The sequence below is a fragment of the Gemmata algarum genome, from assembly GCF_034097035.1.
In the GTDB taxonomy this organism is placed as follows: Bacteria; Planctomycetota; Planctomycetia; order Gemmatales; family Gemmataceae; genus Gemmata; species Gemmata algarum.
Genome location: NZ_JAXBLV010000178.1, coordinates 230,687 through 274,819, shown reverse-complemented (window position 1 = coordinate 274,819; position 44,133 = coordinate 230,687). Strand labels below are relative to the sequence as shown.

The window sequence follows — 44,133 nt, the reverse complement described above, 5'->3', positions numbered from 1 at the left end:
CTGCAAGCGTTCTTTGGTCCAGCCCACGGGTTGTCACCTCACGACGGGGATGTTGGACTCCGGGCGTTCCACTCGCGAACGCTCGCAGTAGATGACTGCTCGCGGTCGGTGTTGGTCTGCCAGAAGTGCGGTAACCAGGCACCGCGGTTGCGGCGAACCTTAAGGCAATCCCGGTGCCGATGCCAAAAACGTCCGTCTCGGGTGCCGGTGCGGCTCGTAATCAGGTGATGTAAGTTGTTATTGGGTAGCTGTTTAATTTGTTTTTGTGCGTGCTGAGCGAACGCCGAGATTCTGCGATGTGTCGAATAGACTCCACGGGTCACGAATGGTCAGAACGCGATGCCGTGACCAGAAGTTGGTCACGTCTAAGGGGGCGTGCCGAGGCACGCAGTCTTCCGAGTACCGGTCGGACATCGCGGCTCGGTAAATTATGATTGTAATTGCATATTGACATCATCGTATTTTGCCTGTTTGGTTTGAGACACTGTTAAGGATTACCGGACAGAACTGATGAGCAAGGGCCGTGCGCCGAATCCTGGGAACGACTTCCGAGTCTCCGGCGCCGGTATTGGAAGGCGGAGCGCCGGGACGCTCGGCGCGACCACGCAGAGGAGGCATGAGTGGACGGCGTGTACTCGCACGACCCGGGCCTTGGGGGTGAACCGCACGGGTGCGGGCGGGTGATGGTGGCCCGCCGCGCCGCTCCGTTTCAAGTTTGGCCTTTACCTCTCACCCGGTTCGCCTGTATTCACACGTCGGCCGCTTTCCCGCCGGGGCGAGGGCGGTCTGGCTCGCCCTCCCGGGACGCGCAATGACACGGACGGTTCTCGCGCTCGCCGCGCTCCTGGTCTTCGGCGCCCACGGGCTCGCGGGGGAGGGCTTCGACTACGCGCCGCCGGTCGCGCCGCCGCCGCCGGACCTCGGCGGGCTCGTGACGCGACTCCTCTTGCTGACGCTCGTGTTGGTCGGGCTGTGTGCGGGGGTGGTGTGGTGGGCCCGACGCGCGAACCGGCCCGCGGGCGGGACCGGCGACGGGGGCGGGCGTCTGAAACTCGAAGGGAGCTTGCCGCTCGACCGGACGTGTGCCGTCCACCTGATTGCGGTGGACGGCCAAACGGTCGCGCTGACCACCGACGGTACCGGGCTGCGGTCGCTGGTCGTTCTGTCCGACACGTTCGAGACCGCGCTCGAAGATGTCGGCCGGGCGGAGGCGGTTGCGGAGCCGGAACCGGCGGCCCCGGCCCCGAAGGAGCCGGAGCCGCCGAAGTGGTCAGCGGATGATGTTAGCCAGCTCTTGCAGCGTATCATTCGTCGTGCTGATGGTCCGGGCGTTCACCTGGAACCCGCGTTGCGCCACGATCAGCCGTGAGAACTCGATCGCGATGTCCACGTTCGAGCTTTCCAGCGACCCGCCCTGGAGCGAACCCCGGCCGCCCTGGCCGGCCAGCCCGATCAGCGCCTCGCCCGAAGCCACCGACGACCGGAAGTAGTTGCTCCCGGTCCGCAGCAGGCCGTCCTCGTTGTTGAAGCCGGCGATCGCGAGCTGAGCCAAGTTGATCGTGCGGCCGTTGGTGAACTTGCCCTGAATGATCCCGTCCGCGTCGATGCTCACGTCGGTCAAGGTGCCGAACCCGGACCCGTCCTGGTTGGTCGCGCTGACGGTGGTGGCCCCGCCGAACTGCGTCAGCCCGTTCGTGAGCCCCGCGGTGCCGAGGTTCAGGGTGATGGTCTGGGCGGTGTTAATGCCGGGGAGCGCGTTGGCCGCGAGGGTCAGCGTCAGGGTCACCGGGGTGTTAGCGGTGCCGACCAGTTGCCCGGTCGAGTTGAACGTGATCGGCCCGCCGGTCAGCGTGACCTTGGTGGGGTCCGCCCCGCTCACGAGTACGCTGGGGCTGTACGTGTTGGCCGCGGTTTTGGTGAAGGTGACGGTCACGGCGCGGGCGGTGCTCTGCGCGTCGTAGACCTGAATCGCGGTGGTGGCCACCTCGTTCACCTGCATGGCGCTGCTCAGGTTCCCCTGGTAATCGATCGTGCTGGTCACCACGCCGGCGGCGCCGGTGCCGAACGGGATCTGGATGTCGAGGTTGCCCGGCACCTGGAACTGCGGGTCGCCGGCGTTCGAGGCCCCGCCCTCGCCGACCGGCCCGAACCGCTGGACCCGGTACCCGGTGCCCGGGTCAACCAAGTAGCCGGCCGAGTCCACGCCGAACGCCCCGGCCCGGGTGTAGGCCACGTCCTCCACGTTCCGCATCACGAAGAACCCGCGGCCCTGGATGCCGGCGTCGAGCGACCGGCCGGTGGGGTTCAGGTTGCCCTGCGTGAACTGCGTGCCGATCGACCCGACGCCGACCCCGAACCCGATCTGGGATGGGTTCACCCCGCCGGTCGTTGCGGACGCGCTGGTGCCCGTGCCGAGGGTCTGGTACACCACGTCGCGGAACACCATCCGCTGGTCCTTGTAACCGGTGGTGTTGATGTTGGCGAGGTTGTTGCCGATCAGGTCGAGGGCCGACGAGTTGGTGGTCAGGCCGCTGGAACCGACGAAGAGAGCGTTCAGAGACATCGTGCGAACTCCTGGTGTGCGAACGGGTGGTTGAGGAACGAACGAATACGTTAAGGTTTATGGGTCGGTACGCGGGACCCCTGACCGCCCGGGCCGTCGGCCCGGGCGCGGGAGTTATCGGTGTTGCAGTGCGGTCCGGGCCGCTTACTATTTCACGCTGTTGATCTGGTCGAGGAGCACCTGGTCGGAACCCACTTGCAGGACGAATTTCCCGTCCTGGGACTGTACCGAGGTGACTTTCCCGGTTTTGGTCGGTTCCCCGGTGAGCGTGTACTCGATCGTCTTGCCGACCAGGTCGGCCCCCTGGGTGATCTGCTGGAGCTTGAGCATCTCGCTGAAGTTCGCGTTCAGGCTCTGGATGCCCGACACGGTGTTCAGGGTCGCGAGCTGCTGGATGAAGTCCTGGTTGCTCACCGGGTCGAGCGGGTCCTGGTTCTTCAACTGGGCGATGAGCAGTTGAAGGAACTGGTCCTGGCCGACGCCGGCCAGGGCGTTGGTGCCGCTTGCCATAACGGGTCTCCTGCGAACGTGGTTGAGGGGGTCAGGCCATCACGTCGACCGCGCCACTGGTGCGGGCCGTCGCCGGGCGGGCGCCGGTTGGGACCGCACTCTGACGGGGCAGTTCGGCCGGGAACTCGGAGCGGTACCCGCCCCACTCGCCCCCGCCGGTCCCCGCCTGAGCGTTCGCGTCGGTCGCGACGCTGAAGTTCTGCACCGACACGCCGGCGTCCTCGAGGCGCTGCCGGAGTTCGGGCAACTGGCTCTCAATCATTCGGCGAACCGCGTCGCTCGACACCACCACTTGTCCGTGAATCGAGTCGCCGTCGGAGACCAACCGGATCTTCAGGGCCCCGAGCTCCGGCGGGTCGAGCCGCATCTGGAACTCGGTCTCGCCGCCGCGGGCGATTACGTGGGCGTGGGTGACGATGTGGTCCGCGACCTGTACCACCGGGTCGGGGGTCTTGACCGCCGTGGCGGTCTGCGCGGCCGTGACCGCGTTCGGGGACTGGGGGACCGGGGCCGGCGCACCGAAGGTCGGGACCGTGTCGTCGGCGGCGCGGGTGCCGGTCCACCGCTCGGTCGGTTCGGCGAGCTGGTTCGGCGTGAGGTTCGTCGCCGCGTTGCTCGCGGTCAGGGTGTTTGCGGCGTCGGTTCCCGCGAGCACCTGAGTGAACGCGGTCGGGGAGGCCGGTGCGGCCGGGAGGGTCAGTGAGGTTGATAGCAGCGGCGGCGCCGGTGCGTCGCCCGAGAGGAGCGTGGTCGCGGTGGAGGCGATCGCGGCGAAGCGGTCGCCCGCGGTGTTCGGCCGGTCGCCGACGGAGGCCGACGGGACAGCCGGGGCCTCGACCGGTGCCGTCGGGGCGATCACCGGAGCGGACAGCGCGGCGTCGGTCACAGGGGCGGCGGGTTGAGCCGGCAGGAGGCCGGGAACGATCGGCGCCTGAGCCGGTACCACCTGCCGCTGCCCGGACTGGACCGCGGCGGTTGCGGCCGCGAGGCCAGCGGCTTGAGCCGGCTGCGGCGTGTTGGCTGTCGGGAGCGGGACGGCGGTCGGGTTGGGAGCGGCGGCGGGCTGGGCCGGGGCCGCGGGCACCGCACCCGCGGGCGGGGTGACTTGGGTGACCGCGGCCGGGATCTGGGTGTTGTTCTGCCGGCCGGCTTCGGCGACCGCTTGGCGGAAGAGCGGGTTGGTTTGCGTCGGCGTTCCCGCCTGCTGGGCGGTGCTGAACTCGGGGGCCGTGAGCCGCTGCGCGTCGGTCGCGGTTTGGCTGGTCGCGAGCGGCGTGCCGTCGGTGCTGATCGGGGTGTTGGCCGCGGCGAGTTGGGTCAGCCCGAGCTGGGCGACGAGCAGCGATGCGGCGGCGTCGCTGGCGGCCGCATCGCGGTCACGCTGGTCCTCTTCGACCTGATCGGCCGCTTGAGCGTTGGCGGCGGCCTGGTTGGTTTCGCGCACCTGTTGCGGGTCGCGGGCCGCGGTCGTGGTTTGCGTCAGGATCGTCTGAAACGGGTCCGTCGGTGTACTGCTTGTGGTCTCCCGCGGACCAGAGGAGCTGGTCGCTTGTGTCGCGACAGCGGCGGAGGTCACACTCGACACGGCTGTTGCCATCGGTGCTGCTCGTCTTAAGGGGGGGATTCGTTGCGGACGAGGAGGCCGTACACTTTCTGTACACGGGCCCTCATCCGGTAGCTCGCAAGTTCCGGACCGTCCGCGACCGCATCGAGCCAGCGCCCGCCGGTTGCTGTGGTCTCTCGAACGAGCGACAGCAGCTCGGCAACGGCGGCCCGGAGGTCGTCCGGGACGCTGGCGGTCTGGGTCAGTTGCCGATCCAGGGCGGCGACCCGCGCGACGAGTTGGGCCACCAACTCGGGTGCAGCGTCACCGACTTTGAACCGGTTGCCGAGTTCGGCCGTCAGTTCAGTCGCGGCTCTCACGGTTGCTCGCAATTCCTGTAGCACGAGAGCCGCGGGGAAATGAGTGGTGAAAGCAGAAAAAAGCGCGGGGGCCGAGGATCTTTAGCGGCTTTTTGGCCGCTCGCGCAGTTTTGCGAGTTGGGCCTGAAGTTCTTCACTGGTTCGCAGGAGCGCGACCTGGGAAACGGCCGACGAAGCGACGAACGGGTCCTCGTTGGCGTCCCCCACCTCGCGGTAAATGGGCAGGGCCTCTTTGGCCTGACCGAGGCGCCGCAGGCATGACGCTTCCATGAACCGGGCGAACGCCCGGTCCTCGGCCGAGAGTTCCTGTAAGTTCAACTGACGGAACGCGTTGAGCGCCGAATAGATTTCGTTGGCGCGGACCAGATCCATCGCGGACCGGAGCTTGTCCGTCGCGAGCGGGGAGAAGGCGGCGCCGGGGGGCTTGGGTTTGGGGGCGGGCGACGCGGGCGGTTGCACGATCGGTGGCGGGGCCTTGTCGATCCGTTCCAGCAATTTCTTGAGGTCGTTGGTGAGCCGGGCGCGTTCGGCGCCGGCCGATTCGGCGGTCGCCCGCTCGCCGGCCAGCGCCGCGGTGTCGGCCTTCAACTTGTCCAGGTACGCGGGCGGTTGGGCGGTCGCCCCGGCGACAACGGCCCCGAGCAACAGGGCGACGGCGGAACCGCGGTACAGTGTGAGCCTCATGAGTCGGACCTCACCGGGTGTTTGTGGGTTCGGCGGCTATACCCGGGGTGCCCGCGGGACGCAAGTTCGTCCCGTGCTCAGTCCTTGAGTAGCGTCCCCGCCACCTGTTCCCAGTTTACCTCTTTGAACGCGCTAAACAACAGATCCTTGTACACTTCGGGGATGTCCTTCGGGATCGTGCCCGCCAGGTCGGTCGAGAGCAGCAGGGAGAGCTGGGCGATTTCGATCTCCTCCGGCGTCCGGGTCTCGTTGACCGCCTTCTGAGCGGCCGCGGCCTCGCGGACCCGCTGGGCCTCGCCCTTCCAGTGCCGCGAGCGGGCGGCGTCGGCGTTGATCCAGTTCAGGATGGCGGAGGTGCTGGGGCTGGGCACCCCGCCGGACGGCACCCGGGTGCCGCGCCCGCCCGCCACCTGGACCTGGCCGGCGACCGGACCGGAGGAGGGCGTTTCGAGCACCGCCCCGTCGGAAACGGGCTTTTTGCTCACGCCCGCCGGGTCGATGAAGTAGTTCGCCACCGACTGGCGCACCTTCACGTCTTGGGCGCCGATCCACATCACCAGGAAGAACGCCATCATCGCGGTCACGAAGTCCGCGTAGGCCACCTTCCACGAGCCGCCGCCTTTTGCCATGTTGCCCTCGCCCCGGAAGCCGGATCAGGTCGGAAAGAACAGGGAACTCGGAACCCGCACGGCCGCGAGGGCAGGCGCGGGGCGCACCCGCTCGGGTGCCGCGCCCCGTGCCTGCCGCCCCGGCTCACGGTGCCGTTAGCTGAACATGGTCTTCAGCTCCGCCTGGTTCGGGCGGCAGTCGCTGCCGATCACCCGCCGGGCGCGGGCCACCACGTCCTTCGGGCTGGCCCCGTCGTTCATCGCGACCACCCCCACGGCCATCGCCTTGAAGAACAGGATCTCCTGGTCGCCGAGGGAGTGCATACGGGCCGCCATCGGGGCCACGAACCCGTAGGCCGCGAGGATCCCGAGGAACGTTCCGACGAGCGCGGCACCGACCTTGTACCCGATCTCCTCCACCGGGCCGCCGATCGCCTGCATCGTCACCACGATCCCGAGCACCGCGGCCACGATCCCGAACCCGGGGAGCGAGTCGGCCGTCTTGGTGAGCGTGTCCACCGCCGCGTTGTGCTCCCGCTCCACCACCCGGATCTCGTCTTCGAGCCATTCGGTGAGTTGGGCGCTCTCCACCGTGCCGTCGAGGATCAGCGCCAGCGAGTCGCACAGGAAGTCGCGGGCGTGGTGGTTGCCGTTCAGCTTCGGGTACTCGCGCAGCAGCGCGCTGCCGTCCGGGTTGGTGATGTGCGAGTCGAGGGCCAGCAGCCCCTCCTGGCGCACCAGCCGGGCGAGCGAGTACTGCAACTTCAGCAGCTCGACGCAGGCCGCCTTGCCGTAGGCCGAGCCCTTCACGGTCTGGAGCATGCCGCGGATCAGGTCCTTGATCACCTTGACCGGAGACATCATGATCAGCGAGCCGAGGGCGGCGCCGCCGATCGTGACGAACTCGGACAGGTGAATGAGCGATGCGACCTTGCCCCCGGCCATCGAGAACCCGACGAGCACGGAGACCAGTACAATCACGCCGCCGACGATTACGACCACCGGTGCACCCCGTGTGCGGTTGATTGGGAGACAAACGAGTTGCAGGGAAGAATCGAAGGGCGTGCGCGATTTTTGCCTGGGCAGAACGGGGCGGTTGTGCCGGTCGCGCGGCCCCCGTGGCCGGTGCGCCGGCGCACGCCCCTGTGCCGGCCCACAGTTGCGCCCGCCGGCGGGCCGATGGGACTGGTGATGCGGTCGCCAGGAGGGTCAGAAATGCGCGGCTTGTTCGTACTCGCGGCACTTTGTGCGGTCGCGCCGGCGGTGCGGGCCGACGAGGTCGACGACGCGCTCGCCAAAAAGCTCGGGGCGGTGGTGCGCGACCCGCGGCACCCGCTGCGGTCCCGGGTCGAGGCGGCCAACATGCTCGGCAAGCTCGGGCCGCTGGCGAGTGCCGCGACCGGCGACTTGGTGGCCGTCCTGGAGCGGCTGCGGGGCCGCGAGCAGGAGCCGCTCCAGGAGGCGGTGGTGGACGCGCTCGGTCAGATCGGCGCGCCGGCCCGGAGTACGCTGCCGGCTCTGGCGCGGGCCGCGAACCGCAGCGCCGACATCGATCTGGCCCTGCGGCGGGCGCGCGAGTCGATCCTGGCGGCCCAGGAAGTGCCGCGGGACGTTGAACTGCTGGCGCAGCAACTGCTGAGCCGCGACGCCAGCAGCCGGGTGCGTGCGGCGAAGGCGCTGGCCGATCTCGGGGTTTTGGCCCGCGGAGCCGCGCCGGCCCTGACGCTCGTTCTGCGTGACCCGGACGACGACGTTCGGCGCGGCGCGATTGCGGCCCTGCGGCTGATCCAGCCGAACCAAGTGTCTGAGCCGCTGGTGCGGGCGATCGCGATCGATTTGAAGAGCCCGGACGCCAACGCGCGGCTGATCGCGGCCCGGACCCTGGGCACGCTCGGCGCCCCCGCAGCCGCGGCGGCGCTGGATTTGGACGCGCTGCGCAACGACCCGGACCCGGACGTGCGGCGGGCGGCGGTGGTGGCGCTGAACCGGATCCCGCCGCCGCCGCCGCCCGCGGCCGTCACCAACCCGTGATGACGACCGTCGCGAAACGCTCGCACACAAACCGATCGTTACGGCGTAAGTTGCTGTTTTTGTTCACTATGAAGTTGAGAAAACCCGGGCGGGGGCCGGCGCGACCATGTGGTTGCGCCGGCCCCCGCCCGGGTTCAAGGGACGGCGGTGAGTTGCTCGCGCGTGCGGAGCGCGCGTCAGCCGTGGCTCAGCACACTGTTGCGGTGGGTCTTCAGCCGCTCGCCCAACTCAAACGTGGCCTTGCTCAGCAGCCGCGACACCCGGGACACCGACAGCTTCATCACCTCGGCGATTTCCTTCAGCCGCAGGTCTTCCTTGTAGTACAGGGTGACCGCGATCCGCTCTTTCGGTTCCAGCTCCTGGATCGCGTCCGCGAGCTGCTGGACCGACTCCCAGCGCTCCAACTCGGCCCCGGGCTCCTCGCCGCCGCCGGCCGGCTCCAGGCCGGTCGATTCGGACGCCTGCTCCCACGACATGGTCTTCGCCATGCGCTCGGCCGAGAGCGTGTCCGTCACCTCGTCCTCGGACAGCCCGGTGGCGGTGGCGATGGCGTCCACCGTGATCGGGTGGGGCAGGGTGCGGCACGCGCGGCGGACCAGCGCGAGCCGGGCGTGAACGTGCTGCGGCAGCGGGCTGTTGCGGCGCATCTCGTCCACGATCGCGCCGCGGATGCGGAGGTACGCGAACGTCTTGAACTGGGCGTTCCGCGCGGGGTCGAACTTGGCCGCGGCCTCGACCAGCCCGAGCACCCCGGCCGACTCCAGGTTCTCCACGTCCACGCCGGGCGGCACGTCCCCGATGAGCCGCCCGATCACGTGCTTCACCAGGGGCAGGTGCGACACGATCAGCTCGTCCCGCCGCTGTTGCTCGGCCTGCCGCTGGTACGCCTGGATGCTGCCGGTGTTCAGGTTGCCACTCATGGTGTGAGAACTCTGGGCGCGGGGGGTCAAGGTCGGGGTTGCTCAAACATTGCGGCGACGGACGAGCCCTCGCCGGTCAGCTCTTCGGGGCGGATCACCGCCACCGGTTCCATCAGAAGGTCGGTCGGGATCTCCTGGTAGGAGACCACGCTCAGGTCGTGCAGGGCCCGGGCCAGCGAGTGCCGCAGCGCCCGCCGGACGCTCGCGTCGCACAGCAGGGCCGCCTCGTACCCGCGGGCGCCGGCCTTGCGCAGCTCGGCCGCGACCCGCATCGTGAGCTGCTCCAGCCGGGACGGGTCGATGGCGAGCTGGTTGTTCTGCACGGACCGCTTCAGGTCCAGCTCGAGCCGCGGGTCCAGCACGATCGCGCGGATCCGCCCCGTGGGGTCGCGGAACCGGTCCACGACCGCGCGCCCGAGGTCGACGCGCACCCGCTCCGCGAGCTCGGCGGGGTCCTTCACGGTCGGCGCGTGGGCCGCCAGGCTCTCCAGGATGCGGGGCAGGTTCGAGATCGGCACCCGCTCGTCCAGGAGCTGCGTGAGCACGCGGTGCAGCAGCCCCATGCTCACGACGTTCGGGATCAGGTCGTCGACCACCGCCGGGGTGGTCTCGCGGACCCGGTCCACCATCGACTTCAGGTCGTCGCGGCCGAGCAGCTCGCCGGCGTGCCGCCGCACCACCTCGCCCAGGTGCGTGATGATGACGTTGGGCGAGTCGACCACGGTGAACCCGGCGGCCTCGGCCCGGTTCCGGTCGGCCTCGCTGATCCACTTCGCGGGCAGCCCGAACGCCGGCTCGCGGGCGTCCTCGCCGGTCAGCGGGACGCGGGCCGCGCCGCCCGGATCGATCGCCAGCCACAGGTCGGGCCGCACGTCCCCGCGGGCCACCTCGCGGCCGCCCAGCAGGATGCGGTACGTCGGCGGGTCGAGTTGGAGGTTGTCGCGGACCCGCACGGCGGGCACCCACAGCCCGCTCTGCTTCGCGAGGTCCCGCCGCAGCCCGCCGATGCGGTCGATCAGCCCGGGGCCGCGCCGCGCCGACACCATCGGGATCAGGGCGGCGCCGATTTCGAGGCTCACGCGGTCGCTCTGGAGGAAGTCGTCCAGGTACCCTTCGACCGGCGACTTCGCCGGCGCGGCGGCTGCGGCTGCTGCTGCGGCGGCGGCTTCGGCCTTCGCCGCGGCCGGCACTTGCGGCACCTGGGACATCCGCCGCGACAGGAGCAGCAGCGCGACGCCCAGCGCCAGGAACGGCAGCATCGGCATCCCGGGCACCAGGGCCAGGGCGATCAGGATGAACGCCGCCAGCCGGAACGGCCCGGAGGCGGCCGAAAACTGCCCGCCCAGCTCCTCGCCCAGGCTCGTGCCCGAGGTCGCCTTCGTCACCAGCATGGCCGAGGCGGTCGCGGTGATCAGGGCCGGGATCTGCGTCACCAGCCCGTCGCCGATGGTCAGGATCGAGTACCGCCGGACCGCCTCGGCCAGCGGCATCCCCTTCGTCAGGCCGATGATGAACCCGCCGAACAGGTTGATCGCCGTGATGATGATGGCCGCGACCGCGTCGCCCCGGACGAACCGGCTCGCACCGTCCATCGTGCCGTAGAACTCGCTCTCGCGCATCAGCGACGTGCGCCGCCGCTTCGCCTCGGCCTCGTCGATCATCCCGGCGTTCATCTCGGCGTCGATCGCCATCTGCTTGCCGGGCAGCGAGTCGAGGGTGAACCGGGCGGCCACCTCGGACACCCGCCCGGCCCCCTTCGTGATGACCACGAACTGGATCACGATGAGGATCAGGAAGATCACCAGCCCGACGATCAGGCTGCCGCCCACGACGAACTTGCCGAACGCATCGACGATGGTTCCGGCGTCCCCGTTCAGCAGCACCAGCCGCGTGGTCGCCACGTTCAGGGCGAGCCGGAACAGCGTCAGGAGCAAAAGTAGCGACGGGAACGTCGAGAACTCCAGTGGCTGCTTCACGGTCAGCGTGACCAGCAGCAGCAGCAAGGTGGCGCTGATGTTGAACGCCAGGAGCATGTCCAGGACGATCGTCGGCAGCGGCACCAGGAAGATCACGAGCAGCCCGAGCAGCGCTACCGACAGGAGCAGTTCGCTCCGGAGGAGAGGCGAGCCGGCCGCGGGTGTTGTTTCGTTCGCCATTGTGGGGTCCGTTGCCGCCGTTTCCGGCGACAGCATGATTTAGAACGTGCCCCATTTCGTGGGGCGCGGAAGTTCGCCAAGACGCAGCAAATCCCAAAACAATTTACAGCCGCGGTCGGACGTTTCGGCTCCGGCGCAACAGCGGGTTCCGGTTATCCCGACGCGCATTCGCGCCGGGCCACAATACTGCGATCGCTTCACAACTACAACGTCCCGCCGCGCATCTTCATCACGAACGCCAGCACCTCGGCGACCGCCCGGAACAGCACGCCGGGGATCTGCTGCCCCTCGCGCACCGACTGAAGGGCCCGGGCCAGCGGGGGGCGCTCGAGCACCGGCACGCCGGACTCGCGCGCCCGCTTCGCGATGCGGAGGGCGAACGCCCCTTTCCCCTTCGCGACCACCACCGGGGCGCTGTCGCGGGCCGAGTCGTACCGGAGGGCGACGGCGTAGTGCGTCGGGTTGGTGACCACCACCGTCGCCTTCGGCACCTCGCTGAGCATCTTGCGCTTGGTCCGCTCGCGGGCGATCTGCCGCACCCGGGCCTTCACGTGCGGGTCGCCTTCTTCCTGCTTCAGCTCCTGCTTCAGCTCCTCTTTGGTCATCATCAGCGACTGCTCGAACTTGTACCGCTGGTACACGTAGTCGAAGACCGCGACCAGCGCGACCGCCCCGGTCAGGTAGAGTGCGAGCCGCATCACGAGCGCCCACGCGACCGGGGCGGCCTCGCCGATGCGGCCCATGCCGATCGAGGCGACGAGGCTGCCGCGGCCGTTCAGGACGTAGTACGCGACCCCCGCGAGGGCCAGCACCTTCGCGACCGTCAGCAGCCCGCGGACCACCGACCCGAGCGAGAACAGCCGCCCGACCCCGTTGACGGGGTTCAACTTGTCGAGGTTGGGTTCCAGCTTCTCGGTGTTGAGCTGGAACCCGACCTGGGCGACCGACGCCCCGACGCCGACCGCGAGCAGCAGCCCGAAAAAGGGGAGCAGCGCGCCGATCATCCGGAGGGCCGTCCGGCCCAGCAGTTCCGCCGCCTCCGCGGTGCCGAACTCCTCGCGGCCCACCCGCGGCAGGTCCGTGCGGAACACCGTAATCATGGTGGCCCACAGGTCCGGGCCGAGGTACCGCAGCCCGAGCACGCCGGCGACCAGCACGAGGCTCCCGACCAGTTCGGCGCTGAACGGCACCTGGCCCTGGCGCCGCGCCTCCTCGCGCCGGCGCGGTGTCGGGTCTTCTGTTTTCGACTCCTGGTCGACGTCCTCGGCCACCGGTCAGCCCCCCAGGAGTTTGGGAAGGGCGTCGCCGGTGCGGCCGACGATCGCGGTCAGGGTCGTGACGAACTCCGGGACCAGCACCAGCCCCGCGAGCAGCGCGACCAGCACCTGGAGCGAGAACCCCACGGAGTAGATGTTCAGTTGGGGCGCGGCCCGGGCCATCACCGCCAGCGTGACGGACAGCAGGAACAGGCACAGCGCCAGCGGGGCCGCGAGCAGCAGCCCCATCTCGTAGGCGCTCGCCAGCCCGGTCACCAGCGGCCCCGCTTCGGGGATGGCGCTCCCGCCGATGGGGAGCGTGGCGAAGGACGCGTGAAGGGCCATGAGCACGATGTGGTGCCCGTCCACGAGGAGGAACACCAGCGCGCCGGCGGTCTCGAAGACGTTCGTCAGCGGGCCGCCCGACTCGCCCCCGGCGGGGCCGAGTTGCGGGGAGATGTTCAGGCCGATCTGCTGCGTCACGAACTCGCCGGCGATGCGGCCGGGGAGCAGGAACAGCCCGAACGCGAAGCCCATCGCGACGCCGATCAGCGCCTCGCGCGCCAGCACCAGCCCGTACCGGAGCGGGTCCACCTCGCGCACGCTGCCGGGCGGCGCCGCCGCCAGCTCCGCGCCGGCGGGGCCGATGTAGAACGCCGCGAGCACGAGCACCATGCCGGCGCGCACCGTGCGCGGCGTGCGCGCGGCGAACAGCGGCATCACGGCGACGAACGCGCCGATCCGCGCCAGTAACAGCCCGAGGGCCACGCTGGAGAGCGTCACGTGCCGATCCCCGCGGCGTAGGAGAACATGCGGTGGGTGAACGCCACCGCCTGCTGGAACGAGAACCCGAGCGTCACCACCAGGGCGAGGCCCACGAGGATGATGCGCGGGACGTAGCTGAGCGTCTGGTCCTGGATGCTGGTGACCGTCTGGAAGATGCTCACCAGGAGGCCCACCGCGAGGCTGATCACCAGCGCGGGCAGGGCCACCACGAGGGCCACCAGGAACAGCTCCTGGGTCATGCGGATCACGTGTTCGGCGGTCATCGCTTCCCCCCGGGGCAAGTGGTCAAGGCCAGAGGTCGGAGGGCGGTTTTGGTTCGCCCCCCGGTTGCGGCCCCTCATCAACCGCGTCAGCCGTAACTGAGCGCGATGGCGTAGGTCACGAGGTGCCAGCCGTCCGCGAGGACGAACAGCAGGATCTTGAACGGCGCCGAGATGGTGACGGGCGGCATCATGACCATACCCATCGAGGTGAGCACGCTCGACACCACGAGGTCCACCATCAGGAACGGCAGGTACAGGCAGAACCCCATGATGAAGGCGGTCTTCAGCTCGCTGATCAGGAACGCGGGCACCACCGTCAGGAACGGGGCGTCCTCGGCCTTCTCCACGGTGTGCTTCGAGAGGTGCAGGAACAGCGCGAGGTCCTGCTTGCGGGTCTGCCGCAGCATGAACTGCTTGTAGATGTCGGTGCCGGTTTTGAACGCCTCCGGGCCGGTCATCTTCTTCTGGAGGTAGGGCTGGTACGCCTTCTGGTCGATCTCGGCGAAGGTGGGCTGCATCACGAACAGGGTGATGAACAGCGCCAGCCCGGTGAGGACCAGGTTGGGCGGCACGTTCTGCGCGCCCAGCCCCTGGCGCACGAACGACAGCACGATCACGACGCGCGTGAAGCACGTCATGGTCATGAGGGCGGCCGGGAGCAGCGCGGACAGCCCCAGCATGAGGGCGGTCTGGACCGGCGGCGACAGGTTCTGGAAGTTCAGCCCGTTGGGGCCGTTGACGAAGTCGGCCAGGTCGCCCATTGCTGCTCTCCCTGCGGCTCGGGGCGGGCTTTACCGCGAAGGGGGCGACGAGTCAACCCGGAGAGGAAGCGGGCGGCGGGCGGTGTGTAGAACCCGCCCACCCCTTCGCTCGCCTGGCGCGCGGAGGGGGACACGCGCGGGGCCGGCCGCACCCCACACCGCCGCGCCTGTGCCGCTTCCACGTTCAGCGCAGGTCGCGCAGTTCGAGCAGCAGCGCGTTCAGCTCGTCCGCGGGCGCGTCGGTCGGCAGCGTGCTCCCTTCGTGCGCGGCGGCGAGCCGGTGCTCCCATTCGGTAAGCTGGCGGGTGTGGAACTCGACATCGACGGCGCTCAGGGCGCCGAACTCGGCGCCCGCCTTGCGCTCGATCAGTTCGGGGATGAAGGGGAGCTTGAACCGCTCGTTGAGCGTGGGCAGGTGCGTTTCCACCTCGCCCGTTTCGAGCAGGTGGACCCCGGTGAGGGCCACCCGGTACGCGTACAGGAGCGTTTTGGCGCGCTTGGGGCTTTCCTTCTCGAACAGCTTCCGCTGGGTGTGCAGGAACCCGCGGTAGTGGTTGTGGCAGTGCTTCGTGACGCACTTCGCGGCCACGGGACGCAGCCGCGCGAGGAAATCCGCCCCGTGCGCCACGAGCGGCGAGAACACCTGTTCCAGAACGTACCCGTTGTGCTTGCACAGCATCCGCAGGTATTTGCCGACCTCGTGCGCCACCGCCTCGACCTCGCGCCCGTCGAGTGTCCCCTTCGGTTCGAGGGTTTCGGCCGGCGGGCACAGCCCCGCGAGGGCGCGGAGCGGCGCGCGGAAGCACCCGCGCAGGTCGATGTCGCTGTCCGCGGACGGGAACCCGTAACTGTGCGACCCGCTGACGGTCCAGAACAGCGCGTCGGGGACGCGCGCGTTGGCCCAGCGGGCGAGGGCGGTCAGGTCGAGGTCGTGTGACGTGGGCACGTCGTTCTCTGTGGAGCGCGGGCGTCCCGCCCGCTGTTGGGTTTGCGTGTCAATCTGCTGAGGAGTTTTCTCGTGTGCGGGGCCAAGAGCGGGCGCCCGCGTTGCACCGAGAACAACGTCAGCTCGTGAGCCGGTCGAGCGCTTCGCGGTACTTGTCCAGGGTGCTGTTCACCACCCCCTCCGGCAGCACCGGCGGCGGGCTGGCCTTGTCCCAGTCGCTCGCTTCGAGCCAGTCGCGCACGAACTGCTTGTCGAACGACGACGGCGATTCCCCCTCGCGGTACCGGTCCTTGGGCCAGAACCGCGAGCTGTCCGGGGTTAGCACCTCGTCAATCAGGATCAACTCGCCGTTCGGGAGCCGGCCCCATTCGAGCTTCGTGTCGGCGAGGATGATGCCGCGGCTCTCGGCGTGCGCCGCGGCGCGGCGGTACACGTCGAGGGTTTTCGCTTTCAGCTCGGCCGCGGTCTCGGCCCCGGCCGCCTTCGACATCACCTCGAACGTGATGTTCTCGTCGTGCGCGCCGTCCTCGGCCTTGGTCGCGGGGGTGAACAGCGGTTCGGGCAGTTTGCCCGCGAGCCGCAGCCCCTTCGGGAGCGCGAGCCCGCAGACGGTGCTGTGGCGCTGGTACTCCTTCCAGACGGACCCCAGGAGGTAGCCGCGGGCGACGCACTCCACCGGCACGACGGTGGCCTTTTTCACGAGCATGACGCGCCCCTCCAACTCCTCGCGCTGGAACGCCGGCGGCAAGTCAGAGAGGTTCGCGCTGATGAGGTGGTTCGGGATGTTGAGCCACTTGAACCAGAACAGCGTCATTTGGGTGAGGATCTGGCCCTTACCCGGGATCGGCGTGGGGAGCACCCAGTCGAACGCGCTGATGCGGTCGGTCGCGACGATGACGAGGGTGTCGCCGAGGTCGTACACGTCGCGCACTTTGCCGCGCCGCGGGGTGTGTCCGGGCACCTGACTTTGCAACAAGGGGTCGGCAGACATGACGATACACGCGTGGAGTTAGAATGAACATCGGGCACGCGGTCATTCTAGGGGCCGCGGCGCTTCGGCCGGGCGGCGGTGCGCTCGGCGTTTATTCCGGGCGATTCTGAAAGGGCGCGAGCGGGCCAGTGGCCCACGCTCCGGTAACCCATGCTCAAGCACGAAGTGCGACTCATCGACCCGGACGAAGAGGCCGTCGTTGAAACCGTCACGCGGGCCACGGAGGCGGCGAACAAGCGGTGCCGGTCGCGGCTGCTCGACGATAACCCGGCGCGGTGGAAGAAGTGCGCCCGGGCGATCGCCGGCGCGCCGGAGGGGCACCAGATGTTCCGCGGCGGGCGCGGGGGCGTCCCGGCGACGCAGGTGCTCGCCGCGTGGTGGACCGACGCCATCGGGCGCAAGCACGTGGTGGTGCGGGGCCGGCGGGTGGAGCACGACGAGGCGAAGCGGCTGCTCTACAAGGAGGATCTTGAGAAACGGCCGCCGCTGTTCCACGCGTACCCCGAGTACGTGTGCCGCCGCACACTGAACGGCGCCGAACAGGTCGTGTGCGCGTGCGGGTGCGGGGCGGTGGGTACGCCGGAGTCGCTGAGCTGGATGGGGCCGATGTGCGGCCCGTGCTTCGACCGCAAGGAAGAACTCGGCCCCGACGGGCTGCGGGCGAACTTCCCGGGGGTACTGTACGGGGACCGCGAACCGCTGCGGGCGGTGGCCTGCGCCCCGGACGGGGGCCGGGTGGCGGCGCGCGAGGGCGACACCCGCGTCTCCTACTGGGACATCGTGGACCGGACCCGCACGACGATGACGTTCGACCAGCGGGTGCTGTCCGTCGGGTTCACGTCCGACGCCCGGCACCTGATCGTCGGCGGGGCCTGGGCCGCCGACGGGTACGAGGTGACGGTGTTCGACCTCTCCGGCGATCAGCCCGTGCGCGTCGAGACGGAGCACCCGTTCGGGGCGGCGGTGCTGGCGGTCCACACGCTTCCGGAGCCCGACCTCGTACTGGCCCACGCGTACCGCTCGACGACCGGCACGGGGCACGCCGAACTGGTGCGGGTGCCGTCGGGCGAGCGGGTGCGGGGGTTCGTCGCGGACGTGGGCACCGCACAGAGCGCCGTGTCGCCCGACGGATCGCAATTCTTGCAGTGCGGGAGCCCCGGACGGGTGTACGACATCAACTCCGGGCGCCGGTTGATGGACCTCGGTGAGGCGCCGCTCGGCACCTTTTCGCACGACGGCCGGCGGGTGTTCGTGTGGAACCAGGGGCTTCGGGCGCTGGACATCGCCACCGGGGCGCTGGTCGCGAACAGCAGCCGGTCCGTCCCGCCCAGTCGCTTGGGACTCGTCACAGCGGTTGCGGCCGATCCGGGCGGCGAATTCGTTTACGCCGGAACTTACGAGGGCCAGTTGTACGTCTTCGAGGCCGGCTCGCTCCGGCCACACGCCCGGTTCGACTGGCACCTCGGCCCGATTGTGGGGCTGGCGGTTTCGGCGGACGGGGAGAAGCTGTTCAGCGCCGGCGGTGACGGGTGCGTGAAAGTGTGGCCCATCCGCGATCTGCTCCGCGGGTGACCGGCGGACAGGCGCGAAACGCTCTCCTGCCATCAGCGCTATAGGGTGACCTGCGCGCGGCGCTCCCGGCGTGTCTTCTCTCCCGGCCAGGGAGGGGCCAGGGGGACAAGCCCGGATGCCAATTCGCGCCGCGTGTCGCCTGGAGGCCGCGAAGGGTTGCCGACGGAAGCGGCGGTGGTCCGGGGACTGGCACCGAGCTACCACACAGCGGGTGCGATGTGCGGGTTCCGCTCCCGTTCGCTACCTCGGAACACCCTCGCCGCTACCCGGGCGGCAGCAGACCGGAGCGGACCGGGCGGCACTCGGGTGTGTGAAGTGTAACGGAGGTTACAGCACGACCTGCTGGGGCACTGACGGGACATTAGCGGGCGGAACGGCGGCGATTCGCTACCCAGGAGCTACCCGTTCGCTACCCACGAATCCCGCCCAGACGGACGGGGGTGACGGGCGAGATGCGGTCCGGGATGTGGTCGGAGATTAGTCGCAAGATCATGATTTGTAATGCTTTGTGAATGCGAGTTAGCGGTGAGTAGGTGCGACGCGACTCGTCCGAACGACCGCGGTTGGCCGAACCGGCCGCAACTGACGAGTACCAGGGCGGAGCGACACGAGTTACGCCGCTTTGAACGCACGCCACGCGGTAACCCGGCCGGCTAACGCGGTGGCCCGGCGGGCGGGCGAACCGCCGACGCCCGTCGGTCATCACTTTTCTGGACGCGGGTTTCGGGCCGGCGTAAGCCAAGCCCTACGATTTACACGCACACAAGGCCGCGCGATGCCGAGTTATAATCACGCCGACGTGGAACGCCGCTGGCAGCAGTTCTGGGAAACGAACAAGACGTTCCGCACCGCCGACCCGGGCGAGCCGGGCACCGAAGGGAAGCCCAAGTACTACATCCTGGACATGTTCCCGTACCCGAGCGGCGCCGGGCTGCACGTCGGCCACCCCGAGGGGTACACCGCGACCGACATCCTGGCGCGGTTCAAGCGGATGAACAACTTCCACGTCCTGCACCCGATGGGCTGGGACGCCTACGGCCTGCCCGCCGAGCAGTACGCCGTCGAGAAGAACGTTCACCCGCGCATCACCACGCAGCAGAACATCAACACGTTCCGCCGCCAGATCAAGGCGCTGGGCTTCTCTTACGACTGGGAACGCGAGGTCGACACCACCGACCCGAACTACTTCAAGTGGACCCAGTGGATCTTCCTGACCATCTACGACACGTGGTACGACCCCGTCGCCAGGAAGGGCCGGCCCATCGCCGAGCTGCCGATCCCTGCCGAGGTAACGGACCAGGGGCCGGACGCGGTGCGCAAGTACCAGGACGACCACCGCCTCGCTTACCAAGCGGAGGTGCCGGTGAACTGGTGCCCGGCGCTGGGGACCGTGCTCGCGAACGAAGAGGTGATTGACGGCAAATCCGAGCGCGGCGGGCACCCGGTCGAGCGCCGGCCGCTGCGCCAGTGGTTGATGCGGATCACCGCCTACGCCGAGCGGCTGCTGGAAGACCTGGAGCCGCTGGACTGGTCGCACTCCATTAAGGAGATGCAGCGGAACTGGATCGGCAAGAGCGAGGGGGCCGAGGTCGAGTTCAAGCTGGCGGACCACGACGCGACCGTGCGCGTGTTCACGACCCGCCCCGACACGCTGTACGGCGCGACGTACATGGTGCTGTCCCCGGAGCACCCGCTGGTGCCGGCGATCACCACGCCGTCGCACGCCGCCGCGGTGAAGGAGTACCAGCAGGCGGCGGCGCGCAAGAGCGACTTCGAGCGCACCGAGACCGCCAAGAAGAAGACCGGCGTGTTCACCGGAGCCTACGCCATTAATCCGCTGGGCAACGAGAAGATCCCGATCTGGATCGCGGACTACGTGCTGGCGACCTACGGAACCGGCGCGATCATGGCCGTGCCGGGGCACGACGAACGCGACTTCGAGTTCGCGAAGGAGTTCGGGCTGCCGATCGTCACCGTCGTCCGGCCCACCGACGAGTGGCTGGCAAAAACCGGCAGCACCGTCTCGGACCTGAAGGAGCCCTACTGCGAGGAAGGGATCGCGATCAACAGCGGGCGCCTGAACGGGCTGCCCACCGCGGAGGCGAAGCGCGACGTGATCGTCACGCTGGAGGGGCGCGGGGTCGGCCACCGGCGGGTGAACTACAAGCTGCGCGACTGGCTGTTCAGCCGTCAACGGTACTGGGGCGAGCCGTTCCCGGTGCTGCACGGGGCGGGCGGCGAACTGGTCGCACTGTCGCCGGGCGACCTGCCGCTGGTGCCGCCGGACCTGGAGGACTTCAAGCCGACGGGCACCCCCGAAGGCCCGCTGTCGAAGGCGACCGACTGGGTGAACGTGACGGCGGGCGGGAAGGGCTTCAAGCGCGAGACGAACACGATGCCGCAGTGGGCCGGCTCGTGCTGGTACTTCCTGCGCTACATCGACCCGCAGAACACGGGCGCGTTCGCCGACCCCGCGAAGCTGAAGCACTGGCTGCCCATCGACCTGTACGTCGGCGGGGCCGAGCACGCGGTGCTGCACCTGCTGTACGCGCGGTTCTGGCACAAGGTGCTGTTCGACCGCGGCTACCTGCCGTGCCCGGAGCCGTTCCAGCGGCTGGTGAACCAGGGCATGATTCTGGGCGAGAACGAATACCACGTTACGCCCGAGGCGTATGCCGCGAACAAGGATGCGATTGCCGCAGCAGGCATCACCGCCGTTCACGTTCCGAAGAAGGAAGAAGGGGACAAGGAGAGCTACGTCCTGCGCGTTTCGGGCGTTGATAAGCCGCTGATCCCGCTGCCGGACGAGCAGGTCGAAAAGAAGAAGGGCAAAACCTTCCTGAAGGGCACCGAGATCGAGCTGACCGGCAAGGCCGACAAGATGTCGAAGTCCCGCGGGAACGTGGTGAACCCGGACGACATCGTGAAGGAGTACGGGGCCGACAGCCTGCGGCTGTACGAGATGTTCATGGGACCGCTGGAGGCGGTGAAGCCCTGGAACACCAAGAGCGTCGAAGGCGTTTACCGCTTCCTTTCGCGCGCGTGGCGGCTGATCGTTGACGACATGGCCGAATCGCTGACGCTGAACCCGGCGGTGAAGGACGTGGAGCCGGACCGCGACACGCTCCGCGTGCTGCACCGCACCATCCAGAAGGTGGGCGAGGACACCGAAGGGTTGCGCTTCAACACCGCGATCTCCGCGATGATGGAGTTCGTGAACCACGCCACCAAGCTGGAGGCCCGACCCCACACGGTGCTGGAACCGTTCGTGCTGCTGCTGGCGCCGTACGCGCCGCACGTCGCGGAGGAGCTGTGGCGTGCGCTGGGGCACACGGACACGCTCGCCTACGCACCGTGGCCGAAGTTCGATCCCGTGCTGGCGAAGGCCGACGAGATCGAGGTGCCGGTTCAGATCAACGGCAAGAAGAAGGCCGTGCTGAAGGTGCCCGCGGAGATCGACGACGCCGCACTGGAAGCCGCGGCCCGCGCCGACGAGGCCGTGAAGGCCGCGATCGACGGGAAGACCGTGAAGATGGTGAAAGTGGTGCCGCGGAAGCTGGTAAACATCGTGGTTGTTTGAGCGCCAGTCGGGCCGGACACACGAGCGTCCGGCCCGCGAAACGCCTACATTTCCGCGAGGGTGTGCCGCGTGCTTTTCGGCCCCGCGATCGGGTGGCCGGCGTCGCGGCGGACCGTCGTTTTGCGGACCTCGACCGGTTGCCCGCGGTCGGTCGCGTAGCGTCCCAGGGCCAGGAGCGGAGCGCACACCGCGTCGGTTTCGCTCCGCAACTCAATCCCGGAGGCGAAGCCGGTGCAGGGGAAGCCTTTCTCGGGCCAGGTGCCGTCGGCGCGCTGCGTGCCGGCGATGAACTCGGCGCCCGCGCGCGCCTCCTCGCTCTCCCCTTCACCCGCGGCCAGGAGTGCCAGAACCGCCCATGCGGTTTCGGTCGCGCTGCCCCAACTCGCGTCTGCGTTTTGTAGCTCCTTGAGCCAGCGCACCGCCCGCCGGATCGGGAGGTCGTACACGTCGAACCCGACCGCGTGGAGCCCGGCGAACACCCGCCACGTCGTCTCAATCGCCCCGCCGGCCCAGCGGGTGTGCCACGGCCCGCTGACCTCCTGGCGGTCGAGGATGAACCGCACCGCGGTGTCCACCGGCCGCTGACCGACACGGAACCCGAAGTGACCGATTGCTTCGAGCACGCACGCCGTCACCGCCGGGCAACTCGGGTCGCCGCTCACCCCGCGGTCGAACGCCGCCCACCCGCCGTCACGGTTCTGGAGCGCCAGCAGTTCGTTGAGCGAACGGTACACCACCGCGCTCGCCGTCGCGTTCCGCACGTGCCCCCCGCGGGCGAGGGCGGCCAGGACCAGCGCGGCCGTTCCCGCGTCGCGCCGGGGGGCGGGGCGGGAATCGCACTCCAGCAGCCACTCGGCGATCGCATCCCGTGACGCGGACACGCCGCTCGACGCGGTGGCTGTCAGGGTGAGGAGCGCGAGCGCGGTGTCACGGACGGGCGCCCGGAACGGCCGCACCGTGAGCGCTCCGTCTTTGATCGCACACAGCGATTGAAGCTGGCCCAGTACCCAGTGCATTTCGGCGTCGTCGGCCGGCACACCGATTGATTTGAGCGCGACGGCCGTGAACGCGAGTGTGCGGAAGTGGGAGTCCGGGCCGTTCTCGCTGTACCGCGCGCGCAGCCAGTTCGTGGCGGTGCGAATGGCGCGGCTGCGAAACGGCCGGGGGCCGCTCGGCTTGTGCGCAGGAACCGGGCCTGCGAACAGTTCCGTTACGCCGAGCACTTCCGGGAGCGGGGCGACCGGCTCGTGAGCCTGAACGATTCCCAGGGCGACCCGTTGACCCCGCTCCCATTCGGGGTACGAATCGATACCGCCGAGGCATTTCGGCAGGAGCACTTTTTGAACCGGCGTTCGGTCGCACGCGGCGTGCGGTAGCTGGCCGAGGACCGCCAGCCAGACCCGCGTGAGCGCGTCGGCTGCGGCCGCTCCGCCCTGAGCCCGTATCGCTTCGGCCGCGCTGGTCATGTGGGGCGCGTCTGCGGCGTGTCCGGCGAGCTTCAGCGCGAAGTAGGACCTCACCGACGCGCCCAGATCGCCCCACGTGCCATCAGCCTGTTGAGCACTCAGAATTGATCGCGCGGCCGGGGCGATACGATGATCGTCGAGTTTGCCAAGAAACGCGAGCAGAAGGACCAACTCCGCTTCCAGGCGTTCGTTGGCTTCCACCGCACCAGCGCAGTGGCCGTCTTCGTGTTGAAGGCCGAGCAGGGCCGAGCGGCCCCGCGCGAGCGTGACGGTCAGTTCCTCGAACCAGGTTGCGTCGCGTTCGGAGAGGGGCTCAGGTGTTACGTAGGTGTTGTTCACGGTGCGGGGTTCCTTTCCGGCACGCGGATCGAAGGGCAGATAAAACTTACCGGACCCGCAGAACCGGTCGCAAGGGCAACCGACCGGAGTTGACGCAGTAAGAGTGCGGTTTCGTGGTGGCCGTTATTCCGATGCCGGTTCGGGGTAGTACGGCCCAGACGCCTTGAGCTACAACAGACCGACCGGGTCGCCGGTAGACGCGGCAGAGACATGTGACTTTTTGGGAGAAGCGTTATGACAAAACTGGCCATTCCCATGACGGTTTTGACGCTCGCGATTTCCTTTGAAGGCCGTGCCGCGGAGTACCCACGACCCGAACTACTGACCGAACCTGCGGCGCTGGCTCAGAAGGACGCGGGGCAGGGCTTTGTGATCCTCGACGCCCGAGCCAAGGCACAGTACGAGGCCGGTCACGTGCCGGGCGCCCGGTGGGTCGATCACGCCGAGTGGGCCAACAGCTTCGGGGACGGAAAGGACGCGGGGGTTTGGAGTAAACGGATCGGCAGCATCGGGTTAACTGCCGACAGCCGTGTGGTCGTTTACGACGACAACCAAGCCAAGGACGCCGCCCGCGTCTGGTGGATACTTCGGTACTGGGGCGTGAAGGATGTTCGCCTCCTGAACGGCGGTTGGGTCGGATGGGAAAAGGGCAAGTACCCGACTGAGAGGGCGGAACCCGCGATCAAGTTCAGTGCGTTCAAGGCCGTGGCCGCTCCCGAGCGCATGGCGACAAAGGACGAACTGCTGAAGTCTCTGCCAGGCGGCACTCTCCAGATCGTAGACGCGCGTTCGGAGGGGGAGTTTTGTGGCGTCGATACGCTGAAAAACAAACGCGCGGGCGCGATCCCGGGCGCCAAACAACTCGAGTGGGTCGATCTGATCGAGAAGGACTCTCAGCGGTTCAAGTCCCCGACCGAGTTGAAGAAGCTGTTCGACGGCGCTGGCATCAAATTGGACCGCTCCACCGTAACCCACTGCCAGTCCGGTGGCCGGGCGTCGGTGATGGCCTACGGGCTGGAACTGATGGGGGCGAAAGACGTCCGGAACTACTACCGAAGTTGGTCCGAGTGGGGAAACGCCGACGACACGCCCGTGGTGAAGCCCAACAAGAAGTGAGGGCTTCCGCATCAAACCTGCGGCAATTGCGAACCACGCTCGGAGATGAGTCGGGTGGCGGCCGTAGCCCCGGCTTGGGTCGCAAGGGCTATGTGATAAAGACGGGAACCGAAACCCGACAAACGGCAGGGCGGTGCATCAGGCCACCTTCTTGGCGTAATGGTCGAGCCGCGGCGCGCCGGTGAGACGCGCGAACACGTTGCGAATCTGATCGAACCCGTTGCGGAGCAAGAACCCGGAGTCGCGTCCGTAGCTCTTCGAGCCGAGGACGAAGTACCCCGGCTCGCCGGTCTCGGGGGCGCCGGCCGGTTCGGTCACGCGCAACCCGTCGCTGATGCGCAGGTCGGCGCGGTAGCCCACGTTCGCAATGAGCCGCTCGCACTCCCAGGCGACGGGCTTGCCGTTGCTCCGGCCGGACACGCGGAAGCCCTGGTCTGGGCCGTGGCAAAGGACCTCATCAATGACCGTCTGCGGGTGGAACTCCAGGTTGCCGTCGCACCGGGTCGCGAGCGAGTTCGCCCGCGCGGCCAACCGGTCGCGCTCCTTGAGCGGGTCGTTGGGGATGCGTGGAAGCGGCTGCCCGCGCGGGCCGCGTGTGAGCCAGACCACCCACGTATCGTTCGCTTCCTCCGCGAGCGCCGCAAGGGCACAAATGGTGGTCGCCGCGGAGTAGCTGTCGCCCACCAGGACGATGCTTTTGCCCGCGTAGTGCGCTCTCCGGGTGCCGAGAACGTCTTCGATGCCCCAGGCGATGTGCTGCCGGGCCGCGAGTTCGCCCACCGCGGGGATGTTGCCGTCGCCCAGACGCTGCGGGGTGATGTACGTGCCCGTGCAGTCGAGAACGACGTCCGCCGTTACGATGCGCTCTTTGCCCGCAGCATCGCGGACCAACAGCCGGAACGGGAGCTTGTCCGCGACTTCCGATTTTTTGACGCCGGCCGCCCGCCCGACCTGGAGCACCGCGGCTTCGAGGTTGAGCGATTCGAGCAACGTTTCGGATTCGGCGATGGGGGTCGTGTAGGCTTCGAGGAACTCGCGTCCGGTGAGCAGGTCGGTTTCACCCGGGATGGTGCGCGACCCCTTCTCGCGCCGCACTTCGGCGAGACCGAGCGGCGTAACGTTCCACCCGAACGGGGTGAACAACTTGACGTGCCCCCAGCGGCGCAGGTGCTCGCCCACAGGGCCGCGGTCGAACACCGACACCGTGAACCCGCACGTCTTCGCATACAGTGCGGCTTCGATGCCGATCGGACCCGCACCGATGACCGCCACCCGCAGCGGTTGCGCCTTAGCCATTGCCGTTCTTGTCCTGTTGTCGCCCGGAGCGTTCGTGACAGGCAACACGTTATACCGGCGCGGGTTCTGGCTGCAATGTGACACGCGCTCGAACGGCAGCGCACGCTTCGTCGAGCCACTCCGGCGCGGGCAGCCCGTAGGGGCGGAACTTCTCGGGCCGCTCCTGCTCGTCCTGGAGGTACAGCGCCCGGTGCCGGCCCAACTTCGAGGCGGTCGGCGCGTCCATCAGGGTACTGGAGTCGGTCGCGCTCATCTGGAACAGCACCCGCAGCGCGAACTCGCGCAGGAGCGGCCGGTCGAACGCGCGGTTCAGGTTCACGAGCGAGTCGCACCACACGACCGCGTGAACACCCGAGAGCGGGCCGTCCTTCAGGATCGTCGCGAGCCGCTCGGCGGGGGACGGTTCGCGCTCGCCACGGCGCCCGAAGCTGAAATCGTCCTCGGCTTTGCGCAGTTCGCGGAACCGGTGGATGCCGAAGATCAGCACGAACCGCGGCGTGCGTTCGCTTTCTCCCTTTTGGCGCTTATCGATCTCGCCCGTCAGTTCCGCGAGTGCCGCGGGCAGGCCAGCACGGTTCGGGGCGGAAGCGGCAGGCAACTTCTCGGTAAACTTGCGGAGGTATTCGGCTTCGTCCGCGTCGTCCGGGGTGCCGTCGAGGACGGTGAACTTCGTTTCGGGCGCCTGAGCCGCGAGGCTGAGTACCGCAGAGACGAACAGCGCCCGGGCGGCCTCCTCGCTCTGGCCGATCATGAGCAGGTTCGAGCCGCCGTGGGCGCGGAACAGGGCCGCCGTCGGCTCCTTGATGGCCACCGGATCGCCGAGCCACGCGGTCGGCACTTTCACGGGCGCCGGCTCGCGCAACTGCTTCGCCAGCGGGCGGTTGTTCGCGAGCACCGCGGCGGAGTTCCCGCTGAACACCAGCGGCGCGGGCCACCGGTCGCCGGCCCGCGCGTGGAGCTCTTCGAGCACCTGCTCGCGCTTCTCCTCCGCGAGCCACACCACCTGGAACGGGTCGTTCCCTTCGACCATGCCGTTCTGGTCGTTGTAGATCGCCTCACCGGGCCGCGACAGCAACCGGGCGGCGGTGTTGTCCTTGCTGAGGATCATTTGCGCGTCGGCGTCGGAGCACTGGAGCGCGACGCGCACTGCCATCTGGTCGATGGTGCTTCGCGCGAGGGAGTACGAGCCCCCGAGCGTTTGCGAGCCGAGCAGGACGTGCATCCCGAAGGCGCGGCCCTGGCGCACCAGCCGGTCGAGCAGGAGCGACGCCTCTTGCGCGAGCTTGTCGTCCTCGGTGAAGAACGCCTGGAACTCGTCGATCACCAGAAGGATGCGCGGCGTCTTCTCGTGCGGCACGGCCGCGCGGTAGCCGGCCAGGTCGTTGACGCCGGCGTCACGGAACTTCTCGCCGCGCTCGCGCAGGACGCCGTCCAGGCGCTGGAGCACGCTCAGCCCGAACTCGCGCTCGCTCTGGATCGCCACGACCCGCGCGTGCGGCAGCCGGTAGTTGGCGTACCACTGGAACTCGACCCCTTCCTTGAAGTCGATCAGATAGAGTTCCGCTTCGTCGGGGCTGTAGGTGAGCGCGAGGTTCGTAATCAGCGCGTGCAGCAGAGTGGACTTGCCGGACCCGGTTTTCCCCGCGATCACGGCGTGCTGCGCCGTACCACGGCCGAGCGAGAACAGTTGCTTCCGCGTCGCGCCCGCGCGGCCCACGGCCACATCGAAACTCTTCGCCGCGCTGCCGGTCCAGACGTCCTCGGGCCTGGGGGCGATGTACTCGAACGGCACCTCCACCCGGGCCGCTTCCTTGCTGCCTTTGCCGACCCGCTGAACGATGCTAGCGATCACTGCCGGCTCCGGCGGCCGGTCGAGTACCGGCACGAACGGGGCCAGCACCGGGTCTTTCGGCACGAAGGTGTTGTCCTTCCAGACGAGCGTGTAGCTGGCGGCTTCGAGGTCGGCGATGTTGAAGTCGCGCGGCATCGCGGCGCGCGTGTCCGCCGTCACCAGCACGCACACGCCGCACGACGGGCCGCTGTTCGCGAGGCTGACGAGGCGCTTGGCCGCCTCCGGGGTGAAGTTGTTCGGGAAGTTCGCGACCACCAGCACGCGGTACGGCTCGGCCACCTCGCCGGCCGCCTTGTTGTACTCCTCGATCGACTTGTACTGGTTGCGCAGGTACTTCTGGATCACGCTCGCGGTGTGGTCGGTCAGGTCCGAGAGCCGCGCCTCGATGTCGCGCGGGTCGGTCCAGATCTTCGAGGTGACCAGCTTCTCGTCGTAGTCCGCGAGGTGCATGAACGCGGCGAAGCTGTCGCCGAGGCTGACCGGGTCAACGATCGTGAACCGGACTTTGCCGGCCGGCAAACCGGTGAGGAAACGCAGCATCATCGCTTGCAGGGCCGAGATGCCGGCGGCGCGGCCCTCGTCGCGGCACCGCATCAGCACCGAGCAACGGTCCGGGAAGGGCAAGTACGCCGGCACCTCGCCGCTCAGCGCTGCTGGAGGTGCCAGCCGCGGGTCGGTGGGTACGGCGTCAGTGATCGCACCCAGATCGACACTCACCGAGCCGAAGCGGATGCCCGCGGGGACGCGGTCCGCGAGCGGGCGGTTCGGTGTGAACGCATCCCACGCAGGGAACGCGGCGCCCGCGGCCCGGAGTTCATCAAAGGTGCCGGTCACGCTTTGGGTGGTGGTGTTCCAGGCGCCCGCCATCTTCTCCCACTGGGCGTCGCGGGCCGCGGTCAGTTGGGCCAGGCGTTCGGCGAACGTCGCCTCCGCGGCGGCCAACTCGCCGCCTCTGCGCGATTCGGTTTCGGCCTTCTTGGTGTCGTACTGGTTGTCGGCGGTGCGGGTGTCGGCGTCGCGCTTGTTCCGGAGCCGCTCCGCGGCCGTTGCGAAGTCGGAGTCGAGCCGCCGCAGCTCGTCTTCAAACTGCCTCTTCTGCGACGCCAACAACGGTTTGTAGTGCTCCTCGGTGCGCTGCCGGTCCCGGTCGTGCTTTTCGTTCAAGCGCCGGCTCTCGGCCGCGTGCTGCGTCGTTGCGAACTCCCGGAGCAACTGGCACGCACGCGCCGCCTCCGCGAGTTGCTGTGCGATCACGGTCCCTTCACGGAGCGTGGTCCGCTTGCCGAGCCACCGGAGCAACAGCCACGACCCGAACCCGAGCACCACGGCGGCGCCGCCGGTGATCGCCCCGGCCGTGGCGACATCCGGCACAGCCGCGAACGAACTCGCACTGACGCCCGCGAACAGCGCCAGCAACACGGTAAGGCGCAGCGGCGAACCCCACGCCGGCGTTTTCGCCCGTGCCAGCCGCTCGACGCTCTTGTTAGCGGCGCCGAGCCACTTGTTCATCCGCTTGATGGGGTCGTCGTCGCCGGGTTCCGGCAGCGCTTCGGCGGACTCGACGGCCGCCCGTGTCACCCGCCCGCGCTTCAGGAGCGGTTCGGCGTCCGCCCACAGCGATTCCACCTGTTCGGCCCCCGCGGCGGCTTTGCGCTGGAGCGTGTCGTGTTGGTCCCGCGCGGTCTTCTCGCCGGCCTCAAGGAGCGTGTGGTGGCTCCACAACTGCTCGTCGAACTTGGCCTGCCCGCTCTTCTCCGCGGCATGGAACCGGTCGATGAGGAGCTTGCGCCGCTCCTCGCGGGTGCGGTCCTGACGCACCTGCTCGGCGGTGAAGTCGGTGGCGATACGCGCGAGCGTAGTGGCGCGTTCCGTGTCGAGTTCGGTAAGCTCCCCTTCAAGGGCGGCGGCGTGCGCCTTCCGTGTGCGGGCGATGTCCCGCTCGGCCTTATCGCGGGCGGTCTCGAACGCGGCGGTCAACTCGGCTTCGGCGGCGGCGCGCTCGCGGGCGGCGTCGGAGAGGCCCGCGAGCGCGGCCCGCTGGTGATCGAACAAGTTGTCGGGCATGGATGCACCGTGCGTAAGTGGGCGACGTGCGGGCGCACTCAGGAAACGTGAACGCGGACGACCCGACGACGGGTCACGACGGGAACTCGCACTCCAGGCGGATCTGGGTGAACAGTACCGCGAGCTGGTCGATGGCCCGTAGTGCGTCGCTGACCGCGTGGTCGAGCGGTTCGACCACCTTCTCCTCGTGCTCCCGGTGGACCTGGTCGTCCCAGGAGGTGAACGTTTCGTCCCATTTGGCGCGGGCGGTCTTTTGGGCGTCGTAGATCTGGCTGCGGGTGGCACCGAACTTCATGACCGGCCCTCACCGATTGGACCCGCTCCCGCGCCGGGGGGAAGGGTGGAGGAATGAACTTCCGGGACGGCCGCCGAATCGGCCCCCGCGCTTTCCGCCCCCGCCGGGGGCGTGTCCGCCGCGCCTTTTGTTTCGGCAGCCGGCGCCGGTAGCGCCGCCGGCGCCGGGGCGTAGTCCGTGCGCAGCCCCGCGTAGCTCTCCAGGGCCGCGATCCGCCGGTTCAACGCGGTCAAAGCGTTGGGCAAGTCGGATTCGAGCATTGACTTGAGCCGGCGGGACGAGCCGGTGAACGTTTCGTCCACCATTTTCGGCAGGCGGCCGAGCCACCGGCGCACCGTGACGACCTTCTCTTCGGCGTGCTCCAGGCGCGCTTTCGCGAGCCGGAGGGCCTTTTCCTGGACGGTGCAGTCGGGCTCGCGGCCGTCCCAGTTGGGGAACTTCCGCTGTGAAAGCTCGGCCTTCGCGCGAACGACCTCTTCTTCGCAGTCGCGCACGGCCCGCTGCCACCGCTTGAGTTGCTCCTCGAGCCAGTCGTACGCGCGGCGGATCTCGAGATCGACGCCGGCCATCGCCTCGTCGAGCCCGTCGCGGTAGTTCGTGAGGGCCGCGTGCCAGTCGATGACCGCGGCGATCGAGCGGACGTCGGCGCTCATGAAGGGTCCCGGGCTCAGGTCAGCAGGTCGTCAGCTCCCAACCGCCGGCGGTGTGCGGGCGGCCCGGCGTGCCGCGGCACTAACGCTGGGACAGATACTCCTCGATCCGCTCGGCCTTGCGGAGCAGAAACGGTACGTGCTCTTCCGACATCGTGAGGAACCGCTCCATCACGAGCATGGTGGCCTCGAACTCTTGTCGGAACCGGTCGTGCTCCTGGTCGCGCCAACTGTCCCCGAGCGCGGTGAGCTGCCCGTGCAACCCGGCGAGCGCGGACTGCATGTCGGCGTTGAACCGCTTGAGGCTGCTGGCGAACCGGCGCACCTCGGCCGGGTCCACAATGGCCTGTGACATGGCGTCGGAACTCCGCGGGCGAAAGACGTGGAAGGGAGCCCACTCATCTTATCACAGCTCGGCGGCGAATGTTGGCGCGAGTTTTTCGTGAAACTGGTGCGCGGTGCTTCGCGCGACACGGAAACGGTCCTGACGGCGGTGACCCGCGCCGCTGCCGTTCGCCCGACCCGCGCGGCACGCTAAAAGTGTTGGTAGTCCAGCGGTCTGCGGTCGCGCCGGTTCGCGAAATGTGGTTAGAGCAATGAGGTTGGCGAACCGGCCCGAAAACTGATCGGGACCCCGTTCGCCCGACTCACCCGACACTTGGTTGTGGGTGGGAAGTGTTGCGAAGTCAGAAGGCCGGTCGCCCGTGCCGGGCGGTTCCGTGACGCCCTCAAGGAGTAGGTCCGTACTCCTTCGCGCGGATGACGAAGTCGTTGTTCTTGGACTTTCCGGTCATCAGGAGTTCGCCGTTCGCTTGGCGGACCAACCGAACTTGGTACAGGTCCGCCCACTTTCCGCCCGGGTTACCGAGGGCGCCCATTTGTTGCCACTCGAAGAACCCGCGGTACTCCTTTTGGCCCTCGTCGTAGGAAGTGAAGGCCACCCACCCGTTGATACCGCGAATCTCAAGGATGTTGGGCGTCGCCTCGCGCACGCGGAGCCGGAACCGCGCGTTCGCAACCCCTTTTTCGTCGACCTCGACGTACTCCTTGGCCGCAACGCGGCCGGAGCCCGCGGGGAGCGGCTTGTCATCAGCCCCGGCCGAAGCGAACGTGATCGCCAGAACGAATCCGGATACCAGTGCCACCCGCGTCATGATACACCCCGTAGTCGTGAGTGCGGCCCCGCACCTCGGCCGGCTGTGAGCCGGTGAGGTGCGGGGCCGTTTATGCCCAGGGCGGGTGAGGGTCAAGACGAAGGCGGGACGAGCCCCCTTCGGGGGGTCAGGCCCGCGTCGTGACGTACCCGCGGAGCGAGCCGCCGAGCTGCTTCACCCACGTCTTCAGCCCGGCGAACTCGTTGCGCTCAACGTCGCCCTCGCGGCTCACGAGGTACACGGCGTCGGCGGCCGAGCAGGTGGCGTCACGCTCCGGCACCACGCCCCACACGCCGGCGTCGATCAGCACCCAGTCGAACCACTGGCGCAGTTGCGCGATCAGCTTCGGTAGGTCGCGCCCCACGGCGCCGGCGGTGTGATCGTTCGGCGCGCCGGCGGTGAGCACCTGAAGGCTCTGGACGGGCGTCGGCTGGAGCGCCCACGGAAGGGGCAGGTGCTGGCCGAGCACCTCCGCGAGCCCCGGCCCGGCTTGCAGCGCGAGCTTGGCCGCGACCCCGGGGCGCGTGAAGTTCGTGTCCACCACGACCGCCCGCTGCCCGCCGCGGGCCAGGGTCACGGCGAGGTTCAGCAGCACCGTGGTGGTGCCGGCGTCCGGTGCCGCTGCCGTGAAGGTGAGCGCGCGGGAGGTGGCCTCCGGGAGCTGTTTCCGCACCTCGTCGCGGAGCTGGCGGTACTCGCTGCTCACGGCGTGGTCGGGGAAGTGCAGGGCCACCAGCCCGGCGTCGGGGCCGGTCCCCGGGCGGTGCGCCGGGCGCGGCGCGGCGTCGTGGAACCGCACCGACAGCAGGGCCGCGGGAGCGGCGTCCGCGGCAACGGCCGGCGCCGCGGGGGCCGGGGCGGGGGCGGCGATGCGCGGGAACGCCCGCGGCTCGGGCTTCTTCGCTTCCACGACGGGCTTGTGCGGCGCGGAGAAGATGGGGCCGCTCGGCCCGCCGATCTCGACGAACGGCGGGCTCTCGGACCCGACGACGAACGCGTCGTCCGGGCCGGCGGGCTCCTCGATCGAGATCGCGCGGGCCAGGTTCGTTCCCGTCATGGCGCTAAACACCCTGCTCATTCGCAGCCCCTAAATAATCGCCGTTGTCGTGCTGGGATCGAATCTGGTGAACTCACGCCGGCCGCTTGCGGCCCGGCTTGTCTTTGGGCTCGCGCGCCGAGCCGCGCTCGCCGGCCGCCTGGGTTCTGGGCTTGCGGGCCGGCGGCTGCTCGCGGGCGGGGTGCGGCAGCAGCACCGCCTCGCCGGTCCCGTCCGCGTCGGGCGGGGTGCGGCCGAGGCGCTCGAGCGCCTCAAGAGCCGCTTCCACGTCCACGGCCGGCGCCCCGGCTTCGGCGCTCAGCTCGAACGCGAGCGCCGCGGCCCGGTTCAGCACCCGCGGCACCCCGCCGCACGCGGAGCTCAGCAGCGCGACGGTGCCCTCGTCGAACACCTTGAGGGGGTCGCCGCCGGCCGCCCGCACCTGGTGCGCCAGGTACGCCGCGGACTCCTCGGCGCCGAACGCCTCGATCCGGCACCGTGTGCCGATGCGGTCGGCGACCGGCGCGTAGGCCGGGAGGCGGAGCGCGTCCCGGAGCCGCGCGTGCGCGACCAGCACCGCGAAGGCCACCGCTCCGGCGCGCGACTCCAGGTTGCCCAGCAGGCGCAGCTCCTCGAGGGCCGCGTGGCTCAGGTGCTGGGCCTCGTCGATCACGAGCACCGTCGGGAACCCGCCGCCGGCGGCGTCGAGCAGGTGGCCGGTCACCGCGAGCCGCAGCTCCTGTTCGGTGAGCCCCTGGTACGGCTTCCCGAGGTCGAACAGGACCGCCTGGAGCAGGTCGGCCGGCTTCTCGGCGCGGGCGTTCGGGATCAGCACCCGGGGCACGTCGGGCAGCAGGTCGTCGAGCCACTTGCGGGTGACGAGCGACTTGCCGACGCCGGACGGGCCGTCGATGAGGACGAGCGGGTCGCGCCGGGCGAACGCGCCCACCAGCCCCGCCAGGGCCGCCTCGTGGCCCGGCGCCGCGAAGTAGGCGGCGGGGTCCACCGCGGGGCGGAACGGCGCGCGGTCCATGCCGAAGTGCGACCAATCCACGACGGCTTCTCCGTTGCAACGCACCGAACAGGGGAGCGAACCCGTGCCCCCGTGGCAGCGTAATCGGCGATTGTGAAGCCCCAACTTCACCCCTTCATTTCGGACCCCTGTCAAGCCGGCGACTACAGTTTTTCTCCTTAATTTTTCCGGCATAAACGGCATACGATTTCGTACTTGCACACCCGGTACGGACCGGTATATCTTCCCACCACTCACTGATTACTCGCAGCAAGAAGCTGCAAGGAGGCAGCGGCATGAGCAGGACGCTCACCCTGATCCAGACCGGCTGGGAGTCGATTCGCGCGACCGCGGCCAGCGGGCGCAAGACGGACGCTCTCGCTCAACTGGACCGGCTTCTTGCGCGCCCGGATGTGCCGGCCGACATCCTCCGCGACGGCAGCAAGTTGGCGGCGGAACTGGCGCTCGACGGCGGACGGTTTGTGGTGGCCCGGCGGCACCTGAAGACGGTGATCGCGCTTGACGCGAGCGACGCCCGCGCCTGCTACCTCACCGGTCGTGCATGGGAGGAAGACCCGGACGGGTGCGACCGCCGGGCGATGCTAGCGTACCGCAAGGCGACGCTGCTCGACGGCACCAACGCGACGTTCCGCGCCGCCTTCGGGCGGGCCGCGGTGCGGTGCGGCAAGGTGAAATGCGGCGCCCGGGAGATGATGGCTGCCGCGGACCAAACGCCCGGGAACATCGAGGTGATCCGCGTTGTGGTGCGCGGGTTGCTTGAAGCCAACCGTCCGTCGGCGGCACGCAAGGTTCTGGAGCGGGCCAGCTTCTTGAACCCCGGGAGCGCGGAACTTACCTCGCTGTTCGGGCGGGTGCGGTTCGAAACGGCGCGACAGGCACAACGGCAGGCGGAAAAAGCCTCCGAGTACACACGGCACGCGCAGGACGCGCAATTCGCCAGGGACGGCGACCGTGTGCTTTTACCGTTCGTGCGGATCGCTGGCGGGATCGGGCCGAAGCGGGATGATGTCGCGGTGCGAACGGATGTGGTGTCGTTCCCGCGACCGCACTTCGCCCGGCTCCGCAGCGGGAAGGCCGACGGCTGACGCCGGCTGTAGCGTTCGGGTGAGCAGTGGGCTTCTTCCGTCCGAGCGGGCGCGGTGACGTTCGACGGCGTCCGCAACTCTCCGAACGTGTAGCAGGTAACAATCGGACACTAGTGCACACGTGGTGCGGGGCAACAATGGCCTCGCACCACGTGCGTTTTACTTCTTGGTTTTTAGCTCGAAACGGCACTCATTCGGACTGCATTCAAATTCGTTCGGAATTTGGACGTTCTGTCGAAATAGGCCTTGGTAAATGCGAGGGTCGCATGTGCCGAGACGCAGTCACGGTCAGAGCCCCGTTCTGCCACCAGTTTTGATTGCGGTCCGGACACTCCGTGCGGAGATGGCTCCGGGGTCCGAATGTGCGTGGCGGTCAACGCCGGGATCGGAATACTCGCGGAGCGACCGGACCGCGCTCAAAACCGGAGACGCGCGGCGCGAACTTGAAACGACTGAATTTGATCTGCGCGGGTTTGCGTCACTCCCAGACCAGCTTCGCGGCGTCGAAGCACGGGCCGTCAACGCACACGCGCTTGTAGTCGTCGCCGTCGGGCGTTTTCACCTTCGCCACGCAACTGAAGCAGACCCCGATCCCGCACGCCATCGGGGTTTCCAGCGACACCTGACACGGCACGTTCCACCGCGCCGCCAGTTTGGCGAGGGCGTGAAGCATCGGCTCGGGGCCGCACCCGACCAGCGGGCCGGTCGGGCCGTGTGATTCGAGCAACTGGGTGACGAAGCCCTTCGTCCCGACGCTGCCGTCGTCCGAGGCGAGGTGCACCTCGACGCCCGCGGCCCGGAAATCTTCGACCCCGGCCGCCAGCTCGGCGCTCCGAACGCCGTAGTAAAGGGCGACCCGTTTGGCCCGCGCCCGCGGCGCATCGCCCCCGAACCCCCGGGCGCCGAGCAGCTCGCGCGCGAACGCGAGGAACGGCGTCTGCCCGATCCCGCCCGCCACCAGGGTCACGCGGTCGGCCGTCCCCGTGTCGAGGAACGGCTTGCCGAGCGGCCCCCAGACCTGAAGGGGCTCGCCCGCGTTCACCTCCACGAGCCGCCCCGTCATCTTGCCGACGACGAGGTAAACGACATCGATCGCGACCGGTTGGCCGTTTTCGAGAACGGTGTCGTAGAGCGCGAACGGGCGCCCCAGGAGCGGGTCGCTGGTGCCGGGCAGCCGGAGCATCACGAACTGCCCGGGGCGAATCGCCGCCGCGATCTCCGGGGCGCGGAGCCGCACGCGGTACGTGCGCGCGGCGAGTTTGGTGTGTTCGAGAACCGGCGCTGTCAGGTGAAACATCAGAGAACCAGGGATGGCCGCAAAGGAGCACAAAACGCACAGGAGGGGCCGCAGACAACAACGGCGATGGCCCGCCGTGCCGCCGGCGCGGCTCACGCGCCGTCGGTTTTCCGGGGCCTCTTGGGCGCGTCTGGTGCTGTTTTGCGGCCACCGTCCGCCGCTTTCAACCGCGCCGCGGTGATCTTTTCCCGCGCCCGCGTGACGAACGCCTTGAGCGCCTTCAGCTCTTCATCGCTGATCCGCCGCGCTTTGCCCTTGGGGAGCTTGTCCAACTTTACCGGCCCGATCGCCACCCGCTTCAGGCGCATGACCTTGTGGCCGAGCTTCGCCAGCATGCGCCGGATCTCGCGGTTCTTCCCTTCCGTGAGCACCACGCGGACCCAGGTGCCGTTGCCCTGCGCCTTGATCCGCTTGGCGCTCTTCGCCCGCACCTTGCCGTCGCTCAGCCACACCCCGTCCATGAGCTTCTGGAGGTCGTCGTCGGTCGGTCGGCCGGCGACCAGAACGAAGTACATTTTGGGGACGCCGTACCGCGGGTGGGTCAGCCCCTGCGCGAGGTCGCCGTCGTTGGTCATCAGGAGCAGGCCGTCGCTCCCCTCGTCGAGGCGGCCGACGGTGTACACCCGCTGCTCCACGTGCGGGAGCAGGTCCACGGCCCGCGGCCGGCCCGCGGGGTCGTGGTTCGTGCAGAGGTGACCGACCGGCTTGTTGACCGCCCAGTACACCAGTTTTTCGGCCCGCACGGGCTGGTCGTCGACCGCGATCTGGTGGGCCGACGGGTCGATCTTCAGGCCCAGTTCGGTCACCTTCACGCCGTTCACTTTGACCCGCCCGGCGGCGATGAGCTTGTCGCAGTGCCGGCGCGACCCGACCCCCGCGTGCGCCAGATATTTGTTGAGACGTTCCATAACTCAGCATTGTACCACACGCGCCCGGGAGAAAGTAGCGGTGGCCCGCCGGCACCGGGCCGGTTACAGTGGCGCCAGTTCGTTACCGCCTCATTTTGATACTTTTGGAGCGCCGAACCGTGAGCGTGCTGAAACTCAAGTGCCCGGAGTGTCGCGCCGGTTTGAAGTCGGGTTCGGGGTTCAAGGTCGGGCAGACCGTGTGCTGCCCCAAGTGCGAAACGTACTTCGTGGTCGAGGACCCGGACGAGGGCGACGAGCCGGCCAAGCCCCGGGCCGCGGTGAAGGCCGTGAGGGCGGCCGTCGCTGACGAAGACGACGAGGAAGAGCGAACCCTGAAGAAAAAGAAGAAGCGCCGCGCGGCGGACGACGAAGGGTCTTACAAGAACTCCCCGCTGCGATTCGTCATTCTCGGCGTTCTTGTCGTTATTATGCTGGTGCTGGCGTTCTTCCTCTACAAGAAGAAGCAGAGCGAGGCGGCCGAAGGGGGGATGGCTCCCGAAGACATTCCGCCGGTCGATGTGCAGCCGGTTCCGGGCGGGAAAATGGCCTCAAAGTTGACTCCGCCGGCCGTCAACGTCGCGCCGCCCGGCGCACCAAAGCGGCCGACCGATCTGAGGCCGTCAGGCGCGCCGAGCGTTGCGCTCAACGGCGGCGTGGTGGCACCGGCCGAGGCGAAGCGTCTGGTCGCGAAACACACCGCTGCGCTGGTCGGAACCTGGGCCGCCGATCTGGGCAGCGGTACGCGCGAGCAACTGACGTACACCGCCGACGGGTCTTACACCGTGAGCCGCACCGGTTCCGGGGCTGCGACCGCCGGCGGGCAGTATGAAGTGAAGGGGTTGGTCGGAACGAAAGGGCTGAAACTGCTCCTGACCGGCACGTCCGGTGAGCGGAACGTTATCGTCATCTTCGAGGACGACGAACTCCATCACCCGAGCCTGGAACAGGGCGTGACCGCGGTGTTCCGGAAGGTTCAGTGACCGAAAGTCACGGACGGGAGTGCGGGCGCCGCTCGCGGCGCGAGCGGGTCCCCCTCAGCCCCCGAACAACCAACAACGAACACAAATCCACGCCGGCCCGGCCAGCGTCACTTTGCCAGCGGTGAGCGGTCACCGGGCAGCACCGTCGTGATTCGGATCGCCGGCCGTTTGCCGTTCGCCGGCTTCAGTCCGGGCGTTGCCGGGGCTGCTGGGAAGCCGAGATCGGTGCCCGCGTCGAGGCTCCCGTTGACGACGGCCGGTTCCGAGGCGTGGGGCGTTGGCAACTCCGTGATGCCCGAGAGTGCCGGCGCCGCCGGCTTCGGTGTTGCTTCTCCGATCACCTCGACCGCGCCAACGAACTCGTCTGTTTCGTGTCCGTGGGAAGCTGGCACCGGGGCGGCGCCGGTAACAGGTTCGTTGGCGCCGGGTGTGGGTCCGCCTTCCATTGTGGGCGCGGGGGGCGGTTCCGGCGCCGGCTCGGGAGGCCGATCGAGCGCGAACACGTCGGCCGCGGCTACCGGCGGACCGACAGGCAGTTCCGCGGCAACGACCGTCACGGGGGCGGCCCTCGCACTCAGTTCCGGTTCGACCGGTCCCGACGGTTGTTCGATCCGCGGCTCGGGTTCTGCGGGCGAAAAATGGCCGATCGCCGGTACCGCCGCGGCGGCGGCTTGCAGCGCGGGAGGCGCGCCGGGTAACACCTCCGCCTCAATGACCTCGGCGTCGATCACTTCCGCGTCGATGATTTCGGCGTCGATCACTTCCGCCTCAATGACCTCGACCGGCACCGTCTCGGCGGTGCTGGTTCCGATCACTTCGGCGCTGATCGGCTCGCGCTCGGCCTTCCACTTCGCCGCGATCTCCTCCTGCATCCGCAAGATCCCGCCGACGCTCTTGAAGTGCAGCCGGAAGCACTTGGACCGGGCGCTCTGGAGCTGCTGCTTCAGCTTGACGATCCAGGTCCCCTTGACGTAGCTCAGCGGCGGCTCCGGCACCATCTTGCCTTCGAGAATGAAGTCGGCGAGGTTCTCGCCCTCCTCGAAGTTCTTCATCGCCGGCAGGTTGAGTTCCTTGGCGTCGCGTATGATGTTCCGCAAAGACTTCCACGAGGCCCGCAGCACCCGCAGCACCTCGCCGACGAACTCGCTGGACACCTGGTCGCCGTGCTGCTGCTGGAGGTGCGAGAGGACCGCGAGGTGCCGCTCGGCTTCGTCGTACGCGTGCCGCGACTCCATGTACAGCCGCTGCACCTCCAACTGGAACCGGTACCGCTCGACCAGCTCGTCCTTCAGCTCGGGGGCGACCTGTGCCGCCATCTGCACGTGCAGCAGGTACACCCGCCGGTCGAACGACTTGAACCACTCCCAGTTCTCGTCGCGCTTCCGCTCGGCGTCCTCGATCCGGCGCTTGAGCTTGGGCGACGGGCGGCCGGTCGCGCTGCTGTGGAGCGATTCCAGTTCCTTGTGGATCTCGTTGCGCGTCTCGACGTTCTGCTCGCAGCCGTCGTACAGCTTCTCCAGCACCTTCTCCATGCGCTCTTCGGCCCAGGGCTTGTCCCGGACGAGGCCGTTCAGCTCGTTGAGGTCGCCGGGCTCGAGCGGCCGGTCGTCGTAGCACTCCTTGTACTTCGGGTCGTACGTCGTTTCGGAGTGCTCGTTGTCGATGAACGTCTGCACCTCGGCCGCGCTCACCAGCTCGGTGTTCTTCGGCACCTTGAACACCATGCGGTAGAACTTGTACGTCATCCGCTCCCGGAGGTCGTCCGCGTCGGCGAACAGGATCCACGGCGACCGGTGGTCGGCGACCGCCGGGACGTAGGTCCGCTTGGCGTTGGCCTCCAGCTCGTGGGCCGGGGGGTGCGTGCGGCGCATCTCGGGAACGTCGTCGGTGTCGTCCCCGTCCGCGGGGTCGAACAGTTGCACCGTTTTGCCGGCCATCGGGTGGTCCAGCGCCGGCGGGAGCCCCAGATCGGGGTTCTTGCGCTTCAGCCGGACCACCGCCGCGGCCCGGTCCTGGTGGAGGAACATGTCCCGGCTGTGCAGCTTGTGGTCGCGGGCCACGGCCAGATCCTGGACCGCCTGCATCAGGCACAGGTTGCCGAACTTCAGCCGGAACAGGCTGAGCGCGACCGCGTCGCTGCCGGCCGCCTTCACCGCCACCAGGTCGGCGTGGAACTCGGCCTCCCGCATCACCGCCATCCGCTGGAGGGTGATGACCTTGAAGATCTGCCACAGGACGGTCCGGCCCACCCACAGGACCCCGCCGACGCCGAGCCCGAGGACCGACAGGACGTTGTTCTGCCGGCGGCACCAGTTCACCGCCCGGTCGAACCAGTCCTCGCCGGAGATCAGGTCGCCGATGATGCGGCTCGCCACGTAGGCGTAACTGGACGACGTGGCGGACTGGCTGAAGTGGCCGAACTCGTGCGCGAGCACCGACTTGAACTCGGTCAGGTTCATGCAGTTCACCAGCCCTAGGCCGATGAGCAGGTCCTTCTTGGGCTCGACGAACAGGTTGATGAGGGTGGCCCGCGGCATGACGGCCGCGTTCACGTCCGGGGACACGAACACGCGGTTGGGCTTGGGCGCGTCGAGCTCGTCGCACAGTTGGTCGATGAACGCGAACAGCACCGGCTGCTCGTCCGCGGTGATCTCGATGTGCAGCTCTTTGTCAACCGGGTGCCGCTTGAAGAAGCCCTTCACGAGGTACAGGAAGAACACGCCGGAGACGACGATGCCGACGACTTTGACGGGGAGCCAGTGGCCCAGGCTCCACACGCACCAGAACCCGACAAGGGCGAAGAACAGCACCGCCCCGATGTAGAACATGAGGAACAGGAACAGCCCGGAGAGCAGCAGGTTCTGCTGCCGGACGTAGGCCGCGGGGTAGTCGGTGAGGTCCTCGGGCACGCCCTCGGGGCTGGGCGGGTACGGCACCTTGGGGCCGCGCTTCTTGCGCCGGGCCGGACCTTCTCCGTCGGGGTCGTCGCGCCGCTTCCGGGCGCGTCCGGAACCGGAGCCGTCGGCCGAGCGGCCCGCGGTTCTGGCTTTCGCCTCCGGTCGGTGGTCGTCCTCCGGGATTTCCTCGGGCGGGAGGTCTTCGGGCTCTTGAGCCTGAGAATGGGCCATGTCCGACCTGTGCGGCTTCCGCCGTCTGTAAATGTACGGTGCGGGAGTATTTATAGACGATGGCGGGGTGCGGGGCGTCTGTCAACCCCCGGAGGGGACCCCGTGCGGAATGAGGGGGCCGAATGTCAAACAATGAACCTGCTGCGGGCCGCACGATCGACTGGGCCGCGGCCCGCACCCGGATGCTGCTGGACCCGACCGTAACGATGCTCAACACCGGCTCGTTCGGGCCGCTCCCGGTGCCGGTGTTCGACCGGGCCACGGAGCTGCGCCGGATGCTGGCCGCCGGGCCGACGAACTTTTTCGTGCGCCAGGCGCCGCCGCTCCTCTGGGCGGCCCGCGAGCGAACGGCCGCGTTCCTCGGCACGGCGCCGCAGCGGCTGGTGTTCACGTCGAACGTGTCCGCGGCGATCAACCTGGTCGCGTCGGGGCTGCGGCTCAACGCCCCCGGCGAGATCCTGATGAGCGACCACGAGTACGGGGCGATGATCTGGTGCTGGGAGCGTGCCGCCCAGCGCCAGGGGCTGACGATCCGCACGTTCCCGCTGCCGACGATGGCGAGCGACCCGGCGGAAATTGTGGACGCCGCCACGAAGGCGATGACCCGCCGGACGCGGCTGCTGTTCTTCAGCCACGTGCTTTCGCCCACGGGGCTGGTGCTGCCCGCGAAGGCGCTGTGCGCCGAGGCCCGCCGGCGCGGCGTCGTGACCGTGGTGGACGGCGCGCACGCGCCGGTGTACGTCCCGCTGGACGTGTCGGACGTGGGCGCGGACTTCTACGCCGCGAACCTGCACAAGTGGCTGCTGGCGCCGTCCGGGGCCGGGTTCCTGGTGGTGGGGCCGGGTAACGAGGACCGCCTCCAGCCGCTCCACGTGAGCTGGGGCTATTACCCCGACAAGTACCCGATCGGCGAGACCGTGCGGTCGGTCGGCCCCGACGCGCAAGACGCATACGGCAGCACGCCGCGGACGCGCTTCCTGGAGTTCGAGGGGACGCGGGACCTCTGCCCGTGGCTGGCGGTCCCGGCGGCGATCGACTTCCAGTCCGAGTACGGCTTCGACGCGGTGCGCGGCCGCATCGCGGAACTGGCCGCGTACACGCGCGCGGTGATCGGCGGGCTGGGGCTGCCGCTGGCGACCCCCTCGGTACCGGGGCTGTGCGGCGCGATGACGGCGTTCGAGCTGCCGGCCGGCCGGACCGCCCCCGAGTTGCGGAAGGAGCTGTGGGCGCGCCGGGTGGAGATCCCGGTAATCGAGCGCCCGGGCCGGTTGCTGATCCGGGTGAGCCACCACTTCTACACGACCGAAGCCGAGATCGACCGGCTCGCGGACGTGCTGAAGGAGATCGGCGTTGCGCGTGGGTGACGTTCGCGCCGGGGCGGTCGGCGCTGCCGCCGCGTCGCTCACTTGCTACCGCTCGCCGCGATAACCCCCTCGGTCGGGCTGCTGGCGTTGGCGTAGAGGCGCTTCGGGATGCGGCCCGCGAGGTACGCGAGCCGCCCGGCGTCGGTCGCGTACCGCATCGCCCACGCCATCCGCAACGGGTCCTTCGCGCTCGCGATCGCGGTGTTGAGGAGCACCCCGTCGCAGCCCAGCTCCATCGCCGCCGAAACGTCGCTCGCGGTGCCCACGCCGGCGTCAACGATCACCGGGTAGTCGGGGTCGTTCTCCTTCAGGTACTCCAGGCAGATGCGGATGTTGTTCGGGTTCAGGATGCCCTGCCCGCTGCCGATCGGGCTGCCCGCCGGCATCACGCTGGCCGCGCCGGCGTTCTTGAGCCGTTTCGCGAGTACCGGGTCGTCGCTGGTGTAGACCAACACCGTGAACCCGTCCTTCACGAGCTGTTCCGTCGCCTTCAGGGTGTCCACGGGGTCGGGCAGGAGCGTCCGCTTGTCCGCCAGGCACTCGAGCTTGACCCAGTCTGCCCCCGGGTTCTCCAGGCCCGAGAGCAGCTCGCGCGCGAGCCGGGCGTGCCGGACCGCGTCCTCGGCGCTGAAGCACCCGGCGGTGTTGGGGAGGATCGTGAGCCGCTTCAGGTCGAGGTGGTCCAGGATGTTCTTGCCGTCCTTGTCGATCAGCCGCTCGCGGCGCACGGCCACGGTGGTCACCTCGCACCCGCTGGCGTCCATGCACTGCTGCATCAGCTCGTAAGACGGGTACTTGCCGGTGCCCGTGAACAGCCGGCTCCGGAAGCTGAACTTCCCGACCTTCAGCGGCTTGTCGTCCGGCGGGAGCGGCGGGGCGGTGCCGCCGCCCACGAGCGTCACCACCTCGACCGCGTCGCCGTTGCTGAGCCGGTGGGCCGGGTGGTCGGCCCGGGGCACCACGGCGCGGTTCACCTCCACCGCGAGCGTTTTCGCGTCCTTGCCCAGGTGGCGAATCAGGTCGGCGACGGTGAAGGGGTCGGGGAAGGTGTGCGGCTGCTCGTTGACGGTGATGCTCGGCATGGTGCTGCTCCGTTCTCGGTACCCGTTAGCATATAGGCGGGCGCGGGGCTTACGCCCCCGGCCCGCCTTGGTACAAAGGCAAGGGCCGCCACTCGCACCACCGGTGACCGATCGATGAGCAGCGCCGCCGACGCGACGGCCATCTTCTATCAGCACTTGCAGGCCAGTCGGCTGCTGACCGACGCGCAGCTGCGCGACCTGTGGGGCTGGATCGCGCACGCGCGGCCCGACCTGCCGGCCGCCGCGCGGGAGGTGAGCCGCCGCGGGTGGCTCACCCCGTACCAGATCCGCGAGGTCGCGCGGGGGCGCGGCTCCGCGCTCAAGGTGGCCAGCCGGTACGTACTGCTCGCGGTGCTCGGCGAGGGGGGGATGGGGCGCGTCTACAAGGCCCACGACACCCGCATGGGCCGGGATGTTGCGCTGAAGGTCATCCGCCGG

The 44,133-nt window shown here is 68.8% G+C and carries 37 protein-coding genes (1 of these 37 running past the window's edge); 9 read left to right on the top strand and 28 right to left on the bottom strand.

The features are described 5' to 3' along the window. Positions 1-811 precede the first annotated feature (811 nt). Positions 812-1,369 (top strand): hypothetical protein, encoded by a 558-nt coding sequence (locus R5W23_RS15520; protein ID WP_320687064.1) that lies wholly within the window; start codon positions 812-814, stop codon positions 1,367-1,369. Here the strand turns inward: R5W23_RS15520 and R5W23_RS15515 are convergent. From R5W23_RS15515 to motA, 7 genes are all read right to left on the bottom strand, one after another. Further along, complete coding sequence (locus R5W23_RS15515; protein WP_320687063.1) at positions 1,271-2,563, bottom strand: flagellar hook protein FlgE; 1,293 nt, start codon at positions 2,561-2,563, stop codon at positions 1,271-1,273. The genes R5W23_RS15520 and R5W23_RS15515 overlap by 99 nt on opposite strands. 147 nt (positions 2,564-2,710) lie before the next feature. Further along, positions 2,711-3,073, bottom strand: coding sequence for a flagellar hook assembly protein FlgD (locus R5W23_RS15510; protein ID WP_320687062.1), 363 nt, complete (start codon positions 3,071-3,073; stop codon positions 2,711-2,713). Between the two features lie 31 nt (positions 3,074-3,104). Next, a complete protein-coding gene (locus R5W23_RS15505) occupies positions 3,105-4,670 on the bottom strand; it encodes a flagellar hook-length control protein FliK (protein WP_320687061.1) in 1,566 nt (521 codons plus the stop codon). A gap of 14 nt (positions 4,671-4,684) precedes the next feature. Then, positions 4,685-4,996, bottom strand: a complete 312-nt coding sequence (locus tag R5W23_RS15500) for a hypothetical protein (protein WP_261184749.1) — start codon at positions 4,994-4,996, stop codon at positions 4,685-4,687. Between the two features lie 81 nt (positions 4,997-5,077). After that, positions 5,078-5,680 (bottom strand): hypothetical protein, encoded by a 603-nt coding sequence (locus R5W23_RS15495; RefSeq protein WP_320687060.1) that lies wholly within the window; start codon positions 5,678-5,680, stop codon positions 5,078-5,080. A gap of 77 nt (positions 5,681-5,757) precedes the next feature. Next, complete coding sequence (locus R5W23_RS15490; RefSeq protein ID WP_261184745.1) at positions 5,758-6,309, bottom strand: flagellar motor protein MotB; 552 nt, start codon at positions 6,307-6,309, stop codon at positions 5,758-5,760. A gap of 135 nt (positions 6,310-6,444) precedes the next feature. Beyond that, the gene (gene motA, locus R5W23_RS15485; RefSeq protein ID WP_261184743.1) at positions 6,445-7,290 is read right to left on the bottom strand and encodes a flagellar motor stator protein MotA; all 846 of its coding nucleotides are present in this window, start codon (positions 7,288-7,290) and stop codon (positions 6,445-6,447) included. 213 nt (positions 7,291-7,503) lie between these two features. On the opposite strand from motA, the gene R5W23_RS15480 reads away from it, so the two are divergent. Continuing rightward, a complete protein-coding gene (locus R5W23_RS15480) occupies positions 7,504-8,319 on the top strand; it encodes a HEAT repeat domain-containing protein (RefSeq protein WP_261184742.1) in 816 nt (271 codons plus the stop codon). A 176-nt stretch (positions 8,320-8,495) separates the two neighbouring features. Here R5W23_RS15480 and R5W23_RS15475 read toward each other — a convergent pair whose 3' ends face one another. From R5W23_RS15475 to R5W23_RS15440, 8 genes are all read right to left on the bottom strand, one after another. Then, a complete protein-coding gene (locus R5W23_RS15475; RefSeq protein ID WP_261184740.1) occupies positions 8,496-9,239 on the bottom strand; it encodes a sigma-70 family RNA polymerase sigma factor in 744 nt (247 codons plus the stop codon). Between the two features lie 26 nt (positions 9,240-9,265). Beyond that, entirely contained in the window at positions 9,266-11,395 is a 2,130-nt protein-coding gene (gene flhA, locus R5W23_RS15470; RefSeq protein WP_261184738.1) for a flagellar biosynthesis protein FlhA, read from the bottom strand. A gap of 203 nt (positions 11,396-11,598) precedes the next feature. Continuing rightward, positions 11,599-12,666 (bottom strand): flagellar biosynthesis protein FlhB, encoded by a 1,068-nt coding sequence (gene flhB, locus R5W23_RS15465; RefSeq protein WP_320687059.1) that lies wholly within the window; start codon positions 12,664-12,666, stop codon positions 11,599-11,601. A gap of 3 nt (positions 12,667-12,669) precedes the next feature. Continuing rightward, positions 12,670-13,434, bottom strand: a complete 765-nt coding sequence (locus R5W23_RS15460; protein ID WP_320687058.1) for a flagellar biosynthetic protein FliR — start codon at positions 13,432-13,434, stop codon at positions 12,670-12,672. Then, positions 13,431-13,700 carry a flagellar biosynthetic protein FliQ gene (locus R5W23_RS15455; RefSeq protein ID WP_261184732.1) on the bottom strand — a complete coding sequence of 90 codons (270 nt, stop codon included), beginning with the start codon at positions 13,698-13,700 and terminating at the stop codon, positions 13,431-13,433. The genes R5W23_RS15460 and R5W23_RS15455 overlap by 4 nt, the downstream gene beginning before the upstream one ends. Before the next feature lie 86 nt (positions 13,701-13,786). Next, positions 13,787-14,461 (bottom strand): flagellar type III secretion system pore protein FliP, encoded by a 675-nt coding sequence (fliP, locus tag R5W23_RS15450; RefSeq protein ID WP_261184731.1) that lies wholly within the window; start codon positions 14,459-14,461, stop codon positions 13,787-13,789. Positions 14,462-14,645: 184 nt separating this feature from the next. Continuing rightward, on the bottom strand, positions 14,646-15,407 hold the full coding sequence (locus R5W23_RS15445; RefSeq protein WP_320687057.1) for a nucleotidyltransferase domain-containing protein: 762 nt from the start codon (positions 15,405-15,407) through the stop codon (positions 14,646-14,648). Positions 15,408-15,525: 118 nt separating this feature from the next. After that, positions 15,526-16,398, bottom strand: coding sequence for a phosphoribosylaminoimidazolesuccinocarboxamide synthase (locus R5W23_RS15440; RefSeq protein WP_320687056.1), 873 nt, complete (start codon positions 16,396-16,398; stop codon positions 15,526-15,528). Between the two features lie 150 nt (positions 16,399-16,548). Here R5W23_RS15440 and R5W23_RS15435 point away from each other — a divergent pair, with 150 nt between their 5' ends. Both R5W23_RS15435 and leuS read left to right on the top strand, forming a co-directional pair. Then, positions 16,549-17,970 (top strand): WD40 repeat domain-containing protein, encoded by a 1,422-nt coding sequence (locus R5W23_RS15435; RefSeq protein ID WP_320687055.1) that lies wholly within the window; start codon positions 16,549-16,551, stop codon positions 17,968-17,970. Between the two features lie 775 nt (positions 17,971-18,745). Continuing rightward, positions 18,746-21,550, top strand: a complete 2,805-nt coding sequence (leuS, locus tag R5W23_RS15430; protein ID WP_320687054.1) for a leucine--tRNA ligase — start codon at positions 18,746-18,748, stop codon at positions 21,548-21,550. 44 nt (positions 21,551-21,594) lie between these two features. Here leuS and R5W23_RS15425 read toward each other — a convergent pair whose 3' ends face one another. Further along, the gene (locus R5W23_RS15425; protein WP_320687053.1) at positions 21,595-23,355 is read right to left on the bottom strand and encodes a prenyltransferase/squalene oxidase repeat-containing protein; all 1,761 of its coding nucleotides are present in this window, start codon (positions 23,353-23,355) and stop codon (positions 21,595-21,597) included. Positions 23,356-23,589: 234 nt separating this feature from the next. On the opposite strand from R5W23_RS15425, the gene R5W23_RS15420 reads away from it, so the two are divergent. Further along, positions 23,590-24,471 (top strand): sulfurtransferase, encoded by an 882-nt coding sequence (locus tag R5W23_RS15420; protein WP_320687052.1) that lies wholly within the window; start codon positions 23,590-23,592, stop codon positions 24,469-24,471. Between the two features lie 138 nt (positions 24,472-24,609). Here the strand turns inward: R5W23_RS15420 and R5W23_RS15415 are convergent, their stop codons facing one another. The 8 genes from R5W23_RS15415 to R5W23_RS15380 form a co-directional block, all read right to left on the bottom strand. After that, positions 24,610-25,767 (bottom strand): NAD(P)-binding domain-containing protein, encoded by a 1,158-nt coding sequence (locus tag R5W23_RS15415; RefSeq protein WP_320687051.1) that lies wholly within the window; start codon positions 25,765-25,767, stop codon positions 24,610-24,612. 49 nt (positions 25,768-25,816) lie between these two features. Next, positions 25,817-29,683, bottom strand: a complete 3,867-nt coding sequence (locus R5W23_RS15410) for an FtsK/SpoIIIE domain-containing protein (RefSeq protein WP_320687050.1) — start codon at positions 29,681-29,683, stop codon at positions 25,817-25,819. A gap of 73 nt (positions 29,684-29,756) precedes the next feature. Next, positions 29,757-29,978: a hypothetical protein gene (locus R5W23_RS15405; RefSeq protein ID WP_010035439.1), complete on the bottom strand. Its 222-nt coding sequence runs from the start codon at positions 29,976-29,978 to the stop codon at positions 29,757-29,759. Next, entirely contained in the window at positions 29,975-30,631 is a 657-nt protein-coding gene (locus tag R5W23_RS15400) for a hypothetical protein (RefSeq protein WP_320687049.1), read from the bottom strand. The genes R5W23_RS15405 and R5W23_RS15400 overlap by 4 nt, the downstream gene beginning before the upstream one ends. Positions 30,632-30,710: 79 nt before the next feature. Continuing rightward, complete coding sequence (locus tag R5W23_RS15395; RefSeq protein ID WP_010035434.1) at positions 30,711-30,983, bottom strand: WXG100 family type VII secretion target; 273 nt, start codon at positions 30,981-30,983, stop codon at positions 30,711-30,713. A 373-nt stretch (positions 30,984-31,356) separates the two neighbouring features. Further along, positions 31,357-31,782, bottom strand: coding sequence for a hypothetical protein (locus R5W23_RS15390; RefSeq protein WP_320687048.1), 426 nt, complete (start codon positions 31,780-31,782; stop codon positions 31,357-31,359). A 127-nt stretch (positions 31,783-31,909) separates the two neighbouring features. Continuing rightward, the gene (locus R5W23_RS15385; protein ID WP_320687047.1) at positions 31,910-32,860 is read right to left on the bottom strand and encodes a tyrosine-protein kinase family protein; all 951 of its coding nucleotides are present in this window, start codon (positions 32,858-32,860) and stop codon (positions 31,910-31,912) included. Positions 32,861-32,912: 52 nt separating this feature from the next. Continuing rightward, on the bottom strand, positions 32,913-33,872 hold the full coding sequence (locus R5W23_RS15380) for an ExeA family protein (protein ID WP_320687046.1): 960 nt from the start codon (positions 33,870-33,872) through the stop codon (positions 32,913-32,915). Between the two features lie 254 nt (positions 33,873-34,126). Here R5W23_RS15380 and R5W23_RS15375 point away from each other — a divergent pair, with 254 nt between their 5' ends. Further along, positions 34,127-34,936 carry a tetratricopeptide repeat protein gene (locus tag R5W23_RS15375; RefSeq protein WP_320687045.1) on the top strand — a complete coding sequence of 270 codons (810 nt, stop codon included), beginning with the start codon at positions 34,127-34,129 and terminating at the stop codon, positions 34,934-34,936. Between the two features lie 478 nt (positions 34,937-35,414). On the opposite strand, the gene R5W23_RS15370 is transcribed toward R5W23_RS15375, so the two are convergent. Together R5W23_RS15370 and R5W23_RS15365 are read right to left on the bottom strand one after the other, a co-directional pair. Continuing rightward, positions 35,415-36,233 carry a dihydroorotate dehydrogenase electron transfer subunit gene (locus R5W23_RS15370; protein WP_261184704.1) on the bottom strand — a complete coding sequence of 273 codons (819 nt, stop codon included), beginning with the start codon at positions 36,231-36,233 and terminating at the stop codon, positions 35,415-35,417. Positions 36,234-36,325: 92 nt separating this feature from the next. Then, on the bottom strand, positions 36,326-37,141 hold the full coding sequence (locus R5W23_RS15365; RefSeq protein WP_261184703.1) for a pseudouridine synthase: 816 nt from the start codon (positions 37,139-37,141) through the stop codon (positions 36,326-36,328). Positions 37,142-37,260: 119 nt separating this feature from the next. Here R5W23_RS15365 and R5W23_RS15360 point away from each other — a divergent pair, with 119 nt between their 5' ends. Further along, the gene (locus R5W23_RS15360; protein WP_320687044.1) at positions 37,261-38,121 is read left to right on the top strand and encodes a hypothetical protein; all 861 of its coding nucleotides are present in this window, start codon (positions 37,261-37,263) and stop codon (positions 38,119-38,121) included. 107 nt (positions 38,122-38,228) lie between these two features. Here R5W23_RS15360 and R5W23_RS15355 read toward each other — a convergent pair whose 3' ends face one another. Then, positions 38,229-41,249: a M48 family metallopeptidase gene (locus R5W23_RS15355; protein WP_320687043.1), complete on the bottom strand. Its 3,021-nt coding sequence runs from the start codon at positions 41,247-41,249 to the stop codon at positions 38,229-38,231. Between the two features lie 122 nt (positions 41,250-41,371). Between R5W23_RS15355 and R5W23_RS15350 the strand changes: the two genes are divergently transcribed. After that, entirely contained in the window at positions 41,372-42,613 is a 1,242-nt protein-coding gene (locus R5W23_RS15350; protein WP_320687042.1) for an aminotransferase class V-fold PLP-dependent enzyme, read from the top strand. A 38-nt stretch (positions 42,614-42,651) separates the two neighbouring features. Here the strand turns inward: R5W23_RS15350 and thiS are convergent, their stop codons facing one another. Continuing rightward, positions 42,652-43,695, bottom strand: a complete 1,044-nt coding sequence (thiS, locus tag R5W23_RS15345) for a sulfur carrier protein ThiS (protein WP_320687041.1) — start codon at positions 43,693-43,695, stop codon at positions 42,652-42,654. A 114-nt stretch (positions 43,696-43,809) separates the two neighbouring features. On the opposite strand from thiS, the gene R5W23_RS15340 reads away from it, so the two are divergent. Then, positions 43,810-44,133 carry the start of a bifunctional serine/threonine-protein kinase/formylglycine-generating enzyme family protein gene (locus tag R5W23_RS15340; RefSeq protein ID WP_320687040.1) on the top strand. The gene runs 1,812 nt beyond the window's last position, so the window shows 324 of its 2,136 coding nt (coding positions 1-324); the start codon lies at positions 43,810-43,812; the stop codon falls past the right edge of the window.

Coding starts and splice junctions, on each gene's coding strand:
- R5W23_RS15355 (WP_320687043.1), bottom strand. CDS start 41,249: ATGGCCCATTCTCAGGCTCAAGAGCCCGAAGACCTCCCGCCCGAGGAA.
- R5W23_RS15475 (WP_261184740.1), bottom strand. CDS start 9,239: ATGAGTGGCAACCTGAACACCGGCAGCATCCAGGCGTACCAGCGGCAG.
- R5W23_RS15490 (WP_261184745.1), bottom strand. CDS start 6,309: ATGGCAAAAGGCGGCGGCTCGTGGAAGGTGGCCTACGCGGACTTCGTG.
- R5W23_RS15350 (WP_320687042.1), top strand. CDS start 41,372: ATGTCAAACAATGAACCTGCTGCGGGCCGCACGATCGACTGGGCCGCG.
- R5W23_RS15375 (WP_320687045.1), top strand. CDS start 34,127: ATGAGCAGGACGCTCACCCTGATCCAGACCGGCTGGGAGTCGATTCGC.
- fliP (WP_261184731.1), bottom strand. CDS start 14,461: ATGGGCGACCTGGCCGACTTCGTCAACGGCCCCAACGGGCTGAACTTC.
- R5W23_RS15395 (WP_010035434.1), bottom strand. CDS start 30,983: ATGTCACAGGCCATTGTGGACCCGGCCGAGGTGCGCCGGTTCGCCAGC.
- R5W23_RS15510 (WP_320687062.1), bottom strand. CDS start 3,073: ATGGCAAGCGGCACCAACGCCCTGGCCGGCGTCGGCCAGGACCAGTTC.
- R5W23_RS15505 (WP_320687061.1), bottom strand. CDS start 4,670: ATGGCAACAGCCGTGTCGAGTGTGACCTCCGCCGCTGTCGCGACACAA.
- R5W23_RS15370 (WP_261184704.1), bottom strand. CDS start 36,233: ATGTTTCACCTGACAGCGCCGGTTCTCGAACACACCAAACTCGCCGCG.
- R5W23_RS15420 (WP_320687052.1), top strand. CDS start 23,590: ATGACAAAACTGGCCATTCCCATGACGGTTTTGACGCTCGCGATTTCC.
- R5W23_RS15455 (WP_261184732.1), bottom strand. CDS start 13,700: ATGACCGCCGAACACGTGATCCGCATGACCCAGGAGCTGTTCCTGGTG.
- R5W23_RS15520 (WP_320687064.1), top strand. CDS start 812: ATGACACGGACGGTTCTCGCGCTCGCCGCGCTCCTGGTCTTCGGCGCC.
- R5W23_RS15405 (WP_010035439.1), bottom strand. CDS start 29,978: ATGAAGTTCGGTGCCACCCGCAGCCAGATCTACGACGCCCAAAAGACC.
- R5W23_RS15440 (WP_320687056.1), bottom strand. CDS start 16,398: ATGTCTGCCGACCCCTTGTTGCAAAGTCAGGTGCCCGGACACACCCCG.
- thiS (WP_320687041.1), bottom strand. CDS start 43,695: ATGCCGAGCATCACCGTCAACGAGCAGCCGCACACCTTCCCCGACCCC.
- R5W23_RS15515 (WP_320687063.1), bottom strand. CDS start 2,563: ATGTCTCTGAACGCTCTCTTCGTCGGTTCCAGCGGCCTGACCACCAAC.
- R5W23_RS15390 (WP_320687048.1), bottom strand. CDS start 31,782: ATGACGCGGGTGGCACTGGTATCCGGATTCGTTCTGGCGATCACGTTC.
- R5W23_RS15435 (WP_320687055.1), top strand. CDS start 16,549: ATGCTCAAGCACGAAGTGCGACTCATCGACCCGGACGAAGAGGCCGTC.
- R5W23_RS15385 (WP_320687047.1), bottom strand. CDS start 32,860: ATGAGCAGGGTGTTTAGCGCCATGACGGGAACGAACCTGGCCCGCGCG.
- R5W23_RS15400 (WP_320687049.1), bottom strand. CDS start 30,631: ATGAGCGCCGACGTCCGCTCGATCGCCGCGGTCATCGACTGGCACGCG.
- R5W23_RS15410 (WP_320687050.1), bottom strand. CDS start 29,683: ATGCCCGACAACTTGTTCGATCACCAGCGGGCCGCGCTCGCGGGCCTC.
- leuS (WP_320687054.1), top strand. CDS start 18,746: ATGCCGAGTTATAATCACGCCGACGTGGAACGCCGCTGGCAGCAGTTC.
- R5W23_RS15495 (WP_320687060.1), bottom strand. CDS start 5,680: ATGAGGCTCACACTGTACCGCGGTTCCGCCGTCGCCCTGTTGCTCGGG.
- R5W23_RS15365 (WP_261184703.1), bottom strand. CDS start 37,141: ATGGAACGTCTCAACAAATATCTGGCGCACGCGGGGGTCGGGTCGCGC.
- R5W23_RS15480 (WP_261184742.1), top strand. CDS start 7,504: ATGCGCGGCTTGTTCGTACTCGCGGCACTTTGTGCGGTCGCGCCGGCG.
- R5W23_RS15415 (WP_320687051.1), bottom strand. CDS start 25,767: ATGGCTAAGGCGCAACCGCTGCGGGTGGCGGTCATCGGTGCGGGTCCG.
- flhA (WP_261184738.1), bottom strand. CDS start 11,395: ATGGCGAACGAAACAACACCCGCGGCCGGCTCGCCTCTCCTCCGGAGC.